The sequence below is a fragment of the Bacteroides sp. 3_1_23 genome (assembly GCF_000162555.1).
Lineage (GTDB): Bacteria > Bacteroidota > Bacteroidia > Bacteroidales > Bacteroidaceae > Bacteroides > Bacteroides ovatus.
Genome location: NZ_GG774949.1, coordinates 1,785,419 through 1,843,089 on the forward strand (window position 1 = coordinate 1,785,419; position 57,671 = coordinate 1,843,089).

The following is a 57,671-nucleotide window of genomic DNA, read 5'->3' on the forward strand; positions in this document are numbered from 1 at the left end:
GAATACCTGTCACCCCATCCAGTGTTTCCGAATTAAACAACTCATCATATTTAGGATGCACATTCGGATATTGCTTAATCACCTCTTCAGAAGCACGGGCACATTCTTCCAGATAAGTATCCGCTCCCGACAAACCATGATATTTTCTCCAAGTTCCTTCAAATAAAGCAAAACGGGAAATAAGAGCTTTCACCACATACATATTAATTGTATTTTTCCCATCCGCTTCGATATTACTGCCAATATGTGTTTCCGCATATTTCAAATTAGACAGAATATTGGAAGCCACCAAGTCACGACTATCACGTTTTCCATAAAGCTCGGGACTTTCCTCAGTCAAAGCATGCTCTACCCAAGGAATATCACCAAATTTAGAAAGCATCTGAAAGTATTTATAAGAACGGAAGAAATATCCCACACTTCTCCAATGCTCCCTCTCGGTTTCACTCATTTCCGAATGATCAATATTATCGAGCATCAGGTTAACACGACGGATATAATCATAATCCCAATCTTTAGACTCATCCGTAGCCTTTGCTTTGCGATATGCCCACTGACCTTCATATCCATCCAATCCTTTTATCATGTTATCCGATTCAAAATCACCACGGAAAATTTCATCCGTTTGCCCTGTATCATACGTATATCCGAAGAACACGTTATACAATCCCCATGTATACGTTTTAAAGTTGTCATAGGTAGTAAAGACCGATGCTTCTGTTTGCTGTCCTTTGGGATAAACCTCCAGAAATTCGTCATTTAGACAAGACGACATCAACAAACAAAGACTAACGCTTACACATAGTATATATTTATTCATAATAATTACTCTTTAAGTTGTGAAACAATCAGAATGAAAGGTTTATACCGAACGAATACTGTCTCATATACGGATAGGTAAAACCACGTTGTCCTAAATCATCCGTGACAGAACGTTCCGGATCAAGTCCCTTCGGCAAGTGGTCGAACGTATAAAGATTCTCACCACTGAAGAACACAGCCAGATTATTAACTCCAATCTTACTCATCCACTTAGACGGGAAATTATAAGAAAGCGTTATATTACGAATACTTAAGTACGATCCATCCTGTAGATAACGAGTCTGTACACGTGTATTGGCATCTGTATTTCCGGCCGCTTTCTCATAAATACGGGGGAAATAACTATTCGTATTTTCCGGAGTCCAATAATTCAACTGTGAATCATAAACGGTAGTCCAAGCATCATAATGCGGATAAAACAGATCGTTCATCACCCACAAATCTCGTTTACCAACTCCTTGCAGCAAGAATGACAGAGAAAAACCGTTCCAACTTGCACTACCATGAATACCATACTGATAACGCCGGGTATTATTACCAATGATTTTACGGTCTCCCGGATCTTTCGTTGTACTGGTACCACTGTTGATAATATCATTACCATCCAAGTCCTTATATAATATATCTCCCGGATTCGGATTATAACCTTCCACTTTAGCAATACCCGGTTTCAGTTTGCCATCTGCATCGAAATCATCCACTGTGTACAAACGATCGGTCACATACCCCCAAATTTCACCCAGTTCCATTCCTACGCGATATGTTTCATTATCGTTCTTGTCCTTGCCAAACAGTCCTGTTTCGTTGTTGTATTTAGTAATCTTTGTTTTCGCATCGTAAAGATTAAAGCCTATGCTATATTTCACTTTTCCGATCTGATCGTTCCAGTCAACCGAGATTTCCCAACCTTTAGAACGAAGGTCAGCCGTGTTCTGTAAAGGGGCACTTGCACCTAATACACCCGGAAGTTCAGAGCCCGGAGCAAGCATACCCTTAGTATCTCTACGATACCAGTCGAACACCATATTCAATCTGTTATCCAATAGCCCAAGATCGAATCCGACATCAATTGTCGTTACTTTTTCCCAAGTAAAGCTATTGCTAACCAAAGCAGCTGGTTTCAAAGTAGTAACTTTAATACCGGAAACAGTCCAATAAGCCTGTTCCGCATCCATACCGGGAATATATGCGTAAGGAGTGATGCTCTGATTTCCAATATTGCCCCAAGAACCACGCAATTTCAAGTTCGAAAGAACAGAGTTCAAAGGTTTCATAAACGCTTCCTCGCTGATACGCCATCCGGCGGAAACCGAAGGGAAGAAACCGAAACGGCTATTCTTCGGGAATTTGGAAGAACCGTCATAACGTCCGTTCGTTTCAAGCAAATACTTGCCGGCAAACGAATAGTTAATGCGATAGAATAACCCTCTTACCGTATAACGTTCAAATTTGTCTTTAGCAAAATAATCACCTGTCGACTGCGAAATAGACGGCAGATCTTCATTAATCATATTCATACGCGACATCTCAGCATAACGATAATCACTACTCTCCTGATTGAAACCTCCCATCACCGTTACATCATGTTTGCCCCATGAGTTGTTATAGTTAGCATAGAAGTTCAATGCATTATAATCCGTAATACCATTGGAATATTCATACTTGGAATTGGCAGTGGAAACCTCTTTCACAAAGTTACCTCCATGTGCATAATAGAACTTCTTCTCAAATTTCGTTTTCTCGTTACTTAGATGATTGAATGTATACTCACCAATCAACTTCACATTCTTCAAAGGACTGATCGTAACCTTTCCGAAAATACGAAGATTATTCTTTTGAATAGTTGTCGGATATGCCAGATCAATCAAGTTACGAGGAGTATTGATCGGTAATTCTTCGCCGTCAATATTCATTGTTCCAGTAGGAAAATAAGAAGGAAATGCGACTGCTGCTCCCCATATACCATATCCTCCGGAAGTTTCCGGCAGAGAGGAGTTAGAGTTCGTATATTTAATATCCAATTCCGGAGTAATCCATGAAAACACATCTGAACGGAGATAAGAAGACACATTGTAACGCTTGTACGTATCTTTATCCGAAGCCAGTACCCCATTTTCATTCACCATACCGAAGGAGAAACGATAAGAAATATCTTTCGTACCGCCACCTACCGAAATATTATGAGTTTGCTGGAAACCAGTCTCCATCATATCATCGAAAAGATCAGTTTCTGCCAAGCTATAACGCAGCCCGTCCACCATTGCATAACCATCCGGATATGCAGACGGATTAGCATTATATTCCTTCAAAAGTCCCAACCAGGTATCTACGTTCTGACCACTTTGATAATTGATTGTCCCCATGTCCTTATAAGCCTGTACCGTTTGGAGCGGAGTAGCCTTATGAGGCATATTGGCAGGTCTGCTAAAAGAGAAGTTATTTGAATAATTAATAGAGAGTTTAGTTGCATCCGAGCCTTTCTTTGTAGTAATCAAAATCACACCGAAAGCTGCCCGTGCTCCGTAAATAGCAGAAGATGCCGCATCCTTCAAAACAGTCACCGATTCAATATCGTTCGGATCGAGCATATTAATATCCATCTCCACGTTATCTACCAGCACCAGCGGTTTCCCATTCTTATCCAAACTGTTGACACCACGAATGTTGAAACTCATTTCTTCACCGGGTCTTCCTGAATTACCTGTAATCTGCAAGCCGGGCATTGCCCCTTTCAAAGCGTCACTCACAGACACCACCGGACGGTCACCTAAAACATCATCCATCTTCACACTGCTCACCGCACCTGTCAGGTTCGCTTTCTTTTGTACGCCGTAACCAACAACTACTACTTCGTCTATTAACCGAGTATCTTCTTTCAAAGTTACATTGAGAGGACGTTGATCTTTCACCACCACTTCCTGTGTGGCATAGCCAATATACGATATGGATAAACGGGCATTCGGAGTAACCATCAAAGAAAAATTGCCATCCATATCCGTAATGGTACCTTCCGTAGAATCGACCACTTTCACATTTGCCCCAATCACCCCTTCACCTGTAGGATCAGTGATTCTACCTTTTAAGACAAACGCTTTTTCCTGTTCTTTCTGCGGTGTCACTGCATGGAACATAATCACCCGGGTTCCGTTCACTTCATAACTGACGTCCGTACCGGCCAGCAATTGTCCCATCACATCATTAATAGTACCGTTATTTATATTCACAGAGACTTTCCTATTCAAATCAATGTCATTATTACGAATCAGGAAAGAGTAATTGCCTTGCTTCTTTATTACTTCAATGGCTTCTTTCAAAGTAATATTATCTACTTTCACACTGAATCGCTTACTTTGTTCCTGTGCCGATAGCTGGAAACCACCAGTCAAAACGTTTCCTACAGACAAAAGTAGAAGCATTAATAATATTCTTTTTACTATTAATCTCATATTTTTCACTATTAAAGGTTAACATAATATCTTTCTATACAACGCTGAACCGCCGATATATCTATCGACTAAGTTCCCAATCATACTTTACTTTTTCTTATTTTACCTCCTTTTTCTTGTCAGTTATAAAGATAGTGTCTCCACTAACTTTCCATGTATATTGCTTCTCAACGTTGATTTCTCCCAATATATCATTGATACTTTGATTACTATTGAAACATCCGGAAAAGCGTTCCGCTTTCAGACGTTCACTCTCTAAACTGATCTTCACCTGGAATTTGCGCTCCAGACGGTGTGCGATGTCGGCAAACGGAGCATCTTCAAATGTCAGGCCACCATCCAACCAGTCACAGGCAGAACTAGCATTTGATTTCATTTTCTCCATGCGGCCCGTATTCTTATCGTAAAAAGCCTGTTCGCTAGGGAATAGTTTCATTACCGAACCGGACAAAGTGGCTAAATTGACACGACCTTCCAACAAAGATACCATTACATAATTATCGTCATCATAAGCGCGTACATTAAAAACAGTCCCTACCACCTTTACCTGTACACCATTCGTATTTACAAAGAAAGGAATCTTCTCATTTTTCGCCACCTTGAAATATCCTTCGCCATCAAGCGTAACATTACGTTCACGAATACCGAACCCACGGCAATAACGTAACACAGAACCCGCATTCAATGAAACCTCTGTTCCATCCGGAAGCACAATATTCGTCCGCGAACCAGCTGGCACTTTAATTTCATAAGGAGAATCCGCATTCGTATATACTTCCGTAAGATTTTCAGTATAAGTGTACCAGAAGTAATTACAGCCCAACAACAAAATAATTGCAGCAGCTACCTTCAGCCACACAGGAACTATCTTCCGCGAACGGACAGGTTTCATCTCAGCAGCGGCTATTTTTTCTTTTATCTGTGATAAATTAGCATCCTCTACTTTGGCAAATGCAGGCACAGAAGAAACAGCCCATACTGCGGACATCTCCCGGAAAATTTTAGCTGCATCTTCATTGGAAGCCAGATAAGCGAACAGAGCTTCTTTCTCCTCTTCGGTGCAGTTACCGGACAGATAGTTGCTTATCTGGATTTCCAATTCTTCTATATGATAAGAGTCATTCATAAACGTACTTTTTCTATGGGTGTATATAACTAGATACGCAATAAAAAAAGAAACGTTTAAAAGAAAAGCGATTTTTAGAGAAACATCAAAATAGCTATCATATAAGGAGTACCCAGTGATTCGCGTAGCTTAGTCAATGCTATTTTCATCTGTACTCTTACAGTGGTCACATTAATATTCTGCTCCTCGGCAATTTCACTGTATGTCTTACCCTCATACAAACTTGCTTTAAATATGGCACGGCATTTGGCTGGCAATTCCTCCACCTTCTTCATGATGATGGTATTCATTTCGCTATGCTCCAATGCCTGCAAAGGATTATCGGAAGAAAGAATATGATTTTCGAGAAAAGCCCAGATTTCTTCCATCTGTTCCGTCATCTGTTTTTCGTTGAAGTAGGAAGAACGCAGATAGCTAATACTTGCGTTTTGAATAGCACGCCGCAAGTACGGAAGAGCCGGGTGAGTGATATGGTGGCGATTCTGCCAAAAAGCGACAAAGACATCATTCACAATCTCCCCTGCCACCCTCTTGTCATGCACATAATAAACAGCTATCGCACACAAATAAAGGTAGTAGGTATGATAGATTTTATCAAATGCTTTTGTATTACCGTGATTTAACTGTTCAATTAGATTTTCAGAGATTTCTGGTAGATTCATTCGTTGTCTTTCTTTAAGGAACGGTGCAAATATAGCGATTAATTCAGAAAAACAAAATTCCAATCAGATAAACCGGAGCCCGGCAATCATTCCTTAACCCTACAATCCCATCGGTATTTTCAACAAATACCAAACGATAAACAGCAATGTCCAGACAACCAGGATGCCTAATGAATATCTCCAAGTATATTTCAGCAATGAACCATACGTAATCTGCTTATCATATTGCCGCATATAGGTAAGCACCAGAGGCATATAGAATAAGAAAGGAGTAATGGCATTCGTCGAACTATCTCCGATACGGAAAGCACATTGTGCTATATCCGGAGCAATTCCCATCTGTGCAAACATCGGGATAAAGATAAAAGACATAAAAGCCCATTTGGAGGTAGCAGATACCATAATCAGATTTATCAATGCCGTAAACAGAATAAACAGAACAAGAGCAGACAAAGGAGCCGGTTCAAACGAAGAAAGCAAGTCAGCCCCCATAATCGCCAGACATTTATCCAGATGGGAATATTCAAAACAGGCAAACATCTGCGCAGCGAAGAAAGCGATAACGAAATACACTCCAAGAAGTTTCATTGGCTGCGTAAGTCCTTCAATCACGTCATTGTCAGTGCGACACCGTCCGGAACTGAATCCATAAGCCATTCCCGTAATACCTGCTCCCAAAGAAAGCAAAAACAAAATACCGGCAATAAAAGGCGAATGCATCAAACCACCATTCACACCCCGCAAAATTCCATAAGAAGAAAAAGTAAGCCACAAGATAAGAGCCACATAGATAGCTGCCACAACAATGGAAATCATAATGGCACGCCGCTCTTTACGAGACAGAGGATGGTAAGCCACCACCTTCATACTGCCTTCATACTTACCTAACGTAGGAAGAAGCCATTTTTGAGTAATCCAATACACAATAGCCGTAATGACCACCGTTGAAGCACTCATAAAAAAGTAATTGCAAAGAGGTTCTGTATTCCCCTGATAACCCGTTTGTGCCAGTGCAGCCTCTTGCGTGGTATGCGCCAACAACGGGTCCATCGTACTCAATACAATATTAGCACTATACCCGCACGCAACGGAAACATAAGCCGTAACAATCCCTGCAATCGGATGAAGCCCCACCCATTGAAACAGCATAGCAGCAATAGGCAATAAAATGATATATCCACCATCACCAATGGCATTCGACAACAAGCCAAGCACAATCACCCACAAGATGATCTTCCTCTTTTCCTGCCGGTTTCCCACCCCCATGCGGATACAAGCATCAATAAAACCGGAATGTTGTGCCACTCCCAATCCGAACATAGCAATAATCACCATGCCCAATGGAGCAAAACCTGTAAAGTTCTTAATAGCATTCCGCAACCACCAGCGGATTCCTTCCGGACTCAACAGGCTTTGTACACGGATATCCTCACCTGTCTGCGGCAATGTCACTTTCAATCCATAGATATCGCATATCCATGAAAGAAAGACCACTGCCATTGTCAGCAGAAGGAACATCGTAGCGGGATGGGGCATGCGCCATTTATTCTTCATCATTTTCCGACTAAGCAAGAAGCTACCGTTAATACTTAATTTACTCTTCGTCAGGCTCCAGATTATCCAGATCAATAATACGCAATTCCAATGCACGTACTGCCAACCGGGTAGCATTCACTCCCACCCGTTCTCCATTCGGAAAAAGACGTCCAATAAGATCATTCTGCCGTTTCTCCAATGATTTCACACCAAAAGGCATTCCTTTCAGATTGGCAATCATCTCTTTCGTATAACCCAAAGCCAGATGACGGAGAAAACGTTCATCGTATTCATCAATATCATAGCTGATGACAGCCTCCTGACGCTTAGCATCATTGGCTACAGATTTCTTGAAACGATCTACAATCTTTTCCAGAATCGGATAGTTAAATACCAATTTCTTTCCATCCATCACAGCCTGTACATCTGTTTTCGTCAGTAGCTCACCCGTTTTGAGGATGATTCCATCGGCACCGGCATTCAATACGTCCACCCACAACTTTTCGTTCAGAATCTCACCCGTGAAGATCAATACCCGAACTCCTTTGTAACGTTTGAATATATTCTTGCAAATATCAACACCAATGGTCGTAGAACCTCCTAGTCCTAAGTCCAACAATACCAGATCGGGAAGCTGGGCCTCCATCAACGGCCAAAACTCACTTTCCGTCATTGCCGTGCCGATCACTTCTGCATTCGGTATTTCATGACGGAATATTTCTTCTGTCCCTTTCAACTCCAGTTTTACATCCTCTACAATAATAACTTTAAACTTCTGTTCTTCCATGTTCCTTATCTAATAACTTTTATGTGTTTTCCTTTTATCGGCGCGGAATAGTGAAATAAACCGTAAACCCGCCGCCTTCAGCCGGCTCGGCATTGATACGACATCCCCTACGTCCCGCAAATTCGTCGTGGTCGCGGATAATTTGCTTGCATACCAGATATTCCGTTCCCCTCAACTCCCCTTTTTCACCGGAAGTCATACGTGCCAGATTCGGATAAAATAGTTGATTCAACTCTTCCACACTCTTCTCACGTCTCGTATCCGTAAAGAGGAAACGAATATATTCATTATCCTTGCGCGCTTGCAGACGTATCACTCCATCTTCACGTACAGTCAATGCTTCATCAATCAAATTCTCCAATAGAAAACGCAACTGATTCACGTCTCCTATCACCTTCGCCTCCATCGGCTCTATTTCCAATTCTATCCTCTCCGGTCGATTCTTCATCAACTTCTTGAAATATTTTCCGGCAGCATCCAAAAGTTCCTGTACCGGAATCACCGTACGCCGGAAAGTGACCTCCTCCAATTGACGGGAAGCACACGAACTCAAAATCGTAAAGATTCCCTTATAGTATTCAATCAATTCCGTCATAGTCTCCACCGCTTCACGCTCCTCCGTTTCCGAAAGATTCTGCGCATTCAACCGCCCTACAATCTGCTTGATTTTATTCGGATAATAAATCGTCTCATGTTTAATAGTCGACAGACAGTTGTCAAGCACCATATTCTGAACATGCAACATGCTGTCTTCCCAGGAAGCCCGACGTGTTTCTTCGTGTGCCGACTCGATATCCCGATATTTTGTAGCCAGCTTCACCACTGCGTTAAACACGACAATAGCCACATAACGAGCTACCAGTTCAAAAAGCAGTCGATCCGTCTCCTGTTCCGTTCCTTCTCTGCGCTCCAGATAAAGCACACCGACACATTGATGCTCGCCCCCTGCTTCCACCATCAGCGGAATTGCCTGAAGATGCTGCTCAGAAAGATATTCTCCGGCACTAAAACACTGCTCTACCATCTCCGGCATTTCCTGTCCGGGACGAGAAGCATATTCCAGCCGATGTGTCGTTTCATTATAAACGGCAATTCCCATCCGGTCAATCGTCAGTAATTCATTTACCGAACCGAATGCTTCATCCACAATCCGCTGCGGAATTTCTTTAAGCGTACTCTCTTCTCGTTGAAGTGCCTCTGCATTTTCCTGTTCCTGCGGTCTCACCAAAGATGCAGCAAACACCTTCTGGTTAATCTCAAGTACCTGTTCGAGATTCAAACGATTCTGCAAACGTTTTCTCATGTACAGAAAATAATATCCAACCAACGAAACAATCAATAAAACAAAGCATAAAATAATTCCTACCGTCTTATTGGTATTCGAACGCTCCAACTGCCGGCAATATGCTTCGAGGGTTTGATCCTCTCCCTGTAACTTATACAAATCTGTAAATACCGAATTATTATAACTATAAGCATCCAACTGTTTCAAAGCCAGAAAAGCAACTGCCGCCTCATTCCTGATATCCAGAATTACATGATAATCCGAATCAAACAGTTCGTTCCACCAACTGATTTCAGCAGGCGTTCCCTCACCTACCAGCTTCATATACCGATGTGGGCGATCCGGACGCGCATATTTTTCATAATGCTCATTCAGAAAAAGCATCGCAGAATCTATATATTGCAAAGCCAACTCATAATTTTCATCCACATTAGCAAAATAGGCAGCATTCGCATAATCCGACGCTACATCCAGCAAATCCTCATACGCAGAATCCATAACTACTACAATCGAATCGCCATCCTGCAACATGGGAGGAATCGGATCATGCAGACAAGAAACCATCCCCAACGGAAGCAACAAGCAAAGCAACAATACCCCCATTGCTTTACGCACTCCCGAAGGCAAACGAAAATAAAAACGGCTTCCCTTCCCCAGTTCACTCTCCACATCAAAAACGCATCCCCGGAATAAATCATTCGTTTTCTTATACTTCTCAATGATTCCCTTACAATTCATCAATCCGAAACCACTACCTTTGTTTTCTTTCAACACTTCCGGATCGGCCGCATTCTTCATTCCGATCACACGGGAATCATACACCTTCTCACCAATGATATGCGCCACATCTTCTTCGGAAATACCTCTTCCGTTATCCTCCACAGAGATCTCGACATAGGCATCCTCCGTAGTACGGGCATACACTTTAATTGTTCCTTCTTCCGGAGTATATTTACGGGCATTTTCCGCCAGCGTATTAATCATAAACAAAGTTAGTGCCCGGTCGGCCTTCACCATAACCGTAGTCGGTTCAATTTCCAACTTCTGATTTTTCATTTCAAAAGCACGTCTTCCCTTGCCTAGCAGCTCAAACAGTTCATTGAGACTGAAAGTTTCAATATTCAGGCTAAGCGTTCCTTGCTTCATCTTAATCCAAAGAGCCAGAATATCGTTGTACTCATTAATCGTAGTTACCAGCTCATCAATGTATTGATACTTCTCTTTCTTAATCTTCGCATTATCAATATACCCCCGCTCCGTCAACTTATGCACTTCGTTCAAGATACGGTCAATATAAGGATTAATACCATTGACAATGCCCAGACAAGCCTTCTTTATAAGATTCTGACGTTTATTTCCCGCAATATGTTGTTCGTAAACATACCGTTGCTTTTCCAACTGCATCCGCTCGTCACTCAACGCTTCCACCATCTGCTCATTGTCCGCAGCCCAAACAATATACGGTTCAAGCACATGCACCAATGCTTTTTCATCACGGTTCAACCGATGCAGAGGAACCAGTGCCGCTTTTCCTTCCTCCGGAATTTCCAGTTGAAGACGTCCTTTCCCAAATAATTGATCGATACCTTGTTGAATTAATGGAACATTCATCGGAATGGACGAAGTTATATCCCGGCAAAGAGTCAGAATCCGTTGCAGACGCTCCACGTCTACCTGATTCCTTATTTTAGACCGTTTATTGAAAAACCACCAAAGAATAACCACCAATACAAGTCCGACAATAACCAAAGAAAGTACAAGCGTCATTTGTCGTGAATCGGCTTCCAATGAAAGATAGCGGCTCTCCAACTCCTTATCCTGACGGGTATAATTTAAAATATCCAAATATATATTCCGGTTGTAATCAGAAGCATACTTCATCCCGAGCCCCGCATACGACACACTCAATTGCTCCCGAATCCTTGAGATCCATTCAGGTACCGTTCTCACATCTTCCTGCATGATCCATGGAACCCCGGTATAAGTCGTATCTCCTTCTACAAAAACATGTAGTTTATCCAATGTATCCGCCGCATGGTGATAATAGAGCATGTGATGTTGATTCACACAATCCAACGCTTTTGCAAGCGTATCCAATGCCTCCGTATAACGTCCGTGCTCATTCATATATTTACCGATAGACACATACGCACCGGCAATCTGATACAAATCATTGTACTCACGAAATTTTTCAAGCGCACGCTGTGCCATTCGCAAAGGCAAAAGCGAATCTACGGGAAACCCAAACTGATCCAGCGCATATCCCCTTCTCGTCCGAAAAAGTTCGAAATTATTAGGTGAAACCATCAGATTAGCCAATCCTTGCAGACCATTTCCTTCGAAATAAGGATGATTAGTCTGAACAGCTGTCCGCCAGGTAATATAAAGTTGGTCGAACTCACGCATTTTCCGGTCTTCCGGCTTGGTTGCTTCCACCAACGAGGCCGAACCTTTAATATAATGATAATAAAGCAACTGATTAGTATCTGTCAAAGCTTCATCTTCCGGAATCCGGTTAAGAGATGTGATGGCCTCCTGCCGTTGCTGCAGATAGTAATAATAAATAGAAGAAACGATGAAAAATTCGGTGAATGCATAATCCAGCCGTAGTGCCTCGTGACGGTCGGCAAACAAATCACTCTCTTCACGAATACGTTTCATGCGCTTGAGCGCACTATTACGATAATCATAAAATTCTTTGTTCATAGCCGTCCGCTGACAGATTTTCATCAGTCCGATGTCGGCAATCAACAGTTCGAGTTCATTTTTAGTCAGTTTATATACTTCCTTATGCAACGCTTCCGCCCGGTCAAAGTCCATAGCCATAAAAGCACAGAACCCCAGGTTGTTGGATGCTTCCGCTTTCCCCGACTTGTAGAAATTCACCTGCCGATAGGCTTCATTGGCATATTTATAAGAAGAATTCAGGCTTCGATAACGATAAGCATACGCTTTCCCGTTTAATGAATCAATCAGGCGCACCTCTTTGGTCGGCACCATATCAGTGCACGAAAAAAAAGAGGCAAACAACACTATACCTATTATATATAAAGGAAAGCGTGAACTCATTTTTGACTATTAACTGTTTTCAGAAAGCAAATCTACAAATATTTCCGATAAGTTGGAGAGAAAAATATTTTTTATACAATAAGTCCTTCTAAATAATAAGAGAAATTCCTACCTTTGCAGGCAAATTAACAAATAGGTAACATCTATTACAAAATGAGCGAAAAAGCACCCTTTATGGTATTCTCGGGAACGAACTCGAGATATCTGGCAGAAAAAATCTGCGCAAGCCTGGATTGTCCTCTGGGAAATATGAACATTACCCATTTTGCCGATGGCGAATTTGCAGTTTCATATGAGGAGTCAATTCGTGGCGCACACGTATTCCTGGTTCAATCCACTTTCCCTAATTCAGATAACCTGATGGAACTTCTCTTGATGATCGATGCTGCAAAACGTGCGTCTGCAAAGAGTATTGTAGCTGTAGTCCCCTATTTCGGATGGGCACGTCAGGATAGAAAAGACAAACCCCGTGTATCTATCGGCGCTAAGTTGGTAGCCGACCTGCTGTCTGTTGCAGGTATCGACCGTCTGATTACGATGGACTTGCATGCAGACCAGATTCAGGGATTCTTCAATATCCCGGTAGATCACCTGTACGCATCAGCAGTATTCCTTCCTTATATCCAGTCATTGCAACTGGAAAATCTGGTTATTGCTACACCGGATGTAGGAGGTTCAAAACGTGCCAGTACTTTCTCCAAATACCTCGGTGTACCATTGGTACTCTGCAACAAATCACGCGAAAAAGCCAATGAAGTAGCATCTATGCAAATCATCGGTGACGTAGAAGGTAAAAACGTCGTACTGATCGACGATATAGTTGACACAGCAGGAACAATCACCAAAGCAGCCAACATTATGCTGGATGCCGGTGCCAAATCAGTACGTGCCATCGCCAGCCACTGCGTAATGTCTGATCCGGCTTCTTTCCGTGTACAAGAGTCCGGTCTGACAGAAATGGTATTTACCGACAGCATCCCTTACGCAAAGAAATGCCCGAAAGTAAAACAGTTGAGTATTGCCGATATGTTTGCTGAAACAATCAAACGAGTGATGAATAACGAATCTATCAGTTCACAATACATCATTTAACAGATGACAAGTGATAAATGATAGTTGAAGTTACTTTCAACAGGAAATTATAAAATGGATAATGACCGCTTTGGGTTATTATCCATTTTTCTTTGTCCATACCAATTATCATTATTCCATCACCTGGTACATATATGCAAAAAAATAGGCCACGCAATGCGCAGCCCACTACCATTTATCATCTATTGAAGTCTTCCGAATTTATAGGTTCCTTTTTTAATCACCTTCCCATCTTTATCTGTTTCCACAAAAGGACCATTTTTCTTTCCTTGTTTGAAAAAGCCCTCGAAGCGATTACCATCTTTATCGATTTGTACGCCCTGTCCGTCTTCCAATCCGTCAACAAAGCCACCTTTATATTGCATCCCAGCAACGGTTTTCAGAGTACCCTGTCCATTGGGACGGTTGTCTTTCCAATCACCGTCATAAACATCGCCATTGCTCCATTTATAGACTCCTCTGCCATCACGTTTATTGTTTTTCCAGCTTCCTTCGTACACAGCACCATTCGCCCAGGTAAAAGTACCCTTTCCGTCTTGCATGCCATTTTTGAAATTACCTACATACTTGTCGCCGTTAGCATGATAATAAACTCCTTCACCGGTGCGTTCACCTAAGAGATAAGAACCTTCATAACGATCGCCCGTGTGAAAGTAGTAAGTACCTCTTCCGTGTTGAATATCATCCGCCCAGTCACCATCGTATTTATCTCCATTGGTATATTCAAATACCCCTTTTCCGTGACGGACATCATCTTTCCAGTCTCCTTCATACTTACAGCCGTCGTCCCAGTTCATGATGCCTTTGCCGTTCTTCTTATCATTTTTCCAGTGACCGGTATATTTGGCACCATTCGCCCAAGTGTATGTACCTTCGCCTTCACGCTTATCATTCACCCATTTACCTACATACAAATCACCGTTATGATAATACATTGTTCCTTCACCATGCTGATAATCCTGATACCACATACCGTCGTAACGGTTGTTATTCATAAAATAATAGATACCTTTTCCATGCTGCTGATCCTGGAACCACTGTCCTTCGTACTTTTCTCCGTCAGGAAACATATAAATTCCATATCCTTCACGTTTCCCCTTCACATATTCACCTTCAAAGACATCACCGTTTTTAAAGACTGTTTTTCCTTTTCCATTCGGTTTTCGTCCTTTCATTTCTCCTGTATAGACACTGCCATCCTTAAAAGTATAGTTGCCAATCTTTATTTCAGTGGAGAATGTATCTTTAATTTTTCCGAAAAATCCGCCTTTTTTTCCTTCATTTTCTTGTGCCATCACTCCCTCTTGTGCAAGAAGAGCCAATAAAAGTGTAGTATATAGATATTTCCTCATTGGTTTTAGTCGTTACTCATTTTAGAATTACAATTTGGACAAAGATACAATTTCTATCCCAAACAGCCCACTTTCGGAAAGCAATTTATGACAACTTTTTACCTGCAATGACCTCTTTTAATGTCTCTTTGCACAAATAGCGCTGTGCCAAATCTTGTATTTCCATCGGAGTAACCTCATTCACAGCCAGCAGAGAACGTGAAAAGTAGTCATCATCCAGACCGGAAGTAGCTATGAAGATCCACGCATCCGAAAGTGAGAAAGGCGACTCATAACTACGGCACATTTCTCCCAACATATAGTTGCGCACGATAGTCAGTTCTTCCGCCGACACAGGTTCCTGATGCAGGCGGTCTATTTCATGATACACTTCCTGTATCAACGGTTCCACATATTCATTATCCGTTTCTGTCGAGATAGCCAATAGTCCGCTATCCGGATAAAACATGATTCCTGCCGAAATACCATAAGTATATCCCTTCTCTTCACGAATATTAGACATCAGCCGACTGCCGAAATAACCTCCGAATAAAGTCATCAATACCCGAAGTTTCAAATAATCAGGATGATTACGAGTAATGGTCGTATATCCCATCTTCACAGCACTCTGCATGGCGTCTTCACGCTCTGTAAAAATTCTCTTTCCGGGAACAGCAGTAAAAGGAAAACTTAATCTCGACACCTGCTGCTGATGCTGGCCGAAAGAAGTGCCGAATGTATCTGTCACCCGGCTGATAATATCCTCCGTCACCTTACCGGACAAAAAGATAGAGCAATTACCCGAATGATAATACCGTTCATAAAATTCACGGAGCACTTCCGGAGTGATGGCATGATAATCTTCCTCCACCACTATTTTACCACATGGATGCTGTTCACCGTAAAGCGACTGCAACAGACTGCGGTGTGCCAGGAAATCAACTTTGGAAGTATTGACCAGATATTGTTGGATATTGGTATCAAGGATAGTATGCAATTCCTTCTCCGGGAAAAGCGGTTCTTTAATCATAGATTCCACCACCTCCAATGTTTTCGCCAAATACTTATTCAGTGAATAAACAGTGATATATGCATATTCCGACGAACTGGACAATTCGAGCCATGAGCCGTAGTAATCCAGTTTTTCGGCAATGGTGGCAGCCGTATATTTTTTTGTACCTTCACGCAGCATCCGGTTCGTAAACAGAGCTTGCAGTTTCTGCGACTGTTGCCAGCGTCCCCCGGCAAAAAGCACATCTATGCGTACCACTTCCTGTTCACCCGCATTAATAACAGTCAACGGAATACCGTTTGGCAACGTCATTCGAACGGGAGGAAGTATACGAAAATTTTTCAGGGTTTGTATTTCAGGTTGTATCGTACGATCCATAAGATTAGATTCTATTCTTCAAAAATTCTTCTGCCCGTTCCAAGTCTTGTGGAGTATCGATTCCAATAGTTTCCACCTCACTGATACCGACCTTTATTTTGTATCCGTTCTCCAGCCAGCGAAGCTGCTCCAAAGATTCGGCCAACTCCAAAGAAGACTGTGGAAGCATAGTAATCTCTTTCAGCACCTCTGTACGATAAGCATACAATCCGATGTGCTTGTAGTAGGTATGTCCCTTCAACCAGTCCTGTTTCTCGGCATTCCGCTGATAAGGAATGATAGAACGGCTAAAATAAAGTGCATTCCAGTTCTTGTTGACTACCACTTTCGGTGAATTCACGTTTTCCAGTACGGCAAACGGTTCATCAGCAGTAAAAGGCTTCACCAACGTAGCAATCTGCGTGGTTGCATCATCGAAACAAGCCTTTACCGCATCCAGTTGTGAAGGCTGAATAAAAGGTTCATCTCCTTGTATATTCACTACGACGTCAAAATCACCTCCAATCTTGGTACAGGCTTCATAACAACGATCCGTACCACTTTTGTGGTGAACGGAAGTCATCACAACCTTTCCCCCGAACGCCTTAACAGCAGCTTCAATGCGTTCATCATCCGTAGCTACATAAGCGTCATCCAAAACGCCTGCCACTTGTTCGTATACGCGTTGTATGACTGTTTTTCCGCCCAACATAGCCAACGGTTTCGCAGGAAAACGAGTGGATGCATAACGGGCAGGTATAATTCCAAGAAATTTCATCTACTTAATAAATAATGAAGAATGGAAAGCAGATAATGACTGTTGTATATATCCCCTTTGCCAATCCTCCGGTTTTAATATTTTGTTATCATATAAAAGCATGTCAATATCCAGACAAACCTTCTCCTCTTTCTTATCCTCCGGACGACGTCCGGACCTCCGTTCTATATCTTTCAGCGTTTTCCTCACCACCTCTTCATCCTTATCGGAAAAGAACAGAACCACTTGGTTGGAAAACAAGGCCGGATTCTTAAAAAACAAAGGTTTAGTTTCCAGTTCGGGAGCAAAACATATAGAAGAGAACGATTCTGTCAGCTTCTGCCTGGCAAAAGTCAAGTTCTCTTTCCTGTTGTAATTACTCCCTATGCAAACAATATACTTGTGCACTTCTTTAATTGAAAAGATCGTCCAGTCCTCTTTCTTCCACTTCGCCATCAGGAGTTTCCGAACCGGCACACGGGTCAAACCCTTCAGGGAGTTTGAATCTCTCCTGCTGGTCATATCCCAAGGTCGGATCGTCATACACTTTCTTCATATACATTGCCCAGATAGGCAAAGCTGCAGCAGCCCCCTGTCCATAGGTCATTCTACCGAAGTGAATATCACGTTCGTCCCCTCCTACCCAACAACCGGATACCAGTGAAGGAGTGAATCCCATAAACCAGGCATCGGAGTTATCATTGGTCGTTCCTGTTTTTCCACCCATATCAGCGGTAATTCCATATCGACGAACACGTCCACCCGTTCCCTCGTTGATAACGGCACGCAGCATAACCAGCATTTTGTAAGTGCTCGACGCGCTTATCACTTCTTCCATTTGCGGTGCAAAAGTAGAAATGACATTGCCATCACTATCCTCAATGCGGGTAACGAACAATGGAGCCACCCGGATTCCTTTATTGGCAAAAGCTGTGTATGCGCTGACCATTTCACCGACAGAAATTTCACAAGGTCCCAGACAAAGTGAAACCACCGGATCAATTGCTTTATTACGTACACCGAAACTATGGATCAGGCGTACCAAATCATACGGATTCAACTTACCCATCAGATATGCAGAAATCCAGTTATCGGAGTTTGCCAATCCCCATTTCAGAGTTACCATTTCTCCATAACGCTTATCATTTGCATTACGTGGTGTCCAGGGAGTTCCATTCTCATCAATCAAAGTTTGCTCTACGTGGCGTGCCTGATCGCAAGGAGAAAATCCGTTCTCCATTGCCAATGTATATAAATACGGCTTAATAGTAGAACCTACCTGACGACGTCCTACCATCGCCATATCATACTGGAAATATACATAATTCGGTCCGCCCACATAAGCCTTCACGTGTCCGTTTGCCGGATCCATTGACATAAATCCCGTCCGCAAGAAAGATTTGTAGTAGCGGATAGAATCCATCGGTGTCATAATCGTATCTTTATCACCCTTCCAGGAAAAGACAGTCATTTCTTCCGGTGTATCGAACGCCTTACGAATCTGTTGTTCCGAAGCTCCCGCCTCTTTCATGAGGCGATAACGTTCCGTTTGTTTCATTGCTTTCGTCAACAACTCTTCCACTCGTTTTTCCGGTAGTGATCGTGCATACGGAGCATTCTTACTTCCCTCTTTTTCTTTGAAGAATATAGGTTGCAGATAATCACCCAAATGCTCTTTTACAGCATCTTCGGCATACTGCTGCATACGTGAATTGATAGTTGTATAAATCTTCAATCCATCTGTATAGATGTTATAATTTGTACCGTCTTTCTTCTTGTTTTTCGCACACCAGCCATATAACGGGTTAGTTTCCCAAGCGATAGAATCCTCATAGAATTTCTGCATTTGCCAACCACGATAATCACTTCTTACCGGTTTCGGTGCTGTCATGACGCCGCGGAGATATTCACGGAAATAAGTAGCCAGCCCCTCTTTATGGTCAACACGATTGTAAGTCAGTTTCAACGGAAGAGCCTGCAAAGAATCACATTCTGCATCTGTGATATATCCGGCTTTACGCATCTGCTCGAGCACCACATTACGACGGCCACGGGAACGTTCGTTGAAACGAACCGGATTGTAAAGTGACGGATTCTTACACATACCCACCAATGTAGCTGCTTCTTCAATCTTCAAGTCCTTCGGTTCACAGCCAAAATAGGTATATGCAGCAGTTTTGATACCAACAGCATTATTCAGAAAATCAAATTTATTGAGATACATACTCAATATTTCCTCTTTGGTGTAGTAACGTTCAAGTTTCACCGCAATCACCCATTCAATCGGTTTTTGGAAAAGACGTTGAAGTGTATTTCTAGCCACATTTTCCGTAAACAACTGTTTAGCTAGCTGTTGTGACAAGGTACTACCCCCACCTGCATTTTTCTGAAACATCAAACCACGTTTCACAAACGCACGGAACAATGCTTTGGCATCAATACCCGAATGCTCGACAAAACGAACATCTTCCGTTGCAATAAGAGCATTGATAATACTGGGTGACAAATCCTTGTAAGCCGTGTACACCCGGTTTTCCTTGCTGTAAGACCATGTACCAAGCACTTTCTCATCTTCAGAAAAAATCTCTGTTGCAAATTTATAGCTCGGGTTCTCGAGTTCCTCTACAGGAGGCATATAGCCAATCCAACCCTTTGAAATGGAGACAAAGACTATAACAATAGCCAATACTATGACTGCCAAGAATATCCAAAGAGCTTTTATTATTTTTCGAATCATGTTTTTTCTCGCTTAAAATGACGCATTTAATTAAGATGCAAAGGTAGATAAAATCCGCTATTCAGCCAACGAGTTTGATTATAATTTCTATTTTGTTAAAATATAGAGCGATACTCCTAACAAATAGCATGAAACAAAACAAAAAAGAGCATTTTTCAAGAAAGCAACCCTCTTATTATATCTAAACACAAACAGGCGGGAAAAATCCCGCCTGTTATTCATTCATAAATATACCTATTTATAAGATAATCAATTACAAGGTTGCTGCCTGCACACCTACCACTCCGGCAATCGCACCGGCAACAGCAATAATCACTTTCAAAATAATACTCCACGTTTTTTTCATAGACATTTCTCTTTTTTAATTAAACACTAAATGAACACTCTAACCGTCAGCTATTAATCAACAAGACATTAAGCTGCGGGATCCGGTGCCTCTCCGCTACCGCCACCTTCATCTCCGCCACCTTCGCCTTCATCCGGTTTCTCGGGATCTTCCGGAGATACAGTAACGCTAATTTTCTTCAGATATTCATCCAGACTGATCAGATCTAACTTCTCATCTGCACGGGTAGCAGTTTTGGTGACACGCAACTCTTTATTAGCTTGGAAAAAGATACGAACACTATCCACACTCTTAGCATTAATATCCTTCGCCAACTCCGCACCTTTCGAACGGGCAGTCAACATAAACACACCCAAACCTTCGATATTCACAGACTTACCTTCCAACAACTGCTCCTTCATTTTTTCCACAAAATTCTGGATTACACTCTTGATGTCACCGATAGACAGCGAAGAACGATCCTGCATTTTCTGTGCAATATATTTCAGGTTGACGGACTGACCTAAAGTGATCAGATGCGGATAATATCTCTTAGGAGAATTGGGAACACGCGGATCTGTTGGCCGCGTAATGACTTTGTAAATTACACTCATACTACGTTTTTTTAAAGATTTAAATTCAAGTTTATTTATTCACCTTTTGTTGATCAACAATGCAAAGGTGAAACTTTTATTCCGGATAGAAAAGAAAAAAGCCCCTTACAGAGCTATTTTCATTTACCTAAGTATATAATAAACTATAAATCAACAACATAATCAGCATCCTATAATCTTCCAGTCCCCAATCGTACACCGTTCGCTATCAAAACTGACAGCCACCTTTACAACAGGCAATCCACATAAAGCAAAGCGTTCCGGATAATTCTTCAAATCAATTTGCTCCATCGCTTCACCCGCACTTTTATCCAATTTCAGTTCCATCACATACAATGTAGTCTTCGTACGAAGTACTATATCTACCCGTCCACGAGGAGTACGAACTTCCACATCCACATAATACCCCAACAAACTGAATATGATATAAAAGACCTGCTGATAGTGTCCTTCGAACCTTGTATTGTCGCAGTAGGGAATCGTAGACAGAAATTCCTGCAAACGGTGTAAAGCAGCATCCATATCACCATTCTGAATATCATAAAAAAGATAAGCCACCATGGTAGTTGCTTCAGGTGTCTTGTTATTTACATAATAAGGAAGAAGGCTCTCCATAAGTCCCAGCCTTACTTCTTTATTGGGAATATCCAGCGTATAAAGGTCTAGCATCTTATTATAATCCTTAATAGTGATATACCCACTTTGGTACAATAAAGGCACTGCATCAGTCATCGTTTCAGTAGGAGCATCGAAAGCTGAGGACTTTAGTTGTTTACATCCAATTTCGGAAGGTTTCACTCCGAATTTATTCAACATCTTAATCAGATATGTAGGAGTACCGCTACCAAACCAATAAGATCCAAATTTTCCATCAGCAAAAGCATTTAGCAAACTGAAAGGATTATATATATCGGGCGAAGGAGATGTGAAATGATAACCATCATAATTTTCTTTCAGTTTCATCAAAGCCTCTTCAGGTGTTATCTCCAATTTCTTTGCCAATTCTCCCAAATCATCCTTCATTTGCAAACGTATCTCATCTTCACTAATTCCACAGATAGCAGCGTATGGCTCATCCATACTAATATTCTTTATATTATTCAACTCACTAAAAATACTTAGTTGGGAGAATTTGGTAATACCAGTCAAAAATACATATCGCAAATAAGGATCACAAGCTTTTAACGGACTGTAGAAGTTACGCATGATATTACGCAATACATCCAGGTTTTCCCATTCGTGCACCACATCCAGCAGAGGAGCATCATATTCATCAATAAGCACGACCACTTTCTTGCCGGTTTGCTCATAAGCACGTTTTATCAGTCCCATCAAACGCTGATTGGGATTAACCTCCTCCTCCAGCCGTCCATAAATCTGCTCATAACCATATAGTTTCAGATTCAATTCTTGGAGCAACTGTTCACTATCCGCATGTTTGGCAGTACTCATATCGAAGTGAAGTACCGGATATTCCGTCCACTCCTTCTCCAGTTTCTCCATAGCCAATCCATGAAACAGCTCCTTACGTCCGGAAAAATAGCTATGCAGCGTGGAAGTAAGTAATGACTTACCAAAACGTCGTGGACGGCTCAAAAACATATAGCTGGAAGCCGAATGAGTCATCCGGTAAACATATTCCGTTTTATCAATATAGAGGTAATTCCCCTCCCGTATCTTCGAGAATGTCTGTATCCCGATAGGATATAGTCTTTGCAAATCTTCCATATCAACCATATTTTTCACATACTTAAGCATTTATAATCTCCCAGCCCCCAATCGTACACCGTTCGCTATCAAAACTGACAGCCACCTTTACGACAGGCAATCCACATAAAGCAAAGCGTTCCGGATAATTCTTCAAATCAATTTGCTCCATCGCTTCACCCGCACTTTTATCCAGTTTCAGTTCCATCACATACAATGTAGTCTTCGTACGAAGCACTATATCTACCCGTCCACGAGGAGTACGAACTTCCACATCCACATAATACCCCAACAAACTGAATATGATATAAAAGACCTGCTGATAGTGTCCTTCATATTTCGTATTATCGCATTGCGGTATAGTGGACAGGAACGTTTGCAAACGGCGTAATGCAGTATCCATATCCCCATTACGGATATCACGGGAAAGATACGCCACCATTGTCGTGGTTTCCGGAGCTTTACTACCGACATAATGTGGAAGAAGACTTTTCATCAGGCCTATTCTCACTTCCTTATTAGGAATATTCAATGTATACAAGTCTAATTCCTCATCATAATTCTTAATAGTGATATAGCCACTTTGATATAGCAGCGGGATAATACTTGTCATCCTTTCTGTTGGTGCATCAAAATCCTCGACCGAAACCCTATTATTTCCAATTTCGGAAGGTTCCACGCCAAACTTCTTCAACATATTTATCAGATACGTAGGCGTACCGCTACCAAACCAATAAGATCCAAATTTTCCATCTGCAAAAGCATTTAGCAAACTGAAAGGATTATATATATCGGGCGAAGGAGAAGTGAAATGATAACCATCATAATTTTCTTTCAATTTCATCAAAGCCTCTTCAGGTGTTATCCCCAATTTCTTTGCCAATCCTTCCAAATCATCCTTCATTTGCAAACGTATCTCATCTTCACTAATTCCACAGATAACAGCGTATGGCTCATCCATACTAATATTCTTTATATTATTCAACTCACTAAAAATACTTAGTTGTGAGAATTTAGTAATACCAGTCAGAAATACATAACGCAAATAAGGATCACAAGCTTTTAACGGACTGTAGAAGTTACGCATGATGTTACGCAATACATCCAGATTTTCCCGTTCATGTACTACATCAAGCAAAGGAGCATCATATTCATCAATAAGCACAACCACCTTCTTACCTGTTTGCTCATAAGCACGCTTAATAAGATTGACTAAGCGTAGATTGGCATCCCCCTCTACTGTGTTAATAGCAAACGTACGTTCATATTCAGCAAGCATAAAATCAAGAAGACGTTCCAATCCTCCTTTATCCACATGTTTCGCCATACTCATATCGAAGTGAAGTACCGGATATTCCGTCCACTCCTTCTCCAGTTTCTCCATAGCCAATCCGTGAAACAGGTCCTTGCGTCCGGAAAAATAGCTATGCAGCGTAGAAGTAAGTAATGATTTCCCAAAACGTCGTGGACGGCTCAAGAACATATAACTGGAAGCCGAATGAGTCATCCGATAAACATATGCTGTTTTATCAATATAGAGGTAATTCCCCTCCCGTATCTTCGAGAATGTCTGAATCCCGATAGGATATAATCTTTGCAAATCTTCCATATCAATCATATTTTTCACAAAGCTACTAAAAATTATCCATCAGTCATTGCATTACAAAAAAAATATCAACTATCTTCACAGACAGTTGATATTATAGAAATCACATCGGATTTACACCGACATGAGGGCGTTGATCAGGAATACACCGCTGTGTATTTCCTGACCACAAAATGTAGGGATCTTCATGTGTGTAGCATGAAGTTAGGGACCTACACATTCTTCATCTCACTTTTTCTAAAAGTACTTTGAAGCACTCTATTTCTCTTTATTATCGCTAGTTTCTCCATATCCGTAACCATAGCCATATCGTTTACCATAACCATAGTACTTACCATATTTACCATAACCGTAATAATAACCATATTTTCTTTTCTTCAAATCCAAACCATTGATTACAGTACATAGGTTAGGTAACTTATTTCCATCAATAAGTTCATTAATCAAAGTATACTCATTCTTACGAGTATAATCCGCGCGACATACATAAACAGATAAATCAGCCACACGTCCTATCAATAAAGTATCGGTAACCATACCAACAGGAGCTGTATCCAGAATTACATATTCAAAATTCTTCTTAAGAGTCTCAATCGCTTTATCCAATCCATCACGGGCCAACAATTCAGTCGGATTAGGAGGAACTGTTCCACCAGGAAGAATATAGAGATTCTTACTGACATCGGAAAGCTGTACCAAATCCATCAAGTTCTTTTCCGGATTGGCCAAATATTGAGTTATACCTTGTTCTCTTTTTGATATATTGAATACCTTATTCAAACCTGGCTTGCGGATATCAAGACCAACGATTACTACTTTCTTGCCCAATAAAGAAAGACTGATAGCAAGATTACCAGAGATAAAGGATTTACCTTCACCACTGACTGTGGAAGTAACCAAAATCACCTTCTTGTCATTTCCAAGCATAAACTGAAGATTCGTTCGGACATTGCGGAAGGTTTCACTCATCAGGTTGTTTTGATTCTCAAATACAGCAATAGCTCCTTGTTTTTCATCAGTCAATGGGATATCACCGACAATAGGTGCACTGGTAAGTTTCTCTACATCTGCACGACCTTCAATCTTAAATTTAGCTAATTCGAGTAAATAAATAACCCCTACCGGAATTCCAAGACCTAATATCAAAGCGATCAAATAAGTAATCTTACTTCTAGGAGACACAGGAGCATCATCCGCTATAGCGTCATCTATTATCTTTGCATTATTGGCAGTAGCAGCCAAAGTTATAGCATTCTCTTCACGCTTCTGAAGTAACATCAGATAAAGCCCGGCTTTTATCTCCTGTTGACGAGCAATACTCACAAACTCACGTTCCTGTCCAGGCGCCTCACTGATGCGACGGGAATAACGATTCGCTTCACGATCCAGATCCGCTTTTGTGATATACAATCCACGCAACACCCTATCTAAAGAGACTTGTACATTCTCTTTCATTGCACTAATGCTTGTATCCAGATTTATAATAGTAGGATTATTCTCCGTTGATGTACGCAGCAAACGTTTTCTCTCAACAAGCACATCATTATATCGATTGATGGCAGCAGCAAGATTCAAATCCTGCAACCCGATATTACTAGGTAAAACCTCATAACCTTCATTTTGCATATATTTCTGCAAATCCTGCAGCAAATTAATCTGGGTTTGATTCTCCACACGTTTCTTTTCATATTCAGCACTACCCGTCAAAGCTATCTGTGCATCACTGGTTAAATCTGTAATACCCGCTCCACGCTTAAAACTTTCCAGATCCTTTTCCGTACTACCGAGTTCTTTCGAAATAATACTAATACGTTCATTGATAAATTCTGCTGTTTTCTGCGCCACCTCGTTCTTATCATTATTCGTATTGATATTATACATCTCCAACAGCTTATTGATAAAATCCTTGCCGCGCTGTACATTTGAATTTTTCAATGATATGACAGCTACAGAAGTGGTTTTGGAAGTAGGTTCGATAGTCATATTCTTACAACACCATTTCGCTACAGCCAAAGGCCTATTAATTGTTGCTGTAATATTACGTGTAGTCTTTTCCGGATCTGTAATTTCTTCCAATGTCCTTTTAGAAGATAATACCGAGTCCGGCGTCAGGAAAAAAGCCAATGTCCCTTTGCCGGTAGGAAAAACAGCCGGCAATTTTTCGAAATGTTTCTGATATTTATTACCGGCAATCTTCACATTCACATCCATACTTCCCTGTGGTTGCAATGCCATCTCCACAATCATCGGTTCCTCCAACAAATCAGCTTCCTGCGGAGTCAGACTCACTTGTACCGGTGAAGTCTTATACGTGTTTCTGGAAGGGAATTCATCTTCATCCGTATAGGAAATATAAAGCCCCAAATCTTCAACCACCTCTTTAACGATAGTCTTGGAACGGAGAACTTCAATCTCGTTATCAATATTCTGCGAAGAAGAGACCATACCATCCAATCCCAGACTCTCCAACCCGGAAAGCATTCCGGCACTACCACCTTTCTTATCATCCTTTATTAAAACCGTAGCGGAAATATTATATACGGGAGTGGATATATAAAGATAGACCCATGCCGCAATCAAACACGCCACAACCGCACCCACAAACCAAGGCCAGTGGATCAAATACTTAAACAGTAGTTCCTTAACGTCTATATTTTCTTCCTTAGATTCTTGTGCTTCGTTGAAATCTGTTTCTTTCATTGCAAATCATTATTTTAAAATATTTACTAATAGGCTGACGATAGATACCAAAATAGAAGTAGCAGAGAACCAAAGACTGGTACTGTTGCCCACATCCGAATTTCGAGCCTTTGCTTTATTAGGGGTTACATAAACAATATCATTCTGCTGTAACCAATAGTAAGGTGAAAGAATGGTTTCGGCCTTATTCAAATCCAAGGTTACAATTTGCTGTTTGCCGTTTGCGTCCTCACGAATCAACTTCACATTATCACGAAGACCGTATACTGTCATATCACCTGCCATGGCTAATGCTTCCAACAGATTTACTTTCTCATTAGAGATAGTAAAAGTACCCGGTCTGGTAACTTCGCCGATAACAGATATTTTATAATTTACCATACGCACCGTTACAATGGGAGTCTCCTTCATGTAAGGCTTCAATTTATCTATAATCAGCTGTTCAGCTTCCCTTTTCGTTAAGCCGCCTAACTTCAATTCTCCTAATACAGGAAAATTTATATTTCCTTCATTATCTACCAAATAAGGTTGTAATACAGGTTGAGTAGTCACATAAGACGAAGTACTCACAGCTATTCCAGCATTACTGGCCACTGTCAGGTTAAAAGGTATCGCAAGTTCAGGACTAGTGCACGATACCACAATAGTCAACAAATCCTTTGGCATTATCTTGGCATCATACAATTTTTCCTGTTGTTCTACCTCGTTCACAACTTCCACATTTTGAAAATATGGAACCTTTTTATAAGACTGACAAGCAGTCAATAGGAATGGCAACAATAGTAGCCATAAATTTCTGTTGTTAAGTCTTCTCATCATAATTCGTAAATTCATAATTAAACGCCCTTTAATTTCTAAGTTTTTATTATCGTCTTTTTATTGTCAATTATTTAATATGCTTCTTTTTCTCCGCGTATGGCATTATACACTGTCTTATACATAATATATAAATCCAATAAAAAAAGTCCAATGCTCTATGTACCAGATATCACGTTGCACGCGACCCTCCATCTGCCAGAGTTCTTTCGTCTCACCACGATAACCAGTCACCTGCGCCCAACCAGTTATTCCAGGTTTAACAAAGTGACGAACCATAAACTTATTTATCAGATTAGAATATTCCTCCGTATGCTTCAACATGTGTGGACGGGGACCTACAATAGACATATCACCCTTCAACACATTGATGAATTGTGGTAATTCATCCACACTAGTCTTCCTCATAATCTCTCCGATACGTGTTTTACGAGGATCATTTTCCGTGGCCTGAAGAGTATCACATTGCGTATTAACCTTCATCGAACGAAACTTGTAACACCAGAATTCACGACCATCCTCACCACTGCGTTTCTGCTTGAAAAAGACAGGGCCGGGAGAACTTAGCTTGATCGCAATTCCGAAGAATATATAAACGAACGGGAAGACTGTAATAAGAAATAGCCCTGAACAAATGACATCAAAAGTACGCTTGATAATACGGTTCTCCAATGACTCCAATGGCTCACAACGAATGGAAAGCACAGGAACATTACCCAATAACTCAAAATGCATCCTACGTTTCAAATAGTTACGGACATTAGGAACACTAAAAAAACGGACCAAATGATTTTCACAGTAATTAATAATAGGAACAATCTCCGCACTACGCACAGAAGGAAGACTACAATAAAGCTGATTAATCTCTCCCGCATGTTTTTCTAAAAAAACACTTACTTCATTGGGTTGTCCCAAATATGGAACCTCCTGTGGATACCGACCCGAAGGAAAATCCTCGAAATAACCCAGTACACGATAACCAGACGTAGGATCATCCGTCATCGCATGATAAAGTTCCTGCATATTCTCATGGCTCCCAACCAATACGACCTTACGAACATTTCCTCCCTTTTTTCGATAAAGCTCCAGAAAGTGACGGGAAATTAAACGATAGCTGATAATAACAATTATTAAAGCAACATAAAACAGTCCGAAATATCGGGAATGTGAAAAATGAAAATGAAAAACAAGCAACGTACAAACCGATAAAAAGACAAAAGGAACCATGTTACGTAAAACACGGATCATAATCTGTTCAGGACGTACCACAGGACGATGAAGAATAACACCTGAATGCATATTACAAAGTAAATAGCACAGAGTGATAAGAGTCATACCCTGAAAGATAGAACCGCAATGAATACACCAGAAACGGGTACCCAGAAACAAATTAAATCCCCATAAAAGCAGGTTCAGCAAAATAAGATCCCCAAAAAGGACCAAAGATTTTAGGACTTTGTTAAAACGTTGGACTTCCTGCATACACTTTATTTTTATAATTCTTATCTGGAATAATTACCTATTTTTTCAGTAATGCGAGTACAAATTGCGGTACTTTCCAAGCCATCTTTTCCAATTTGGTCAAAGTAGGCCATAATCCGTGCGAGACATACACCCTAATATCCTCTTCCCACATCTTCTTACGTTTAGCACTATCAGTAGAAAGCCCACCCATACGCATCCGCACGATATATTCATTGAGATATGTCACCGTGAGTCCACCGGTCAACAGATAGCGTACCAATAGGTCACTATCAGCTGCAATTTTATAACTCTCGTTATAAAGCCCCAGTCTCATCATTACATCGCGTCGTATATAGCAAGTGGGATGAAGCGGAAGCCATCCATGACGCACTTTCCAAAGACGATACCCTCCCCCAATCCAGTTGCGCACCACTTTGTTCGTATTATCAGGATTCACAAAGAGACCATCACCATATAAGAAATCAGCATGTGTCCGTTTTATTCGTTTTACAATGCGCCCAATTACCCCATTATCATAAAAAAAATCATCCGAATGCAGCAATCCAATTATCTCTCCCGTAGCCACACGAATACCCTTATTGATAGCCTCATACATACCATGGTCAGGTTCCGATATAATGATCGAAATTCGATCTACATATTCTCGGATAATATCCAACGAACCATCCGTACTGGAGCCATCCACCACAATAAACTCTATGTCATTATAATCCTGTGCTAAGACACTCTCGATAGCACTCCTAATCGTTGCTGCACGATTGTAGCACGAAGTTATAATTGAAACTTTCATAAAAAATAGCTTTATCCATTAATAAAACATATACTGCCTCTTTTACTCATATTTATGAATCCAATCTAAAGTGACCTTAGTACCCTCTACCCTAGATACCGGCAAATGAGGAGCTATTGATTTTATAGGCTCCAAATTATGAACATTGTTCGTTGTCATATTATGCAGTCGGAAGCTAGTCATAGGGAAAGCGATTCCTATTTTTTTTAAACAATCCCCCACATATCCCATCCATCGGAAGCAAAAATAAGGGACATGAGGAATTTTAATACCTTCGATATTTGCTATTTCATTAGCCCAATCTGTGATAGAATAGGCTTCGTAGTCTCCTAGATAATACACATTTCTGTTCACTTTTTCAGACTCCGCCTTCAAGATAGATTCTATTTGATAAATAGCATTGTCAACATATCCATACGTCTTTTTACAAGCTTTCTTGCCCATATGAAAATACATACGATTCATCACAATATGGAAAAATTTATCGTAAGGTTCTCCAAACCATGGTCCCCAGATTGATGTGGGCCTTATAATGCTCCATGTATAAGACGGATTTGCCTTCTTTATTCTTCTTTCTGTTTCAACTTTACTTTCTCCATAAAGTGTATGAGGCGCATAGTCTTCAAAATCTTTAGGCATGTATCCGGGTTCACACACATACATTGATGAAGCAAACACTGCTTTTTGGACTGTACCAGCTTCATCAATTGCTTTCAACAGGTTACTTACTCCAGTCATATTGGCATCGTAATCTTTCAAAGTCAAGCCTCTTAAATCTGTTCGAGCTGCCAGATGAATCACTATATCCGGTTTGTATTCCACAATTTTCTCCCTCAACTCTTCATACTCTCTAATATCCACGCGTTTCCAAAATCTATTGTGAGAATCGATTTTAGGCTCATTAATATCGAAAGTAAGAAGTTCGGCATCTGTTTTTTTTAACAGATGTTCTATCAGATTAGTACCAATAAATCCGCTTCCACCTGTAATTAGTATCTTTTTCATTAATGAGGTATATGATTAATTTTCTTAGACTTTTTACTCATTATAAAAGGTTTATATATTCTTCTTGATAGCGCCTAGACATTACTTCAGAGGTAAACTCTTTAGTGTAAACGTATTGAATGTTTTCTGAAGCCTTTAAACTATCAAATTCCAGTATTCTTGTTATCCCTTCAAGCAACTCTTTCTGATTGTGTTGATTGTAGAGAATACCTGTATCATCTCCCAACATATTCATTACTGCTCTATGCGATGGAATATCAGACAAAAGCATAGGAAGTCCAACACTCATACTTTCCAACAAGGTATTCGCCAATCCTTCTGTATTGGAAGCCGATATATAAAAATCAGATGCAATTATATAATCATAAACCCTGTTTGAAAAACCAGGCATTATGATATTTGTACTTTCTTGTTTTTTAAGCTCATCCCACATGGGGCCCTTACCAAGCATCACAAGTCCAATGTCTGATCTGTCGAGTAAACGAAACGCATGGATGATAATATCAGGATTCTTTTCTTGTGAGAATCGACTAATAAAAATGAAATATTTCATCCCCTCTTTCAATCCAAATTCTTTTCGATATTTTGATTTTTCATCGTCATTATACTTCCAAACAGGCATAGAGGAACCATTAGGAATACATTTAAAATCCCAACCTTTATTAGTTAAATAATCTTCTCTAATATTGGGAGCACAACAAATCCCATTTTTTATCCAACGAGTGAAAATATGATCAAGTAAAATAACAATTTCACCTTTAATTTTGCCATATAATACAATCTGAAACTCATTTGGATAATTGTGAATAGTGAATATCTTAATAAATTTCTTTGGAAGAAATGCCATAAGATATAAAGATCGCGGACAATGAGCATGTAACACATTCGGTTCAATCTCATTAACAGTGTCTTTTAGCCTTAAATATAATGAAATTGGATTCAGAAATTTATTCTTCGAAAGTTGATATATACTTATAGGTAATTTTGAGAAATCATGCATTCTTGTCGTTTCTTTCTCTGGAACAAATGTAATAATAGAGACTTCAAATTTTAAGAAATCAATATTCTTAATGATGTTATACATTACATTGACAGGTCCTTCGTTGCATAGCGAGGACACTAAGTAGCAAATTCGTTTCTTTTCCATAGCCTATACCTCTATTGAAGAGCATTTTTAAGATAATCCCATGAAACTTTCTTTAAAATTTCAAGCTTTGAATTCACTTTATTGTAATCTATTTTTTTATTTTGCAGTTCACGGTATATAATTGGATCATTTTCATCAAAATATCTATCTTCAAGACCCACAGATTTAAGTAAATCCTTTAATCTACTATTTTTCCCATTACTAGGAGATATCACAACAAACTGTTTATTGTAAATCAAGCTGAAGGCTAATCCATGAAAAGAGTCCGTTATTACAAATTTAGCTCCGGCAATATACCTAATCCAATTCTCAATCGATGGTGGATAAACATACCTAAAACCAAATGTAGGTCTAATGGTTGAAATCATTTTTGGTGTTTTACCCAAAGATCTCGATAGCCTGATTGTTTTCTCCAATTGTAGTTTACCTCTATTGAGTAAATAACAAATCACCTCATCATTATTCACTATACTTCCTGTTATTTCATTATAGTCAGCATGTAATAGCGTAGGGTCTAAAACTACTTGTGAGTTGAGTTTAAATAAGCTATTCAAAAGATATTTTCCAGTCTCTTCTCTAACACTTATGCTACAAAATCTATGAAGAGAGCTATTTATGCTCGGTAGTAAACTCTGATATTGTTCAGGCCATTTTGAAATTCCAAAACTAGAAGCATAGGAGATTCTTCGAATGTCAGATTCTCCAAAATCCAAGAAGTATGCCAAGCATTTACTCTGACTGATCCCCGGATTCCAAACTTGATCACTGCCTACCATTAAACAATCATAATTTGAAGCTATTGCATTTAAGTCGTCCATAGATTGAATCACCTTTGTTTCACTAGGATAAAATGTTTCCATAAATCTATCAAACGCTTTTATCTTAAAATAAAAGATTATCGAACTATTCGATCTTTTTTCATCTTGCCGGAAATTTATAAATTCAACTTCATGACCTAGTTCTTTTAGGGCTCGACACGTTGCATAACTTTGCATTACTGCACCATAGTTTGCAGAATGATGATATGTTAGTAATCCGATTCTCATCACTTATTGATTAAATTTTACATACTGTTTATATGAATAGCGATGCGAAACTGCAACTTTAAAGTCATCCTTATACGTTCCAACACCTATCAAAAGAACTGGAATCTCATTTCCGGGAATATTCATTTCTTGCTTTATCTTTTTTATGACTCTCCATTTATGTCCCATAGTCAATGGTATGGTAGCTAATCCATTATAATGAAGGGAGTAAAGAAGATTCATCGCATAAAGTCCTCCATCAACAAAAGGTAGATTTTGTTCATAAAAGCCATAATTCCTCAAATCACCACATATAAGAATAGCACATTGCATTTGTTCATAAAACCCCTTGCTCCCTCCTTGTAACTTGAACATTTTTTCAACTAACTTATTTTCTGTATACACATGAATTACCCAACTCTGTCTATTACAAGCTGATGGAGTGCGTTCACAAAGTTTTAATGCAGCATAAACTTTATCTATATCTAATGGTGAATCACCAAAATCACGAATAGAAAAACGTGATTGAGAAAATGAATCAAAAGGACATTGGGTTTTACTTGAAACATCTTTTAAGCTAAGATTATATATTCCGCCAACATCATTGCTTTTTATATTGTAACAAGAGCACAATTTATTGAGTGCTATCTCTATATCAGCCATAGCAGCACCCATATTCTCATTAAATTCGATATACTTCTGTAAGACGGAGACAGATTCAACAACAAACTGTTTCGAGCCACCTTTTTTTAGCAAATCCGCAAGATCCTCAATAAGAGAAAATGCCTTTTCTTTTCCAAATCCCACCCTTACTCTACCAATAGACATTCCCTTTTCCAAGGCATGTATTCTGATTTGCAATTCAGCTTGTTTCTTATATATATCCTTTGTTTGATTTGTGCTTCCATTATACAAAGTCAATGAAAAGGATTCTCCTATTTTTTCATATATAATCCGTAGCCATACAATAAAGCTATTTCCTTTAATAGCTGATTTAAACCTTTCTTTCATTTGAAACAATCTAAAGATTTATTTACTCAATACATCATCAAACATTTTCACATACAGAGACGCAATTCTTCCAAACGAATAGTATTGTTCTGTATGCTCTGCCATTAAAGCTTTCAACTTACTATAATCACATGCATACTTATCTATGGCATTAGCCATTACACGAACTAAATCGTTTACATTCCCTGGTTCAAAAAGATATCCATTCACACCTTCAAGAATTTCATCAGAAAAGCCTAATAAATTTGATGCTATAATTGGAATATTATAATTAAATGCAATTTTTGTAGGGCCACTTTGAGACACTACTCTATAAGGTTGAACAAAATAGTCAGTGGAAGCAAATAGATTAGCTATTTCAGAATTATCTATTGACCGAATATCTATATCAAAAAGCTCTGGATATTTAATTTTTGTCTGATAAAAACTCCAATCTTTACACATACCATTAATCGATACCCTAAAGTTTCGATATCCTTTATCATAAAGTACACATGCAGCATCTATTAACAAATCAATATTTTTAGCATAATTAATTGTACCAAATGAAAGGAATCGAATAATACCATCTTTAGGTTTCACAATGGTAGGAACACCAAAGTCTTTTAAGGCTAATGGAATCTTAAATACCCTTGAACTAGGAAAATGTTTTTGAAAAAGCTCCGCTTGTGACTTAGAAAACATATTAACATATTTCACTCGTGAATAAACCAATCTACGCAGTATATTTAATAGTCTTTTATGTCCCATACCTATATGAACTTCTCCTTGATGTGCTGTTTGAATATAATGTCTCTTTGGTAATAAATAAAACATTGGCAATTTCCATGGTGAATAGATACTATCATTCATATAAATTATATCAGGAGTTTGCCTTTTTATAGCTTTGCCAAGGCGTATATTTATTAGAATATTCTTAGGATTGCGCATTTTATAATTGAACCTAAAAAATTCAATTGTCAAATTCATATTTTCTTTCCTTATTTGTTCGAAGTCTGACTCTTTGAACCTATTATTCCTACTAAAAAGTACGATCCAATGAATATCATAATGCTTTAAAATTTCATGCATATTGAAATAATTCAAATCGCAGTCAATGAAGCAATCTGGAGTAATCCAACATATTTTTTTCTTATTCATACAAAATAGGGTATAAGGTAAACACTAACGATATAAAGTTATTCACAATATTCATCGACAGAAGTATATATAATCCGTTTCATCGGATGCTAATCTCCATGAAGATTTACTATTGTAAGAGTAACCACCTCCTCGAACTTATACACTGATACTTTAAGTCATGATTTCGTTCGCCTATTATTTTTGCAGGAATGCCACCCACGATAGCATAATCTGGAACGTCTTTAGTCACTACAGCTCCTGCTGCCACTACCGCCCCCTTACCTATTGTTACCCCTTTTAATATTGTCGCTCCCACTCCAATCCAGACATAATCACCAATAACAATAGGTTGATGATCTCCTTCAAATGTGGGAGAGTTAACATCATGTCCACCGCTAATAATGTTGCATCGGTGACTAATCGAGACACTATTTCCAATAGTTATACCACCAAATGCTTGTAAAATACACCCTCTATTAATATGGGTATAGTTTCCTATATTTAGTTTTGTTACTCTGCCTATATATCCACACATATCAATTCGTGTATGATGGCCTATCTTGCCACCAAACATTATAAGACAATATTTACGTATTATGTGAGATGGAATATATGTAACTATATTGTTATAGAAATAACCAATTAGAGACATCAAAATAATTTTCAAATGGTTCATGGTCTTTTATTTTAATAGTTATCAATAAGTTCTATCCATCGTTGACCAACTCGTCTGACATCAAATTCTCGGCTTTTTTCCATGGCTTTAACGCTGATTATTTCTTTATTCTTTTTTGATAACAATATAAATTCTTTTATCTTCTGTACATATTCACCTTCATCGAATGGCGTAATGACATATCCATTGACCTTATCATCTATTATATCTGGTAGAGATGCAAATGAATTAAAAACAAATGGCACACATCCATACTGCATTGCTTCAATTAAGACCATACTAAATCCCTCGTAGTTACTTGTCATGCAACTGCATACGGCTTTTTTATAATATTCCGTCGGATTTTGAAAATCATGAAATGTGATACGTTTAAGACGCATTTCATGAGCCAGATTCTCATACAATTCTTTTTCGGGTCCTCCTCCTACTATTTCAAGTCTATAATCGAGTAATTCATTTTGCAGTCTTTTCCAAATATTAAGAAGAGATTGAAAACGCTTTTGTCTAGTATTTATTCTTCCGACATATAGAATCATTTTCTCTTTCTTCTGATAATCCAATTGATATTCTTCATCAATACAGAATGGATTGGGCAAAGCACATATACATTTAGGGTTGAAATCATAAAAACTTTTTAGGTCATCCCTAAAGAAATCAGAAAGAAGGACTATCTTCATTTTATTTAATTCAATTCTTCTGAATGATGCTAAATATCTCAAATCAAAACGTATACGTTTTAAGCATCTGTCAACAAAAGATTCTTTCAATATATTTGGCAACTTTGCCGAACTGGGATACATCAATTTGGATGGAACATTGTGTACATGAAAGAAAACCTTTTTATCAATTAACCGAGAACAGTAATTGAACAATTGATAACTTGGAAATGGACAAATTACAATATCTACAGCCATTTCCATCATTACCTTGTCTAACTTATCAAAATATCCAACATTATCAATAGAATACTCCATAAATATCGCTTTGGTATAGACGGAATTTTTATCATAATCAGTTTTTCTTTGATACGTAGCAAACACATTATATCCATGCTCCCTAAAATAAGGCACAAGATTATGATATACCCTTTCGACTCCTCCAGTTGTGGGATCTATTGCATTCGTAAACGTTATAAGTATATTTTTCATATACTATATTTCAGAATTGATGTATTCAACAAATTGTTTGTATTGAAGTTGATTATCAAATGATTGAGCTCTCAATACTGAATGTTGAGCCATATTTTCTAATTTAGCTTTATCCATACCATATATATTTTCCATTGCTGCAGCCAATGAATTAACCAGATTCGCATCATTCTCCACAACAATGCCGCACTCTTCATTAACGATTTCCGGCATTCCTCCACTTCTCGTTATAATGACAGGCAAGGAGCTTGCAATTGCCTCAAGGCAGGTAAGTGCAAAAGGCTCCTCCCATATGGAAGGGAATACACCCACATTTGCAATTTGATAATATCGATGAATGACTTCATACTTTACAAAGCCTGTAAATATGACCCGTTCTCCCAACTGATGAATGATAGACGCAAGTTCTTTTTCGAATAGGGACACGTAAGTAGAAGAAAATGCAAAACTTCCGACAATAAGCAAATAGGCATCAGGCATTTTATCTTTAGATTCCAAGAAAGCAAGTAGCAATTCTTTTATACCTTTGTAATTTCTCAATCTACCCGAGAAAACAAAAAGAAAAGAATTTGCAGGAATATTTAATGACTTTCTCAATGTATGTCTTTCTTCATTTGTAGTCCTTACATTGAACTGATTAAAATTAATTGAATTATATAATAGCTTGATGGCAGCACCATATTTTCCTTCAACATTTTTCTGCAACACAGTGCATATATAGTTGCTAATCCCCAAATAAAGGTCTGTTGATTTTGCATTCAAATCATCCCAATGACGCAAGCTATGGGGCGGTACATTATGTATGCGTTGTATAACGGGCAATGCGGTTTTCCTCTTTATATAATCAGCATTAATTGAAGAACCTTCCAAAAGAACAGCATCAATATTGTTACAATTCTTGATGAAACGAACCAACGCGCTTGCATAACAATATCCAATAAATGGCAGACCTGTCCGTAAGGCTATAAAATTATAACAACGCTTTAGAAAGTCTGTCATTCGATTCAAAATACTCGAAGTACTAACAAAGTGAAAATGGGTATATCTATACTCTTTTGCCTTTTCTCTTGCATTAACGTTATCAATAGAAAGAATTTCAAGCTGCATTTGCTTTTCTTTTTCATTGGTATCAACCAGAAGCTGAACCAATGTTTCTACTGCACCTCCCAAAACTGACGGTATGGGTAATGTCCCATTATTCATTATAGCGATTCTTTTCATACAAGGATATTTTATAAATGAGATATAAACATATTGCTTGTATCAGAAAACATCCTTGACGGACAAATTCAGCAGACGTAAATGCACAAGTCAGAATGTATCCGAACCATACAGAAAGATATAAATATTTCTTGGGAAGTTTTGCAAATGCCGCTTTTAGTGACCACCATAACATTCCAATCAGGCTAAGTACTCCGGTCATCCAACTAATTCCCAACAATCCCCAATCGTAATAATGCAAGCCGTATGATTCATTTCTCACAATTTCTAAAGAATAAGATGTTCTCAATGCCCGGTTACATAATCCAGAACCCAAAAACATCTCTACCGCACTCTTATAATGATTACCATAATAATGGAACAAAGTTGCATATCTAATATAATCTTTATTACCAAAAGTCTGGTCGGATTCTTGCCTCTCCATCATTCTTTCAAAAACCGTTTGGAAGATGGGAGTAAGATAAAGCAGATAAGCACCTAATCCCCCTAATGCACACCAGAAGACAAGTTTCTTTGAAAAGCCGTTAAATCTTATAATCATTATTATAGAAAATACAGCAGAAAAGAACAGTAAAGTTCTAAATCCAAATAACAACATACACACCAATGAAAGCAACATGGGAAGTGTATAGTTCATTTTCTTCTCCAAGATTTTATTCAAACTATAAAAATATCCCAATGAATTAATGGACATTCCCACCATTCGAATTCGTCGGTTCAACACATCTATAGTTTCATTGTACTGATTGTTTTTATCTAGAAATACAAGTTTGGGATAGACTGAAACTTGATATAAGTAACAAAAGCAGAATATGATAAAAGCCCAGAACAATACCTTTTCAAGAACTTCAATACTTACATTGTATTTGCACAAGACAAAATAAAATACAATCATAAGATATATATTATATTCGCCCATAATACTGACAGGACTTTCATTCCTAAAATACATACACGACAAGATGCTTAGAAAGCAGCTAACTACAAAGATGGAAATGGGCTTACTGTAAGATGTTCCTTTTTTATAATAAAAGAAGAAAACACCCACCAACACGATAAATAAGTATCTAGGTATTGGAAGAAGACCGTAACCTTGTTCCAATATCAGACAAACTATTAATAATATCGGAAAGGAGTTTGCCAATGGATATCTTTTGACTATTGCATTATTCATCGTTGTATGGCCTGCTTTATAAATGTTTCCGAAGTCCGGACTATAATATCTAAATTAGGGGTGTTAAGAGACATTTCCTGAATATCCCCGCTATCTACATTAACTGTCGAATTTTCTATGCCGAAAGTATTCATTACATCCAGAGCCCGTCCATCGCCGGGCGCATTGAACAATACGGTTTTAAAAGGCTTGTTGAATATTATAGAAAATGCGGTTCCATGAAATGATGTTGTAACGACACATGAGGCATTGGCAAACAATCCCACAAATTCAAAAGGAGATGCTGTCAATATTCGATTCTTCATTTTTTTATATTCAGCCTCTGCTGTTACTTCAACAACACTCATGTGGTGTAATGCAGCATATTTATTTGCCATATCCAGTACCCTATCGTCTCTCTTTACCTGATATACAAGAAGGTATGGTTTGTCGGTAAAAGTTGGTTTGATAGCTACCTTTTGCCATTCATTGGCAGATAATAAAAACACAGGGTCTATAACTTTCGTTATTTCTTTATTTATGAGTGGTTGCAAAATATTTTTAAGCTCTGACTCTCTAACTGAAATATTCTCAAAATTGGAGAGTACTTCTTTATATTTTTTATAGTCATCGGAGATGATTCGTTTGGCTTCAGTACTAGCTGCATAGGATATAAATTTGCCTTTATGACTGACACTTCCACAAAAGAATTTATCAAAGCCATTGGTAATGCTAGGATTCCAAACTTGGTCACTGCCACAAATTATTATATCATAGCCTGTGACTTCACTGTCTGTTTCCGTATATTTCCGAGTTGAAAGAGGTAAGCTATCTATAAATGATTGAAATTTGTCAGAACGTTCTTTTCTTACCGTTAAGAACGGTAATATTCTAAGAACAAAGATAACTTTTCGTATTATATTAAGTCGGGAAATTCTACGCCAAGGCATAATACCATGGGACATAGTTAACGATTTGGGTCTATAATCTATTATCTCCGCATCATAGTTATTCTTCCGCAAATACGTTACTAAAGCATAGGTCTGCAACACGGCCCCATAATTGTGAGCACAATGAAATGTCAATATTCCTATCTTCATATTAAATGGATAATTTCCGCTTAATTTTGTCCATAAACATTCTTAGTTGGTAACGATAACCTACATTTCCATATTTCCTGGCAACATACAAAAATCCTCTTTTTTGATAATCCTTTGCAAATTGATGCCAACGAGGATCTACAGACGAAGGATGTTGCAGATTGGGTTGCAATGAATTCATCAAGTCTACATGCTTTGTATGCAGCATATAAGAACATTCCCTAAAAAAACTACACCCCTTATCCGTGTTACAAATAACGAGCGAGATTCCTTTATTGTCTGTATTCATTTTCGGTACGACTTTTTCATATCCCCAAAAGTCTCCGATAGTCAAATCAGAAGGTCTGGAAAGATTGCAATATTTACAATGCTCACAAGAGGGCCGGGAAATTAATCCTGAATAAAAAAGATACCTTAACAGAAAGTCTTTATGAATAGAGTTATCTGTAAAAGTAAAACTTTCCATGGGTGGTTGGTTCCACCCAATGGATTTTTCTCGAAATTCTAATTTGATAACGTTTGATTTGAATTTTGATTCTGTATAGCCAAGATAATCTTTCCATATAGAAGGACTGGGCACTGCATGACAAATAATGTCTATAAGAATGAGATTTTTTCTTTGAGCTTTTCCTATATAACTATTCAAACCTGCTGTTTGACATGGAGTACCAGAGAATAAAACAACCAAACCTGCCTTCAAATCTTGCTTCACTTGGCGGAACACCGTATTCATATCGCTCTGTACATACTTACTTCCCTTGAATTCGCTACATTCTTCTTTTGTAGTTGCTCGTTTATGGACGACTCTAAAATGGTCAGCATATCCTGCACCATACACAACGCCACCATGTTCCAGAATATAATCAGACATAGCAACAAATACGGCTCCAGAACGGCTATATCTTAATTCTTCCTCATTTTTATGCCTTGCCGCATAAGCTAAAGGGTTATCTATATTTAAGCTTTTATCGTAATCGTCATTAAAAGCACACACCTTCTCACACAGACCGCAATCAACACACTTGCTTCGATCCACTTCCGGATAGAGAAATCCAAGCGCATCTGGTTTCATCGTGATAGCATCATGAGCGCAAATACTGGCACATGCAGTACATCCGCAACAATCTGCCTGATTATTGATATTTATCATTGTATCAACCGGATTTTTCTTATTACTATTATAAAGACCATCGTCGATAAGAACACTACAAATGGCGCAGTAAATGAGTATATATTTACTATAGAATTTGATGCTATCTTACCAACTATCATACCGATGATTGATATAAAGAGAGGATGAAAGATGTATATGTAAAGCGAATCTTTATTTCCAATAGTCGAATATATAGTTGGTTCTTTCTTCTTGAATGATAATACTAACAAGAATAGACATAGCGCAAGCAACGTGCTACTAAAATAATGTTCACGTCCGGGATTCTTGTCTAAATATAGCAATACCCATTTTTCCATTAGAGACGTCAATGAGAATAAAATGCCCCCAATAAGCCAATAATAGTATTTAATTTTACTAATCTTGTCACTATACTTCTTCAGACATGCCCCCAATGCAAAATATGGTAGACCGACAAACAAAAAGTTCCGTACATAGATAACTGGAAACTCTCTATCGAGAAAAAGTAAACTATACTTACCCAATATTAAGTCTGTCAGCAATAATATAGGAATGGCATAGAACATATATTTCCAAATCTTATACTTGCTTATAATCATTGCTATCAATAGTACATATAAATATGCCCCCAAATACCAAAGATGACCGCCAAAAGGATTTTCATTAAGAACTATAAAATTAAATAATTCACGAAGTGATGGTATGTAAACACTCCCTTGATGTATTGCCACAGCTTCTTTATAACAAGCAAACAACAACGTAGACCATACGATGATGTGCAAAATATTCCTAGTACTGCGTTTTAATCTCGATATTTCTATATCGCCATCGTTGAATAACAAATAACCACTAATCATAAAAAAGCAAGGCACTGCGCAACGTGTGAGTGGCAAGATGTAATCATGATATACACAATCAGTGTGAAGGAATACCACAAGGATTGCACATATAAACTTAAGAATATCTATTGAATAATTACGTTCTATCATCTTCTGATTTTTGCACATAAAGCACTGACCTTTGCCCAGACAAAAACTCTTTCTTCTTTACTACATCCTATATAAAATATCGAAATTGATGTGGTAAGTATTGACACTACAGATATAACTAAAAAGGATAAAAAGGTTTCATTTATGTTCTTTAATAATAATATTGGTAGAATCGCTGATGTTGACATTACCATCAAGACTTTTAAATACACATGTTTCAAATACTTGACAGAAGACAATCCAATCATTCCTCTGAGCATATAAAGACGTGCAACTAAACAGCATTGAGATATAAATATTGCAACAAACAATACAGACTCCGGTACACACCCCAAACGAAGAAAGATATATGATATAGGGAGATTCAGCATCTGCAGACCACCTACCATAATCTGATAGTTCCGAATTCTACCCGTGGCAAGCATGGCCGTAATCAATGGATTTGAAATAGATTCACTCATGGCAAAAAGCAACGTTAGCCGCACAAACAGAACTGCATGTTCCGGCACCAATTTCAGCCATAGCCCAAGAATATAGTGAGTATTGATAATCACCGGCAATGAGAGCAACAACAACATATAAAATGAGAACTTCGCTCCTTGAAAGATAAGTGCCATCATATAGTCTTGATTGCCAGAAGCATAAGATTTTGTAATTTGCGGATTTAATGCTGTCATAAAATTACTAACAAATCCTGAAATTGCTGAATTTACTTGCATAGCAATACCTTTAGCTGCATTTACAGACGGACCGAAAAACAAATTAATGACAACATTTCCACCTTGATCTCTTAACACGGATGAAGCAGCTCCAATGAAATTCCATCCTGCAAACCCAAACATATTCTTTAGAAGTTTTTTATCCCAACAAAAATGATAAGTACACTCTTTGAAATGCCTTTTACAATAATAGCCATAAGTAAAACGAATAATTATTGCTACAGAACACATCAAAATTGAATAAAACACCAATTTATCCATAGGAGCTATAACGATCAAATATGCAATAATAAGTTTGCCTATAGCTTCCAATATACTGATATAAGCAAAGGCCGACATTTTTTCATGTGCTATTATAGATGCGTTATATGGAACACTTATAAGATTTATGACAAAAGTGACAACAGAAAATTGGAGTACCCAATTAGCTGCCAGTATTCTATCTGCTGGAATAATCATCTTAGAATTAAGAAACCATACACCAACAATCTCTATTAATATGACTACGATTAAAGACAACAATATTTGGATAGTAACCGATGCTGAAAATATCTTATTCAGCTTACTTTGATCACCTTTCCCCAATTCAAAGGTAATAAATCTACTGATAGAAGCAGATAATGACCCCGATATTACCGAAAACATAGCTACAACGCCACCTACGACATTATATATACCAAAATCTTCAACTCCTAGAGCATCTAGTATGACACGTGAAGTATATAAACTCACGATCATCATAAAAAGCATACGAATATAGAGAAGTAAGGTATTCTTCGCTATTCGTTTATTGTTGTCTGTCGCTTGAGACATGTAAATATTTACTATATGCCTATAATACCTTTAAAGGTTATTCGGCACCTCCTATGTCATACTTTTGATTAATAATTTGATTATTGCCTCTCACCTATCGGCTCTACATACCCGACCGGCATATCCGCACAAGCACACCCCAGCATATTCAACCGGACAGCAATCTTACTTCTACCATCTACTGTAACAAGCTCTCCTACAAGCCCCGTCAAAGGACCTTTAATAACACGTACTTTCTCACCACGTGCCAAAGGAGCACTATTCATACAGATTGCCTCTTCGGAATAGTCGAGCATAAAACGGAAACGGGCCATTTGTTCATCAGGAATGATAGTCGGACTGCTCTCACCGCGCATTACCATATACCGACTAACTGTAGAAAAAGAAAGAACCTCTTTACGTTCTTTAGGATCAGCATGTACAAAGACCATCATGGGAAGCAGCACGGATTCAACCACTTTACGGCGGTCGCTCCATTGATGTACTTCTTGCTGGACCGGTACAAAATTTTCAATCCCCATTTTGTCTAAACGTTCGGCTACTTTCTTCTCATGATGCATACGAACCAGAGCAACATACCAGCGTTTAGAGTGTGCTACGCCTTCCCCTGTCCCAATTTTAGGCCCAGCACTTAAAGTTTCTTTCGTTAGAATCATACTTTTTTACCCCTTATGTGTCCGTTACTTCTTAGGTAACGGATAAGGTATTTATTCACAGGAAAACAGATGAAAACAGAAAAACATGGACAAGAACCGCCTACAGCAATGTTTTTCTAACCTACGCGAAGGGAAAAGCATCTTTGAAAACAGAATATAGGAATATCGGGCATGATCAAACAGAATCATCATGTCCTGATATATTTTTGTTGCATATTTCAACAAATCAGAAAAAAAAGAAGATTTTACTTGTTTACTATTTGTATTTTTGCATATCTTTGCACCGAATAATTATCCGTTACCTAAGAAGTAACAGAAACATTTCGCCCTTGATTTCTAACACTTTACCGTTAATTACCTACCTAAACGATAGTTCCTAATGTAAGATAAATTCCCTTTATTTACCTCTGTACGTTCTCTTAGCTCAAAACCCTTTAAATAGATTTGTGTGGTTTTTATTGATTTGTGTCCCAATGATTCACTGATCATTTCAATTGGCACTCCACGATACTTGGCTGTCGTTGCCCAGGAATGACGGAGTGTGTAAGAAGAAACGGGAGAATTCAAACGTAGAGCTCTCGCCAAATCCTTCAAACAATTATTGAATCTCCGAAGAGCAGACTGATATTCACGGTATGCCCTTTCATCCTTCCGTTTTTTATTACCGCAAAGTATGTCGAACAGATAGTCCGGACAATCAGGAATGGGTTCCTGATTACTTCGGAGTTGATTAATCATTCCTCTGGCAGTATCAAGCACTTCCACGCTCATGGGAGTTTTCGTCTTGATTCGATTATAGCGTAATACACTCTGATCTAAAGCCGATTTTTCCAGATGAGCTAAATCAGCGAATGACATTCCACAAAACTGGAACATCAGAGCAGCAATAGTTTGTGTACGACGTAAACGCTCCGATTTGGGATCCTCATACAAAAGTCTGTGCAACTCACCGGCAGGCAAAGCTTTCTTTTGTCGGACATCCACACCTGTATAGACATCATGAAATAATCGGGGAACATAAGGGGCACTCCCTGCTTCCACTCCCCGATTGTAAATGCTACGAAGCATACGCATATACGTAGAAATCGTATTAGGCTTCAAACCACACTCATAAAGATACTGACCATAACGTCGTAAACGTTCTTTGGTGACCTGCCTGAACGACATATTCAACGTACCACAAAACTTACTGAAAGAATAAAGGGCATTCTTATAGACATGCGCTGTAGAATAGCGCCCCTCCTTTCGTAAACGATTGATGTAGTTCTCCCCACATCGACTGAATCCATTTTTATTCATCATTTGCATCACTAGTTATTTTATATATATACTATTTGGCAAGCGACAAAAGAACAAATCTTTTTGCTGGTTCAATTTCACTTTCCAGATATTATTTTTAGAATTAACACATGTTTAACCAACGTTAAAATTAGTAGATTATGAAAAGTAAAAATGCCAAAAAAGGTAGTAAAAACGACAAGGTAAAAAGAAATGTCCAAACAATGAAAAAAGCTCCAGGGAAGCATTCAAAGGAAGAAATCATCAGTGAAGAAGAGCTGGATAACAGAATAGCAATCGACGGAGATATCCGCCTTTATTTCACCATGTATTTAAAAATCTTTATTGATGGACATTTCCGCCATCCTAAGAAGAAAAAGCTGATAAATCTAGCCCAATATATCTATGACCAAAAAGTATTATACATCCACAAACATGGCGGCTATAAGTTAATGGAACTTAGCAGTATACATGCTGAATTGGGTGCATTGAAAAAACCTGTTGAGGAAGAGTACATGAAAGAAAAAAAGGAAAAAAGAGAACAGGCTGAAAAGGTCAAAAGCAAGTACTAAGAAAAAATAATGGGACAGTTGGAATATAAAGCTTACCTTCGCCGCCGTTTTCAACCGGTCGAAAACTAACAGATTTTCTCTTAAAAAAATAGTGACGGTATGCTATCGTTATAGCGTCACTATAATGAAAGGATAGTGACGCTATGACAACAACATACCGTCACTATCTATAAGGGAAGATTTACGCTCAAACAGAAATTTATTTTTCAAAATTAAAAACAGAAGAAAATGAGACAAAAAATCAGGAAAGGCAAGTTAGAAGCTTGCAAATTAGTATGGAAAAAACGTATTACTGCTGAAAAGGGGATTTCGGATAAATGTGCGGAGAGAATTGTACAAGAGTGCATTAAACTAATAGATCGCATGTTGTATGGGAATGTAGTGATAGCTTTTTACAAGCAGGATGGCACGTTTTGTCTGGAAAGAGGAACACTGGTAGGATATGAAAAATTCTTCCATAGAGAATTCAATATCACAGCAAAACAAGAGTCTATTCTCTATTGGAGTGAAGAACAAAAAGGATGGAGAAGATTTATGATCGGGAACCTGATGGAGTGGAGAGCTATTGTATAAGTTAGATTAAAATATATTGAACAATGAATATGATTAATAAAGGGATACCTTATTTTCCGACACCGGCAAACTTCTTTGACGAAGAAGTGATGGAACTATTAGAAGCTAAGTTTGGAGTATTAGCTTCTTACATTGTCATGCGATTGCTTTGTAAAATATATAAAGAGGGATATTATATCTCTTGGGGAAAGGAACAAAACCTGATTTTCGTCCGTAAAGTGGGCGGCGGGATCAAAGAGGACATGATGGAAAAGATTGTCGACCTATTATTGGAAAAAGGATTTTTCCATAAGGAAACCTACGAAAAATACGGCATACTCACTTCGGAACAGATTCAAAGGGTGTGGTTTGAAGCTACTACACGAAGGAAAATAGATTTCTCCCAACTACCTTATTTATTAGAGACCAAGAAGAAAAAAGGGATGCAAAAAGAAGAGTTGAACGCGGAAAATGCAGACATTTTTGAAACTCAAGAGGAGGTGAGTCAAGAAAATGCAGACATTTCCCGACAAACTAAACTAAAGGAAACTAAACTAAATTCTGAAGAAGAAGAAATTAACGATGCTTCGATTGAAATTCCGGGGTATGCCTACAATCTGGCTACACACAACATAGCAGGATTGATGGAGAGTCTGGACAACCATAAAGTGACTGACCCAAAAGAGAAACAGACGATTCTCCGGCTATCGGACTATGGCAGGAAAGGCACCCAGGTGTGGAAACTGCTCTCCAATACGGCCTGGAGTAAAATCGGAGCACCGGGGAAATATATCATTGCAGCGTTAGCTAGCGGACGGAAATAAACCGACTGATTAAAAGCTGATAAAAAAGGTACGAAAAATCTGTGCTTTTCACAAATTCTTCGTACCTTTACGCTCCGGTAAAACAAGTTCTATCCACATAAAAGATAACAAAATGGAAAACAGAAGTTTAGTAACCATTGCCGAACATTCTAAAGAAAAAATCCTCTACATGCTCGAAATGGCGAAGCAGTTTGAAATGAACCCCAATCGCCGGTTATTACAAGGAAAGGTTGTAGCAACCCTGTTCTTTGAACCTTCCACCCGTACCCGCTTGAGTTTTGAAACAGCTGCCAACCGTCTCGGTGCACGAGTAATCGGATTCTCTGACCCCAAAGCTACCAGCTCTTCCAAAGGGGAAACACTTAAAGACACGATCATGATGGTGAGCAACTATGCAGATATTATCGTCATGCGACACTATCTCGAAGGAGCTGCACGGTATGCCAGCGAAGTAGCCCCGGTGCCCATTGTCAACGCAGGTGACGGAGCCAACCAGCACCCGTCGCAGACGATGCTCGATCTCTACTCTATCTACAAGACACAAGGAACGCTGGAAAATCTGAACATTTTCCTGGTGGGTGATTTGAAATACGGCCGCACCGTACATTCATTGCTGATGGCGATGCGACACTTTAATCCGACTTTCCATTTTATCGCTCCCGAAGAGCTGAAAATGCCGGAAGAATACAAACTTTACTGCAAAACGCACCAAATAAAATACGTTGAACATACAGACTTTTCCGAAGAGATTATCGCCGACGCCGATATTCTGTACATGACCCGTGTACAACGCGAACGTTTCACCGACCTGATGGAATATGAACGGGTGAAGAATGTATATATTCTCCGTAACAAAATGCTGGAGAACACACGTCCGAACCTGCGTATCCTGCACCCGCTTCCCCGTGTCAACGAAATTGCTTACGATGTGGATGACAATCCGAAAGCATACTATTTCCAACAGGCACAAAACGGTCTGTATGCCCGCGAAGCGATCCTTTGCGATGTATTAGGTATCACATTAGATGACGTTAAAAACGATATTTTATTATGAGCGAAAATAAACAAGCATTGCAAGTAGCTGCCCTGAAAAACGGGACAGTGATTGACCATATCCCATCCGAAAAGCTCTTTACCGTAGTGCAACTGCTCGGTGTGGAACAGATGACTAGCAATATCACTATCGGATTCAACCTCGACAGCAAGAAGCTGGGTAAAAAAGGGATCATCAAGATTGCAGATAAATTCTTCTGCGACGAAGAGATTAACCGTATTTCAGTAGTTGCCCCGCACGTCAAGCTGAATATCATCCGCGATTACGAAGTAGTGGAAAAGAAAGAGGTGAAAATGCCGGATGAACTTCGGGGCATCGTGAAATGTGCCAATCCGAAATGTATCACCAACAACGAACCGATGGCCACTATCTTTCATGTGATAGACAAGGATAATTGTATCGTAAAGTGCCATTATTGCGAGAAAGAGCAGAAACGTGAAGAGATTACAATCCTCTGAATAAACGTATAGCCCCATGAAACAGGACTGGAAACCAGGAACGATGATCTATCCGCTGCCGGCTGTACTGGTCAGCTGCGGAAAGGAAGAAAGCGAATATAATATGTTCACAGTAGCATGGACGGGTACGATTTGTACAAACCCGCCCATGTGTTATATATCCGTACGTCCGGAACGCCATTCTTATGACATTATCAAAAAAAACATGGAGTTTGTCATCAACCTGACAACGAAAGATATGGCTTTTGCCACCGACTGGTGCGGAGTTCGTTCGGGACGTGATTATCATAAATTTGATGAGATGAAGCTGACACCCGGACAGTGTACGGTGGTCAGTGCTCCGTTGATTGAAGAATCTCCTCTCTGCATTGAATGCCGTGTGAAAGAAATCATCTCCCTCGGCTCACACGATATGTTTATCGCTGACGTAGTAAATGTGCGTGCGGACGACCGGAACCTGAATCCTGAAACCGGAAAGCTGGAACTGGCCGAAGCCAATCCGCTGGTATATGTGCATGGAGGATATTATAATCTGGGAGAGAAAATCGGTAAATTCGGTTGGAGTGTAGAAAAGAAGAAATCATAAAAAGTGCGATATTGCCATGAATATGCTGCGTAAATTCATCCTTCCCGGTTTGTTAGCCATAGCCTGCACGGCTGTCGGCCAGAACTATAACGCAGAAAAAGTAGACCGCCCCAATACAAAAAAAATAAATATCGGTATCAAGGCGGGATTCAACTCTTCCATGTTCATGGTGTCTGAACTGAAAATTAAGGATGTAACTATCGATGAGGTGCAGAATAACTACAAGATAGGTTATTTCGGTGCCCTCTTTATGCGCATCAACATGAAGAAGCATTTCATTCAGCCGGAAGTGTCCTATAATGTAAGCAAATGTGAGATCACTTTCGATAAGCTCGGTTCGCAGCATCCTGCCATCGAGCCTGATTATGCTTCCGTGCAATCGGTGTTGCACAGTGTGGATTTCCCTATTTTATACGGCTATAATGTGGTGAAAAAAGGGCCTTACGGAATGTCTATCTTCGCAGGCCCCAAACTTCGCTACTTATGGGGAAAACACAATGAAATCACTTTTAAGAATTTTGACCAAAAAGGGATTCACGAAAGGCTGTATCCGTTCAATGTCAGTGCAGTGATCGGTGTAGGCGTCAACATCTCCCGTATCTTTTTCGATTTCCGCTACGAGCAAGGCATCGGAAATATCTCCAAGTCCATCATTTACGACAATATCAATTCCGACGGCAGCACAGGAGTGAGCAACATTATTTTCCGTCGCCGTGACAGCGCGTTAAGTTTTTCGCTGGGATTCATCCTTTAAGAATAAAATATCATTAAATCCGGCTTTTTACTAACATTTTTCTTGTACTTCCTTCATTCTTTATTTATTTTCATTAACTTTGTGCGCTTAAAATAGGTATCTCGAATTAGAAATTTAATCTTACTTATAAAAGAATGAAAAGAGACGACATCATTTTCGACATCATCGAAAAAGAGCATCAACGTCAGTTGAAAGGAATCGAGCTTATTGCATCAGAAAATTTTGTGAGTGACCAGGTTATGCAGGCAATGGGTTCTTGCCTGACTAACAAGTACGCAGAAGGTTATCCCGGCAAACGTTATTACGGAGGTTGCGAAGTAGTAGACCAAAGCGAACAAATCGCTATCGACCGCCTGAAAGAAATTTTTGGCGCGGAATGGGCAAACGTACAACCACACTCGGGAGCACAAGCTAATGCTGCTGTTTTCCTCGCAGTTCTGAATCCGGGCGACAAATTCATGGGATTAAATCTTGCACACGGCGGACACCTTTCTCATGGCTCACTGGTAAACACTTCCGGTATCATCTATACTCCTTGCGAATATAACCTGAATCAGGAAACCGGACGCGTTGACTACGACCAGATGGAAGAAGTCGCTCTACGTGAGAAACCGAAAATGATTATCGGTGGTGGTTCTGCATACTCTCGTGAATGGGATTACAAACGTATGCGTGAAATCGCTGACAAAGTAGGCGCTATCCTGATGATCGACATGGCTCACCCTGCCGGTCTGATCGCTGCCGGAGTGCTCGAAAACCCGGTTAAATATGCACATATCGTCACTTCTACTACACATAAAACACTTCGCGGACCTCGTGGTGGTGTCATCATGATGGGTAAGGATTTCCCCAATCCATGGGGTAAGACCACTCCGAAAGGTGAGATCAAGATGATGTCTCAATTACTGGATTCTGCCGTATTCCCGGGAATCCAAGGCGGACCACTGGAACATGTAATTGCTGCTAAAGCAGTTGCTTTCGGTGAAATCCTGCAACCTGAATTTAAGGAATATGCTAAACAAGTACAAAAGAACGCTGCTATACTTGCACAGGCTTTAATCGACCGTGGTTTTACCATCGTTTCCGGTGGTACAGACAACCACTCTATGTTGGTTGACCTGCGTAGCAAATATCCTGAACTGACAGGTAAAGTGGCAGAAAAAGCATTGGTTTCTGCCGATATTACTGTTAACAAGAACATGGTTCCGTTCGACAGCCGTTCAGCTTTCCAGACTTCCGGTATCCGTTTGGGTACTCCTGCTATCACAACTCGTGGTGCAAAAGAAGATTTGATGCTCGAAATTGCTGAAATGATCGAGACTGTATTGTCTAACGTAGAAAATGAGGAAGTTATTGCACAAGTACGTGCACGTGTCAATGAGACAATGAAGAAATATCCTCTTTTTGCTTATTAAAAAACGATTTCAAAGCTAATAGCCTCACTGTTATCAGCTTTATTTCTTATTTATAAGGTCTGCTCTTTGTGAAAGGAGCAGGCTTTTTTTATTTATTAACGGTCCCGCCCGAACCATCTGTCCATATTTTCGTTTTTCTTACTATAAAAGAAATATATGATGTCATATATCACTCATAGCAAGGACGAATTCAACCGTACAGTGTGCAAGAAGAGAAAACAGAAGCGCACTGGACTCTATATACAGTCATCCCCGTCTTTCCACATTTTATTTCATAGGGAAAGACGGGGATTTATTTTACCGGCATCATACCGGAATATTTTTTTGAGGTATATATTTTAGCTCAATCCTTCTATTTCTCCATCCACAATATCGATATGCAATGCTTGCGGTTCTTTGGGTAATCCCGGCATACGAAGAATTTCTCCGGCAATGGCTACAATCATTTCAGCTCCGTTATTGATAACAATATCTTTAATATGGAACTCGAAGTTATTTACCGCCCCATAAATCTTTGGATCGGCAGAGAATGAATATTGTGTTTTAGCAATACAAACCGGATAATGAGTGATTCCCATTTTCTCAATCAGTTTGATACGGTTGCGTGCAATACTACTATAGGTAATAACGCTGGCTCCGTAAATATTAGTGGCTACCTTTTCGATCTTCTGCTGTATGCTATCTTCTTCTTTATAAGTGTAGCGTAAAGATTCGGACGGATTGTTCTCTATGGTATCTACTACCAGACGGGCCATATCTACTGCTCCCTCTCCTCCTTCACTGAACGCATTGTTAATGGCGAAACCCACTCCCAACTGTTCGCAATGTTCGCGCAGTAATTCCATTTCTTCATCCGTATCGGATGCAAACTTATTGAAAGCTACGATGATGGTCTGACCGAATGAGCGAAGGTTACGAACGTGTTTGTCGAGATTACGCAATCCTTCTTTCAAGCCTTCCATATTCGGCTCTTTGATACGGTCGAGACTGACACCTCCGTGCATCTTTAATCCTTGTGCCGTAGCGACAATCACTGTGAGACGTGGTTGGAGTCCGCTCTTGCGGCATTTGATATTATAGAATTTTTCTGCACCGAGATCGGCACCGAATCCGGCTTCTGTTATTACATAATCACCGAAAGACATTGCCAATTTAGTGGCCAGAATAGAGTTACAACCATGTGCGATATTAGCAAACGGACCACCATGTACAAAAGCAGCGGTTCCTTCGGTAGTCTGCACTAAATTAGGATGGATAGCATCTTTCAATAACACGGTGATGGCTCCTGCCACTCCCAAATCTTTCACAGTAAAAGGTTGGTCGTCATACGTGAAGCCCAACAGGATATTTTCAATACGGCGACGCAGATCACTCACATCTTTAGAAAGGCAAAGAATTGCCATAATCTCCGAAGCAGGAGTAATATCGAAACCGGACTCTTGGGTAATCCCGTTCGATTTAGGTCCGAGGCCGACAACGATGCTGCGCAACGAACGGTCGTTCACGTCAAGCACTCTCCGCCAAAGAATTTCTTTCAGTCCAAAGCCCTTTGCCTGATTCTGATAAAGATAATTGTCGAGTAAAGCAGAAATCATGTTATGAGCAGAAGTGATGGCATGAAAATCCCCTGTAAAATGGAGGTTAATTTTGTCCATCGGAAGCACTTGTGCATATCCCCCACCGGCTGCTCCTCCCTTCATTCCGAAACATGGACCGAGAGACGGCTCGCGAAGAGCGACAATCGCATTCTTTCCAATTTTATTCAATCCCAAAGCGAGACCGATAGATACTGTAGTTTTGCCAATGCCCGCTTTGGTTGCTGTGATAGCAGTTACCAGAATGAGATTGCTTTTCTTCACTTTCTCTTCATCAATCAGTTGTTCGGGGATCTTTGCTATGTAGCGGCCATAATTCTCCACTTCCTCACGAGGGATTCCGATACCTTCGGCAACTTGCTTAATCTTCTTCAGCTCAATACTGCGAGCTATTTCTATGTCTGATTTCATACAGAATATGATTAGTTTTATTTTTGAAAGAACAAAAGTATAACAAAAAAGCGAAATAGAGAAATTTAAAGTTCGGCGGATATTATATCTCTATTTTTCATAACACAACAAACTCTTTTTACGCTATAACTGTTGTAAATGACATAACCTAAAACAACAACTTAATTATGGAATGGATTATTAATCAACTAAGGGTACATCCTGAACTTGCTATTTTCCTGACGCTCTTTGCCGGGTTCTGGCTTGGCAGACTCAAAATAGGGAAATTCTCTTTGGGGACAGTCACCAGCGTTCTGCTGGTCGGAGTATTGGTCGGACAACTGAATATCACTGTAGATGGTCCGATGAAAGCTGTGTTCTTTCTGCTTTTCTTATTTGCCGTTGGCTATAAGGTAGGTCCGCAGTTTTTCCGCGGATTGAAGAAAGACGGCCTGCCACAAGTGGGATTTGCCGTACTGATGTGTATTGTCAGTCTGGTAGCCCCGTGGATACTGGCCAAAATCATGGGATATCATGTAGGAGAAGCTGCCGGACTGTTGGCAGGCTCACAAACAATATCCGCCGTTATCGGCGTGGCAAGCGATACGATCAACCAGCTGGGAATCAGCGATGCACAGAAAGCCACGTTCATCAATGCAATTCCGGTAGCGTATGCCGTAACTTATATTTTCGGAACGGCCGGTTCGGCGTGGATTCTGGCTTCTCTCGGCCCTAAAATGCTGGGTGGACTGGATAAGGTGAAGGCCGACTGCAAGGAATTGGAGGCTCAAATGGGAACATCGGAAGCTGACGAACCCGGATTTTCCCCGGCTCTTCGTCCGGTTGTGTTCCGTGCTTATAAAATCACCAATGAATGGTTTGACAAAGGAAAGAAAGTCAGTGAACTCGAAGCTTATCTATGTAAAAATGATAAACGGCTGTTTGTAGAACGGATTCGTCAAAAAAGAGTGGTGAAGGAAGTAGATCCGAACCTGATTCTTCATAAGAATGACGAAGTGGTACTTAGCGGACGCCGTGAATTTGTGATTGGAGAAGAAGACTGGATCGGTCCGGAAGTGATTGATGCACAATTACTCGACTTCCCGGCAGAAACTCTTCCTGTAATGGTGACCCACCGGACTTTTGCCGGAGAAACGGTTTCCAAAATCAGGGCGCAGAAGTTTATGCACGGGGTTAGTATCCGGAATATCAAACGTGCCGGAATCAATGTTCCGGTATTGCCTAAAACAATCGTAGATTCGGGAGATATTCTCGAACTTACCGGTCTTAAACATGAAGTGGAAAGTGCTGCCAAACAAATGGGCTATATTGACCGGCCTACCAACCAGACGGATATGATCTTCGTTGGATTGGGTATTTTGCTCGGTGGTCTTTTCGGTGCACTGGCTATTCATCTGGGAGGTGTTCCTATCAGTCTTTCTACCAGTGGCGGCGCATTGATAGCCGGACTTCTGTTCGGTTGGCTACGCAGCAAGCATCCTACTTTCGGAGGTATCCCCGAACCTTCTTTATGGGTATTGAATAATGTAGGACTGAATATGTTTATCGCAGTGGTCGGTATCGCTGCAGGTCCCAGTTTCATTGCCGGATTCAAGGAAGTAGGCGTCAGTCTGTTTATCGTCGGCGCATTGGCAACGGCCATTCCTCTCCTCGCCGGATTGCTGATGGCGAGATACTTGTTCAAATTCCACCCTGCCCTGTCATTGGGATGTACGGCAGGAGCACGTACTACAACAGCTGCATTGGGAGCTATTCAGGATGCAGTGGAAAGCGACACACCGGCATTAGGATATACGGTGACGTATGCAGTCGGCAATACGCTCCTGATTATCTGGGGAGTTGTCATCGTACTACTTATGTAAAACTATATAAATAAATATCATTATGGAAAAGAAAACAAATAACCCTGCCATTACCAAAAGTTATGCCAAGAAAATGGAAACGATCAGCCCGTTCGAGCTGAAAAACAAACTGATCAATATGGCAGATGAAAGTATCAAGAAGATAGCACATACGATGTTGAATGCCGGAAGAGGTAACCCGAACTGGATTGCTACCGAACCACGCGAAGCCTTTTTTCTGCTGGGACAATTCGGCCTTTGCGAATGTCGTCATGCGTTTTCACTGGAAGAAGGAATAGCAGGTATTCCGCAAAAGGCGGGAATTGCTGCCCGTTTCGAGGCTTTCCTGAAAGAAAACGAGAAAGCTCCCGGTGCTAACCTATTGAAAGAGGGCTATAATTATATGCTGATGGAACATGCTGCCGATCCGGATACGCTTATTCACGAATGGGCAGAATCGGTGATTGGCGACCAGTATCCTGTGCCCGACCGTATTTTACATTTTACGGAGTTAATCGTACAGGATTACCTGGCGCAAGAGATGTGTGACCGCCGTCCGCCGAAAGGAACTTTTGACCTTTTCGCGACTGAAGGAGGTACAGCAGCCATGTGTTATCTGTTCGATTCTTTGCAAGAGAATTTCCTGTTGAACCAGGGGGATGCTATTGCTTTGATGGTTCCTGTGTTCACTCCTTATATAGAAATCCCGGAACTGCGACGCTATCAGTTCGACGTTACCGAAATTTCTGCCGACCAGATGACTCCTGACGGTTTACATACCTGGCAGTATAAGGATGAAGATATAGACAAGCTGAAAGATCCGCGGATCAAAGCGTTGTTTATCACCAATCCGAGCAACCCGCCCAGCTATGCACTTAGCAAAGAGACTACCGAACGTATCATCAACATTGTGAAGAATGATAATCCGAACCTGATGATTATCACGGATGATGTGTACGGAACGTTTATTCCTCATTTCCGTTCATTGATGGCAGAGTTGCCGCACAATACGCTTTGCGTTTATTCGTTCTCCAAATATTTCGGAGCTACAGGATGGAGAACCGCTGTGATCGCTCTACACGAAGACAACATCTACGACAAAATGATTGCCCGCCTGTCGGAGGAGCAGAAATCAATATTAAACAAACGTTATTCCAGCCTTAGCCTGCAACCGGAAAAGATGAAATTTATTGACCGCATGGTGGCTGACAGCCGACAAATTGCGCTGAATCATACTGCAGGGCTTTCCCTGCCCCAACAGATACAGATGAGTTTGTTTGCCCTCTTCTCGCTTTTGGATAAAGAGGACAGTTATAAAGCCAAGATGCAGGAAATTATTCATCGCCGCCTGC

The 57,671-nt window shown here is 39.7% G+C and carries 46 protein-coding genes and 1 pseudogene (2 of these 47 running past the window's edge); 11 read left to right on the top strand and 36 right to left on the bottom strand.

The features are described from left to right. The 7 genes from HMPREF9010_RS17265 to HMPREF9010_RS17235 all read right to left on the bottom strand — a co-directional run. Positions 1 to 820: the 5' portion of a RagB/SusD family nutrient uptake outer membrane protein gene (locus HMPREF9010_RS17265; protein ID WP_004308905.1), read on the bottom strand. 995 nt of this gene lie to the left of the window's left edge; 820 of the gene's 1,815 nt are visible here — the first part of the coding sequence; it begins with the start codon at positions 818 to 820; its stop codon lies off the left edge, out of view. A 28-nt stretch (positions 821 to 848) separates the two neighbouring features. Then, complete coding sequence (locus HMPREF9010_RS17260; protein ID WP_032852499.1) at positions 849 to 4,238, bottom strand: TonB-dependent receptor; 3,390 nt, start codon at positions 4,236 to 4,238, stop codon at positions 849 to 851. Between the two features lie 127 nt (positions 4,239 to 4,365). Then, the gene (locus HMPREF9010_RS17255) at positions 4,366 to 5,394 is read right to left on the bottom strand and encodes a FecR domain-containing protein (RefSeq protein WP_008647991.1); all 1,029 of its coding nucleotides are present in this window, start codon (positions 5,392 to 5,394) and stop codon (positions 4,366 to 4,368) included. Positions 5,395 to 5,468: 74 nt separating this feature from the next. Then, positions 5,469 to 6,056, bottom strand: a complete 588-nt coding sequence (locus tag HMPREF9010_RS17250; RefSeq protein WP_004308903.1) for an RNA polymerase sigma-70 factor — start codon at positions 6,054 to 6,056, stop codon at positions 5,469 to 5,471. Between the two features lie 99 nt (positions 6,057 to 6,155). Next, positions 6,156 to 7,610 carry an AbgT family transporter gene (locus HMPREF9010_RS17245; RefSeq protein WP_083792318.1) on the bottom strand — a complete coding sequence of 485 codons (1,455 nt, stop codon included), beginning with the start codon at positions 7,608 to 7,610 and terminating at the stop codon, positions 6,156 to 6,158. 40 nt (positions 7,611 to 7,650) lie between these two features. Then, on the bottom strand, positions 7,651 to 8,379 hold the full coding sequence (locus HMPREF9010_RS17240; RefSeq protein ID WP_004295828.1) for a DUF5932 domain-containing protein: 729 nt from the start codon (positions 8,377 to 8,379) through the stop codon (positions 7,651 to 7,653). A gap of 34 nt (positions 8,380 to 8,413) precedes the next feature. Then, the gene (locus HMPREF9010_RS17235) at positions 8,414 to 12,733 is read right to left on the bottom strand and encodes a DUF5113 domain-containing protein (protein WP_083792319.1); all 4,320 of its coding nucleotides are present in this window, start codon (positions 12,731 to 12,733) and stop codon (positions 8,414 to 8,416) included. Between the two features lie 153 nt (positions 12,734 to 12,886). On the opposite strand from HMPREF9010_RS17235, the gene HMPREF9010_RS17230 reads away from it, so the two are divergent. Beyond that, entirely contained in the window at positions 12,887 to 13,825 is a 939-nt protein-coding gene (locus HMPREF9010_RS17230; RefSeq protein ID WP_032847337.1) for a ribose-phosphate pyrophosphokinase, read from the top strand. Between the two features lie 182 nt (positions 13,826 to 14,007). Here HMPREF9010_RS17230 and HMPREF9010_RS17225 read toward each other — a convergent pair whose 3' ends face one another. The 28 genes and pseudogenes from HMPREF9010_RS17225 to HMPREF9010_RS17095 all read right to left on the bottom strand — a co-directional run bounded on the left by HMPREF9010_RS17225 (position 14,008) and on the right by HMPREF9010_RS17095 (position 46,287). Next, positions 14,008 to 15,177 (bottom strand): phosphatidylinositol-4-phosphate 5-kinase, encoded by a 1,170-nt coding sequence (locus HMPREF9010_RS17225; protein WP_004325840.1) that lies wholly within the window; start codon positions 15,175 to 15,177, stop codon positions 14,008 to 14,010. A gap of 85 nt (positions 15,178 to 15,262) precedes the next feature. After that, the gene (locus tag HMPREF9010_RS17220; RefSeq protein WP_004308899.1) at positions 15,263 to 16,546 is read right to left on the bottom strand and encodes a M16 family metallopeptidase; all 1,284 of its coding nucleotides are present in this window, start codon (positions 16,544 to 16,546) and stop codon (positions 15,263 to 15,265) included. A gap of 4 nt (positions 16,547 to 16,550) precedes the next feature. Next, a complete protein-coding gene (gene kdsB, locus HMPREF9010_RS17215; protein WP_004303421.1) occupies positions 16,551 to 17,303 on the bottom strand; it encodes a 3-deoxy-manno-octulosonate cytidylyltransferase in 753 nt (250 codons plus the stop codon). Continuing rightward, positions 17,304 to 17,690, bottom strand: a complete 387-nt coding sequence (locus HMPREF9010_RS17210) for a 2-amino-4-hydroxy-6-hydroxymethyldihydropteridine diphosphokinase (RefSeq protein ID WP_004295821.1) — start codon at positions 17,688 to 17,690, stop codon at positions 17,304 to 17,306. It abuts the gene before it with no gap. A gap of 4 nt (positions 17,691 to 17,694) precedes the next feature. Next, complete coding sequence (locus HMPREF9010_RS17205; protein ID WP_004308897.1) at positions 17,695 to 20,019, bottom strand: transglycosylase domain-containing protein; 2,325 nt, start codon at positions 20,017 to 20,019, stop codon at positions 17,695 to 17,697. A gap of 253 nt (positions 20,020 to 20,272) precedes the next feature. Next, on the bottom strand, positions 20,273 to 20,365 hold the full coding sequence (locus tag HMPREF9010_RS26110) for a smalltalk protein (RefSeq protein WP_004295819.1): 93 nt from the start codon (positions 20,363 to 20,365) through the stop codon (positions 20,273 to 20,275). Positions 20,366 to 20,433: 68 nt separating this feature from the next. Further along, positions 20,434 to 20,958: an HU family DNA-binding protein gene (locus HMPREF9010_RS17200; protein ID WP_004295818.1), complete on the bottom strand. Its 525-nt coding sequence runs from the start codon at positions 20,956 to 20,958 to the stop codon at positions 20,434 to 20,436. Positions 20,959 to 21,120: 162 nt separating this feature from the next. Then, positions 21,121 to 22,695: an ATP-binding protein gene (locus tag HMPREF9010_RS17195; RefSeq protein ID WP_008647997.1), complete on the bottom strand. Its 1,575-nt coding sequence runs from the start codon at positions 22,693 to 22,695 to the stop codon at positions 21,121 to 21,123. 13 nt (positions 22,696 to 22,708) lie between these two features. Further along, entirely contained in the window at positions 22,709 to 24,274 is a 1,566-nt protein-coding gene (locus HMPREF9010_RS17190; protein ID WP_004303423.1) for an ATP-binding protein, read from the bottom strand. Between the two features lie 255 nt (positions 24,275 to 24,529). After that, positions 24,530 to 26,971 carry a GumC family protein gene (locus HMPREF9010_RS17185; RefSeq protein WP_004295816.1) on the bottom strand — a complete coding sequence of 814 codons (2,442 nt, stop codon included), beginning with the start codon at positions 26,969 to 26,971 and terminating at the stop codon, positions 24,530 to 24,532. A 9-nt stretch (positions 26,972 to 26,980) separates the two neighbouring features. Next, positions 26,981 to 27,805 carry a polysaccharide biosynthesis/export family protein gene (locus HMPREF9010_RS17180; protein ID WP_004308893.1) on the bottom strand — a complete coding sequence of 275 codons (825 nt, stop codon included), beginning with the start codon at positions 27,803 to 27,805 and terminating at the stop codon, positions 26,981 to 26,983. A 56-nt stretch (positions 27,806 to 27,861) separates the two neighbouring features. Further along, positions 27,862 to 29,269, bottom strand: a pseudogene (locus HMPREF9010_RS17175) (undecaprenyl-phosphate glucose phosphotransferase). 37 nt (positions 29,270 to 29,306) lie between these two features. After that, positions 29,307 to 30,062: a glycosyltransferase family 2 protein gene (locus tag HMPREF9010_RS17170; protein WP_004295813.1), complete on the bottom strand. Its 756-nt coding sequence runs from the start codon at positions 30,060 to 30,062 to the stop codon at positions 29,307 to 29,309. Positions 30,063 to 30,104: 42 nt separating this feature from the next. Continuing rightward, complete coding sequence (locus HMPREF9010_RS17165; RefSeq protein ID WP_004295812.1) at positions 30,105 to 31,067, bottom strand: NAD-dependent epimerase/dehydratase family protein; 963 nt, start codon at positions 31,065 to 31,067, stop codon at positions 30,105 to 30,107. Positions 31,068 to 31,107: 40 nt separating this feature from the next. After that, positions 31,108 to 32,214 carry a glycosyltransferase family 4 protein gene (locus HMPREF9010_RS17160; RefSeq protein ID WP_004308889.1) on the bottom strand — a complete coding sequence of 369 codons (1,107 nt, stop codon included), beginning with the start codon at positions 32,212 to 32,214 and terminating at the stop codon, positions 31,108 to 31,110. Positions 32,215 to 32,225: 11 nt separating this feature from the next. Further along, positions 32,226 to 33,260 carry a polysaccharide pyruvyl transferase family protein gene (locus tag HMPREF9010_RS17155; protein ID WP_032852501.1) on the bottom strand — a complete coding sequence of 345 codons (1,035 nt, stop codon included), beginning with the start codon at positions 33,258 to 33,260 and terminating at the stop codon, positions 32,226 to 32,228. Between the two features lie 3 nt (positions 33,261 to 33,263). Beyond that, positions 33,264 to 34,250, bottom strand: coding sequence for a nitroreductase family protein (locus HMPREF9010_RS17150; protein ID WP_004295809.1), 987 nt, complete (start codon positions 34,248 to 34,250; stop codon positions 33,264 to 33,266). An 18-nt stretch (positions 34,251 to 34,268) separates the two neighbouring features. Then, on the bottom strand, positions 34,269 to 35,390 hold the full coding sequence (locus HMPREF9010_RS17145) for a glycosyltransferase family 4 protein (protein ID WP_004295808.1): 1,122 nt from the start codon (positions 35,388 to 35,390) through the stop codon (positions 34,269 to 34,271). Between the two features lie 109 nt (positions 35,391 to 35,499). Beyond that, positions 35,500 to 36,048 carry an acyltransferase gene (locus HMPREF9010_RS17140; RefSeq protein ID WP_004295807.1) on the bottom strand — a complete coding sequence of 183 codons (549 nt, stop codon included), beginning with the start codon at positions 36,046 to 36,048 and terminating at the stop codon, positions 35,500 to 35,502. Positions 36,049 to 36,059: 11 nt separating this feature from the next. Then, positions 36,060 to 37,196, bottom strand: a complete 1,137-nt coding sequence (locus HMPREF9010_RS17135; RefSeq protein ID WP_004295806.1) for a glycosyltransferase — start codon at positions 37,194 to 37,196, stop codon at positions 36,060 to 36,062. A 3-nt stretch (positions 37,197 to 37,199) separates the two neighbouring features. Then, positions 37,200 to 38,417: a glycosyltransferase family 4 protein gene (locus tag HMPREF9010_RS17130; RefSeq protein ID WP_004295805.1), complete on the bottom strand. Its 1,218-nt coding sequence runs from the start codon at positions 38,415 to 38,417 to the stop codon at positions 37,200 to 37,202. Further along, on the bottom strand, positions 38,392 to 38,958 hold the full coding sequence (locus HMPREF9010_RS26485) for a hypothetical protein (protein ID WP_229095204.1): 567 nt from the start codon (positions 38,956 to 38,958) through the stop codon (positions 38,392 to 38,394). The genes HMPREF9010_RS17130 and HMPREF9010_RS26485 overlap by 26 nt, the downstream gene beginning before the upstream one ends. A gap of 629 nt (positions 38,959 to 39,587) precedes the next feature. Further along, positions 39,588 to 40,670: a polysaccharide pyruvyl transferase family protein gene (locus HMPREF9010_RS17120; RefSeq protein ID WP_008647999.1), complete on the bottom strand. Its 1,083-nt coding sequence runs from the start codon at positions 40,668 to 40,670 to the stop codon at positions 39,588 to 39,590. A gap of 1 nt (position 40,671) precedes the next feature. Next, positions 40,672 to 41,820, bottom strand: a complete 1,149-nt coding sequence (locus HMPREF9010_RS17115; RefSeq protein WP_008648000.1) for a Coenzyme F420 hydrogenase/dehydrogenase, beta subunit C-terminal domain — start codon at positions 41,818 to 41,820, stop codon at positions 40,672 to 40,674. Next, the gene (locus HMPREF9010_RS17110; protein ID WP_004295801.1) at positions 41,817 to 42,809 is read right to left on the bottom strand and encodes an acyltransferase family protein; all 993 of its coding nucleotides are present in this window, start codon (positions 42,807 to 42,809) and stop codon (positions 41,817 to 41,819) included. Before HMPREF9010_RS17110 ends, HMPREF9010_RS17115 begins: the two co-directional genes overlap by 4 nt. After that, complete coding sequence (locus tag HMPREF9010_RS17105; RefSeq protein WP_004295800.1) at positions 42,788 to 44,323, bottom strand: oligosaccharide flippase family protein; 1,536 nt, start codon at positions 44,321 to 44,323, stop codon at positions 42,788 to 42,790. The genes HMPREF9010_RS17110 and HMPREF9010_RS17105 overlap by 22 nt, the downstream gene beginning before the upstream one ends. 80 nt (positions 44,324 to 44,403) lie before the next feature. Further along, positions 44,404 to 44,979 (bottom strand): UpxY family transcription antiterminator, encoded by a 576-nt coding sequence (locus tag HMPREF9010_RS17100; RefSeq protein WP_004295799.1) that lies wholly within the window; start codon positions 44,977 to 44,979, stop codon positions 44,404 to 44,406. A 354-nt stretch (positions 44,980 to 45,333) separates the two neighbouring features. Continuing rightward, positions 45,334 to 46,287, bottom strand: coding sequence for a tyrosine-type DNA invertase cluster 3b (locus HMPREF9010_RS17095; RefSeq protein WP_004295797.1), 954 nt, complete (start codon positions 46,285 to 46,287; stop codon positions 45,334 to 45,336). 131 nt (positions 46,288 to 46,418) lie between these two features. Here HMPREF9010_RS17095 and HMPREF9010_RS17090 point away from each other — a divergent pair, with 131 nt between their 5' ends. From HMPREF9010_RS17090 to glyA, 8 genes are all read left to right on the top strand, one after another. After that, entirely contained in the window at positions 46,419 to 46,829 is a 411-nt protein-coding gene (locus HMPREF9010_RS17090; RefSeq protein ID WP_004295796.1) for a DUF4119 family protein, read from the top strand. Between the two features lie 228 nt (positions 46,830 to 47,057). Continuing rightward, the gene (locus tag HMPREF9010_RS17085; RefSeq protein ID WP_008648001.1) at positions 47,058 to 47,402 is read left to right on the top strand and encodes an SH3 beta-barrel fold-containing protein; all 345 of its coding nucleotides are present in this window, start codon (positions 47,058 to 47,060) and stop codon (positions 47,400 to 47,402) included. A gap of 23 nt (positions 47,403 to 47,425) precedes the next feature. Further along, on the top strand, positions 47,426 to 48,205 hold the full coding sequence (locus tag HMPREF9010_RS17080) for a DUF4373 domain-containing protein (RefSeq protein WP_008648002.1): 780 nt from the start codon (positions 47,426 to 47,428) through the stop codon (positions 48,203 to 48,205). 112 nt (positions 48,206 to 48,317) lie between these two features. Next, positions 48,318 to 49,259 (top strand): aspartate carbamoyltransferase, encoded by a 942-nt coding sequence (gene pyrB, locus HMPREF9010_RS17075; protein ID WP_004315282.1) that lies wholly within the window; start codon positions 48,318 to 48,320, stop codon positions 49,257 to 49,259. Next, positions 49,256 to 49,717 carry an aspartate carbamoyltransferase regulatory subunit gene (gene pyrI, locus HMPREF9010_RS17070; RefSeq protein WP_004295791.1) on the top strand — a complete coding sequence of 154 codons (462 nt, stop codon included), beginning with the start codon at positions 49,256 to 49,258 and terminating at the stop codon, positions 49,715 to 49,717. Before pyrB ends, pyrI begins: the two co-directional genes overlap by 4 nt. Positions 49,718 to 49,733: 16 nt before the next feature. After that, positions 49,734 to 50,303 carry a flavin reductase family protein gene (locus HMPREF9010_RS17065; protein ID WP_004325806.1) on the top strand — a complete coding sequence of 190 codons (570 nt, stop codon included), beginning with the start codon at positions 49,734 to 49,736 and terminating at the stop codon, positions 50,301 to 50,303. A gap of 16 nt (positions 50,304 to 50,319) precedes the next feature. Next, positions 50,320 to 51,057, top strand: a complete 738-nt coding sequence (locus HMPREF9010_RS17060; RefSeq protein WP_004295789.1) for a porin family protein — start codon at positions 50,320 to 50,322, stop codon at positions 51,055 to 51,057. Between the two features lie 134 nt (positions 51,058 to 51,191). After that, positions 51,192 to 52,472, top strand: coding sequence for a serine hydroxymethyltransferase (glyA, locus tag HMPREF9010_RS17055; RefSeq protein ID WP_008648004.1), 1,281 nt, complete (start codon positions 51,192 to 51,194; stop codon positions 52,470 to 52,472). A 338-nt stretch (positions 52,473 to 52,810) separates the two neighbouring features. On the opposite strand, the gene HMPREF9010_RS17050 is transcribed toward glyA, so the two are convergent. After that, a complete protein-coding gene (locus HMPREF9010_RS17050) occupies positions 52,811 to 54,478 on the bottom strand; it encodes a formate--tetrahydrofolate ligase (protein WP_004295785.1) in 1,668 nt (555 codons plus the stop codon). Positions 54,479 to 54,645: 167 nt separating this feature from the next. Between HMPREF9010_RS17050 and aspT the strand changes: the two genes are divergently transcribed. Both aspT and aspD read left to right on the top strand, forming a co-directional pair. Beyond that, complete coding sequence (gene aspT, locus HMPREF9010_RS17045) at positions 54,646 to 56,340, top strand: aspartate-alanine antiporter (protein ID WP_004295784.1); 1,695 nt, start codon at positions 54,646 to 54,648, stop codon at positions 56,338 to 56,340. A gap of 22 nt (positions 56,341 to 56,362) precedes the next feature. Continuing rightward, positions 56,363 to 57,671, top strand: the 5' portion of a protein-coding gene (gene aspD / locus HMPREF9010_RS17040; protein WP_008648005.1) for an aspartate 4-decarboxylase. 335 nt of this gene lie beyond the right edge of the window; only the first 1,309 of its 1,644 coding nucleotides appear in the window; the start codon lies at positions 56,363 to 56,365; its stop codon lies off the right edge, out of view.

Bases quoted from the DNA above. Each gene is read 5' to 3' on its own strand.
- HMPREF9010_RS17260 (WP_032852499.1), bottom strand. From the start codon at position 4,238: ATGCTTCTACTTTTGTCTGTAGGAAACGTTTTGACTGGTGGTTTCCAG.
- HMPREF9010_RS17255 (WP_008647991.1), bottom strand. From the start codon at position 5,394: ATGAATGACTCTTATCATATAGAAGAATTGGAAATCCAGATAAGCAAC.
- HMPREF9010_RS17250 (WP_004308903.1), bottom strand. From the start codon at position 6,056: ATGAATCTACCAGAAATCTCTGAAAATCTAATTGAACAGTTAAATCAC.
- HMPREF9010_RS17245 (WP_083792318.1), bottom strand. From the start codon at position 7,610: ATGAAGAATAAATGGCGCATGCCCCATCCCGCTACGATGTTCCTTCTG.
- HMPREF9010_RS17240 (WP_004295828.1), bottom strand. From the start codon at position 8,379: ATGGAAGAACAGAAGTTTAAAGTTATTATTGTAGAGGATGTAAAACTG.
- HMPREF9010_RS17235 (WP_083792319.1), bottom strand. From the start codon at position 12,733: ATGAGTTCACGCTTTCCTTTATATATAATAGGTATAGTGTTGTTTGCC.
- HMPREF9010_RS17230 (WP_032847337.1), top strand. From the start codon at position 12,887: ATGAGCGAAAAAGCACCCTTTATGGTATTCTCGGGAACGAACTCGAGA.
- HMPREF9010_RS17225 (WP_004325840.1), bottom strand. From the start codon at position 15,177: ATGAGGAAATATCTATATACTACACTTTTATTGGCTCTTCTTGCACAA.
- HMPREF9010_RS17220 (WP_004308899.1), bottom strand. From the start codon at position 16,546: ATGGATCGTACGATACAACCTGAAATACAAACCCTGAAAAATTTTCGT.
- kdsB (WP_004303421.1), bottom strand. From the start codon at position 17,303: ATGAAATTTCTTGGAATTATACCTGCCCGTTATGCATCCACTCGTTTT.
- HMPREF9010_RS17205 (WP_004308897.1), bottom strand. From the start codon at position 20,019: ATGATTCGAAAAATAATAAAAGCTCTTTGGATATTCTTGGCAGTCATA.
- HMPREF9010_RS26110 (WP_004295819.1), bottom strand. From the start codon at position 20,365: ATGAAAAAAACGTGGAGTATTATTTTGAAAGTGATTATTGCTGTTGCC.
- HMPREF9010_RS17200 (WP_004295818.1), bottom strand. From the start codon at position 20,958: ATGAGTGTAATTTACAAAGTCATTACGCGGCCAACAGATCCGCGTGTT.
- HMPREF9010_RS17195 (WP_008647997.1), bottom strand. From the start codon at position 22,695: ATGGTTGATATGGAAGATTTGCAAAGACTATATCCTATCGGGATACAG.
- HMPREF9010_RS17190 (WP_004303423.1), bottom strand. From the start codon at position 24,274: ATGGAAGATTTGCAAAGATTATATCCTATCGGGATTCAGACATTCTCG.
- HMPREF9010_RS17185 (WP_004295816.1), bottom strand. From the start codon at position 26,971: ATGAAAGAAACAGATTTCAACGAAGCACAAGAATCTAAGGAAGAAAAT.
- HMPREF9010_RS17180 (WP_004308893.1), bottom strand. From the start codon at position 27,805: ATGAATTTACGAATTATGATGAGAAGACTTAACAACAGAAATTTATGG.
- HMPREF9010_RS17170 (WP_004295813.1), bottom strand. From the start codon at position 30,062: ATGAAAGTTTCAATTATAACTTCGTGCTACAATCGTGCAGCAACGATT.
- HMPREF9010_RS17165 (WP_004295812.1), bottom strand. From the start codon at position 31,067: ATGAAAAAGATACTAATTACAGGTGGAAGCGGATTTATTGGTACTAAT.
- HMPREF9010_RS17160 (WP_004308889.1), bottom strand. From the start codon at position 32,214: ATGGAAAAGAAACGAATTTGCTACTTAGTGTCCTCGCTATGCAACGAA.
- HMPREF9010_RS17155 (WP_032852501.1), bottom strand. From the start codon at position 33,260: ATGAGAATCGGATTACTAACATATCATCATTCTGCAAACTATGGTGCA.
- HMPREF9010_RS17150 (WP_004295809.1), bottom strand. From the start codon at position 34,250: ATGAAAGAAAGGTTTAAATCAGCTATTAAAGGAAATAGCTTTATTGTA.
- HMPREF9010_RS17145 (WP_004295808.1), bottom strand. From the start codon at position 35,390: ATGAATAAGAAAAAAATATGTTGGATTACTCCAGATTGCTTCATTGAC.
- HMPREF9010_RS17140 (WP_004295807.1), bottom strand. From the start codon at position 36,048: ATGAACCATTTGAAAATTATTTTGATGTCTCTAATTGGTTATTTCTAT.
- HMPREF9010_RS17135 (WP_004295806.1), bottom strand. From the start codon at position 37,196: ATGAAAAATATACTTATAACGTTTACGAATGCAATAGATCCCACAACT.
- HMPREF9010_RS17130 (WP_004295805.1), bottom strand. From the start codon at position 38,417: ATGAAAAGAATCGCTATAATGAATAATGGGACATTACCCATACCGTCA.
- HMPREF9010_RS26485 (WP_229095204.1), bottom strand. From the start codon at position 38,958: ATGATTATAAGATTTAACGGCTTTTCAAAGAAACTTGTCTTCTGGTGT.
- HMPREF9010_RS17120 (WP_008647999.1), bottom strand. From the start codon at position 40,670: ATGAAGATAGGAATATTGACATTTCATTGTGCTCACAATTATGGGGCC.
- HMPREF9010_RS17115 (WP_008648000.1), bottom strand. From the start codon at position 41,820: ATGATAAATATCAATAATCAGGCAGATTGTTGCGGATGTACTGCATGT.
- HMPREF9010_RS17110 (WP_004295801.1), bottom strand. From the start codon at position 42,809: ATGTGCAAAAATCAGAAGATGATAGAACGTAATTATTCAATAGATATT.
- HMPREF9010_RS17105 (WP_004295800.1), bottom strand. From the start codon at position 44,323: ATGTCTCAAGCGACAGACAACAATAAACGAATAGCGAAGAATACCTTA.
- HMPREF9010_RS17100 (WP_004295799.1), bottom strand. From the start codon at position 44,979: ATGATTCTAACGAAAGAAACTTTAAGTGCTGGGCCTAAAATTGGGACA.
- HMPREF9010_RS17095 (WP_004295797.1), bottom strand. From the start codon at position 46,287: ATGCAAATGATGAATAAAAATGGATTCAGTCGATGTGGGGAGAACTAC.
- HMPREF9010_RS17090 (WP_004295796.1), top strand. From the start codon at position 46,419: ATGAAAAGTAAAAATGCCAAAAAAGGTAGTAAAAACGACAAGGTAAAA.
- HMPREF9010_RS17085 (WP_008648001.1), top strand. From the start codon at position 47,058: ATGAGACAAAAAATCAGGAAAGGCAAGTTAGAAGCTTGCAAATTAGTA.
- HMPREF9010_RS17080 (WP_008648002.1), top strand. From the start codon at position 47,426: ATGAATATGATTAATAAAGGGATACCTTATTTTCCGACACCGGCAAAC.
- pyrB (WP_004315282.1), top strand. From the start codon at position 48,318: ATGGAAAACAGAAGTTTAGTAACCATTGCCGAACATTCTAAAGAAAAA.
- pyrI (WP_004295791.1), top strand. From the start codon at position 49,256: ATGAGCGAAAATAAACAAGCATTGCAAGTAGCTGCCCTGAAAAACGGG.
- HMPREF9010_RS17065 (WP_004325806.1), top strand. From the start codon at position 49,734: ATGAAACAGGACTGGAAACCAGGAACGATGATCTATCCGCTGCCGGCT.
- HMPREF9010_RS17060 (WP_004295789.1), top strand. From the start codon at position 50,320: ATGAATATGCTGCGTAAATTCATCCTTCCCGGTTTGTTAGCCATAGCC.
- glyA (WP_008648004.1), top strand. From the start codon at position 51,192: ATGAAAAGAGACGACATCATTTTCGACATCATCGAAAAAGAGCATCAA.
- HMPREF9010_RS17050 (WP_004295785.1), bottom strand. From the start codon at position 54,478: ATGAAATCAGACATAGAAATAGCTCGCAGTATTGAGCTGAAGAAGATT.
- aspT (WP_004295784.1), top strand. From the start codon at position 54,646: ATGGAATGGATTATTAATCAACTAAGGGTACATCCTGAACTTGCTATT.